Consider the following 55,026-nt stretch of genomic DNA (forward strand, 5'->3'; position numbering starts at 1 on the left):
CTCTCGAGCCTCGACCGAAGCAAAAACCCATCAGCTACACCCCACCGCTCTGGGCATCCAGGGCACCAACCCCAGACACCTACAAACTTAGGGAAAACCCATGCCACCCAATGCTTCCGGATGCGCAGCAAACAATCGGTGCGTGGGCGGGCTTCGATCAGGTTCGGCGACAACGAGATTCCCTGGTCGATTGCGTTGCAACCGTCCCGAATGACACGGAAACCGACACCCACACCACATCCGTGGCGATGGGTCGGGACACCCGAGAAGGGTGGCATCGCCCAGAAATTCGACTGGGCGCCACGCTGTAGGCTGTACGCGTCGTCGGGCATGGCCGCTCGAGAGTCGCCAGGAGGATCTCTATGAACGCCACGCTGTTACGCACCGGACTCGGGGTCGCGGCCGTCGCGGCGCTGCTGGTCGGCTGCAGCGATATCGAGCGTGCGCTCAACCAGGGTGGCGACACCACCTGCCGCGACTACGTCAAACAGGATCAGGACACCAAGCGCACGACGATCACCAAGTTCATCAAGCAGCAGGCCAACAACGATCACGAGCCCGCGGGCACGGCGGTCGATGCCACGATGATCCAGGTGGACCTGTTGTGCGGCGCCCAGGTCAATCAGGACACCCCGATCAAAAAGGCCGATATCGCAGGCATTTTCCTGAACAAATAGTCCGAAGACACCGATGCGCCCGCCGAGAAGTGGCGGGCGCATTGCGGTTTTCGGCTCAATCCGCGACGTAGGCGAACTCGCCGTCGTTCACGCCTGCGGTGAAAGCCCTGCGCCGCCACTATTCAGGGCTCAATCGCCCGTCCATACACATATTACATGGATGTGATTTACATCACGTTACACCGGGCATTTTGTTGGTAGTGCATGGCATGGTGGGCGGCATGCCTTTTGCCGATTCCGTCGTCGCTACGGATGTCATCCGCGTTCTCGGTGCCAGCGAGCACAATCTGCGCAATGTGTCGTTGGAGATCCCCAAGAACAAGATCACCGTCTTTACCGGCGTCTCCGGGTCGGGCAAATCGTCGATCGTCTTCGACACGATTGCCGTGGAATCCCAGCGTCAGCTGTATGCGACATTTCCCGCGTTCATTCTCAACTTCCTGCCGCGCTACGAGCGGCCGCATGCCGAGGCGATCGAGAATCTGACGGCCCCGGTCATCATCGACCAGCAGCTCGTCGGCGGCGGTCCGCGCTCCACCGTCGGGACGATGACCGATATCTACTCGATGGTGCGGGCGATGTTCGCCCGATTCGGTTCGCCCTCAGCCGGATTCGTCTACAACTACTCGTTCAATGTGCCGCAGGGCATGTGCCCGGACTGCGATGGACTCGGGGTTACCGTGCGCGCCGATCCGGATCGGTTGGTCGACCGGAGCAAATCGCTGAATGAGGGTGCGATTCTGCTGCCCGGGTATGCCGTGGACAGCGGCGACTGGCAGATGTACGGCAAATCCGGGCGCTTCGATCCGGATAAGAAGCTGGCCGACTACACCGAGGACGAGTTCACCGACCTGCTCTACGGCACCGGCGGCAAGGTGGAGCTGACCTTCGCCAAAGGCACCTGGAAGGCGAATTACGAAGGGCTGGCGGCCAAATTCACCCGCACTCGATTGCAACGCGACACCTCCACGCTGAGTGAGAAGACGCGCGAACAGATGCAGAAGTTCCTCACCGAGGGTGTCTGCGCGACCTGTCGTGGTGCCCGGCTCAACCACGCGGCACTGGCGACGAAGATCGGTGGCCGCAATATCGCCGACTGGTCCGGACTGCAGATCACTGATCTGATGACGGTGCTCGATGAGATCACCGATCCGGCCGCGCTCGGACTCGCCGCAGCGATCCGGACCGCACTGCAGCGGGTGACCGATATCGGACTCGGCTATCTGAGCCTGGATCGGCCGACCTCGACCCTGTCCGGCGGTGAGGGGCAGCGGCTGAAGATGATCAAACATCTGTCGAGCACGCTGATCGGGATGACCTATGTCTTCGACGAGCCCAGCGTCGGATTGCATCCGCGCGATGTCGGCCGGTTGAACAACCTGCTGAAGGCATTACGGGACAAGGGAAATACAGTGCTGGTGGTCGAGCACGATCCGGATGTCATCCAGATCGCCGACCATATCGTCGATGTCGGTCCGCGCGCCGGTCTGCACGGCGGGCAGGTGGTATTCGAGGGCACTTTCACCGAACTGCGGGTCGCGGATACGCCGACGGGGGCGGGATTGCGCAGGCCGTTCACGGTGAAGGAGACCTTCCGTCAATCGAATGGCGCGTTGCTGATCGAGCATGCGAATGTGCACAACCTGAAGGATGTGACCGTCGCGGTGCCGACCGGCATCCTCACCTCGATCACCGGCGTCGCGGGCTCGGGTAAAAGCAGCCTCATCCGCGATGTGTTCGTCCGGGAGCATCCGGATGCGATCTTCGTCGACCAGTCGGCGATCGCGGCATCGTCGCGGTCGACGCCCGCAACGTATCTGGGCCTGATGGACCCGATCAGGAAGCTGTTCGCGAAGGCGACGGGGGAGTCGCCGGGCCTGTTCAGTTTCAACTCGACCGGTGCCTGTAAGCAGTGCGAGGGTCGCGGGGTGATCATTACCGAGGTCGCCTATATGGACCCGGTCACCACCCACTGCGACGCCTGCGACGGACGACGGTTCTCCGATGAGGTGCTGGCACTGACCTTGCGGGACAAGTCGATTGCCGATGTACTGGCAATGTCGGACGAAGAAGCCCTTGGTTTCTTCACCGAAAAGGCTCTTGCCACAAAGCTGCGCACGATGAACGAGGTGGGCCTGGACTACCTCAGCCTCGGCCAGGCCATGAGTACCCTGTCCGGTGGCGAACGCCAACGGATCAAACTGGCAACCCAACTCCAGAACACCGGCACCGTCTACGTCCTCGACGAACCGACCACCGGCCTGCACATGTCGGATGTGGATACCCTGCTCGCCCTGATGGACGGCTTGGTCGACCGCGGCAATACGGTGGTGGTAATCGAACACAACCTCGATGTGGTGGCCCACTCCGACTGGGTGATCGATCTCGGCCCCGACGGCGGTAAGGATGGCGGCGAAATCGTCTTCACCGGAACCCCCGCCGAATTGCTGACCCACCCCACCTCCCTCACCGGCGAGTACCTGCGGAAGTACAAGGCCGCCGGGTAGGTGAAGGCTTCTACATCATCTCCGGCGCGGTGCGGTTCACTGACTACGACGTGACAGCGGGCACGCTGGTGATGGTCCCGCCCGGGGCCCCGCACCACCTTCGCCAACATCACCGGCCAACCGGCCGTCATGCTCAGCACCTTCACGCCCGACCTGTATGTGCAGTACTTCCGCGACCTACAGGACATGATCGCAGCAGCCGTGACCGTGTGGCTGGCGCCCGCTCAGGTGTGATCTTCAGCCACGACGCGACCCCAGCAGCGCAGACGCGTCCCGGACACCATTTCGCAGATGTGCACGTACCCGATGGGCAGTCATAGCCGCACAGTATGGCAGCAACCCTACACATTTGTGTTCGATCCTGTTGCGCTAAAGGTCATTCCCCCACGCGGCAGCTCGCCGTAGCGAATTCCGATACCGCTCAACCGCTTCGGAGGACGGTCAGCTCTTGATTACATCGAGCGGCTTGTGCCAATCTCCTTTCCAAAAGGTGATCCTGAATGTCACGGGAGGTTGCCCGCCTTGCCCGCTCCAGATCCTTGGTACGTGCGTTTCCGTCGATGGTGTAGTGCTCATCCGGACAAGGCATTTACGGCCGTGATCGCGGTCGTGGGTGTGGTGATCACCTTCGTGGCATGGTGGTCGCCGAGACAGTCGGCGGGACCGGTCGCCACACAGCCTCCAGTGACGACCGTTTCCCCGTCGTCATCGACCGCCGCGACCTCCACGACCACCGCTGCGAATCCGGCTGTCACCAGCACGATCGCACCCACCGCGGCGGCCGCTCCGGAGAGTTGGAGTTCGATCTACGACGGAAGATTGTGGATACCAGGCAGTACACAGCCGTGTTCGATCACTACGGTGGATTTCGATACCCGGCATACGGATTCGGTCACTTCGACCGCCGAACTAGGGGATTTGAGTCTCCACACTCCCTGTAGCGGTAAGCCCGCCTACTACCTTCTCACCGGGAAGGGGCAGAAGTGGAGCGCATCGGAAGCTCCGGCACCGAAAACCGAAAAATGCTGGGCGTCGGCGATCGAGGACAGCATGCCGCATCGCCTCGAGGTGGATGAGATGCCGATCGGTATGGCGTATTGCCTGCTCACCGACAAAGGCAATCTGGTGTGGTTGCAGGTGGTACCCAACGACCCTGTGCCGACGAGGTTCGAAGGCCACGGTGAGACCTACATCAAGACGTTCATACTGGAGGTATTGGCACCTGTCGGTTGATCAGCGCCGGATTTCGGCCGTTGTTTTCGCGCGATTACTACAACTTCCGCCAATTGCAGCCGACTGGTCACGCGATCACAAGGATGGCATCGCCGTTGCTCACCAACGCTGGGATGCCGAACACGTCGACTGAACACCTGTCGCGCGCGGGCGAACAGCGCTTGAATGGAAGCATTCCCACAGGGAGGTTCCGATGACCCTTTCCGCTCGTGACCTGATCGACGGGATCCAAGCCGAGCTGGCCCCGCACGACAACGACAACCGCATGGTTCCGTTGATCACGGTAGGCAAGGCGCCGCGCGGGGTTTTCGCGGCGATCGCCGCCGAGGAACAGCGCATCACCAGCAGCGACTGGCGCAGCTTCCACGCCATGGCGGCGCGCGCGGACGAACCAAACGTCAGAGCATTCCTCGACGGCCTCCCACCCGGCGAGCAACAGGCGCTCGCCATGTTGGACGCGCTCGTGACGGCCGCCGGCCCGGACCAGGGTATGGAACTGCCCCGAGCGGGCTGCCAAGCCTACCCGGCCTATGTCGCCTGGTTGGCGCTCAACGCCGAGCCCTCCTGCGCCGCAGCAGGTATCTACGCGAATGTCGCCGCCTTCGGCCGCTACTGCGGGGCCGTCGCCGACGGCATGCGTACCCACTACGAGTTCGACGACCCGGCCTGCGCATTCTTCGACTTCTTCGCCGCCGACACCCCCGACATCGAACAGCGAGCCTTCGCCGCAATCCAGGCCGGACTCGACACCGAACGACTCAACCCGAACGACGCCCACCTATACGCCAGACTCTTCCAGAACTACGAACTCATGTTCTGGAACACCCTCGCCGATGAGTTCCCCGGATAACACCCCGACCGAACCAGCGCGGTGGAATTCGGAGCGCTCCCGCACAGCTTCGAGTCCGTCGCACGTCCAATGACTACCTGGCAGAACTCGGCAACAGCCTCCATACCTTCTGCAAGTCGCTCAAAAGCTATGCGAGCGAAGGCTTCTCGATCGAACGCACTTCGACAGACCTAGTCGAATCTGCTGTCGGGGCGGCAGCGCGATGCCGATGACGCCGCCTTCGAAACCGGATTGCGTGCCTTGTTGGACGGGCGGTCGTTGCGGTTCGAGACGCAACAGGGTACCGCGGGTTGGCGCTAGCGCGTGGCCAGCCAGTCCGGGAATTCGGTCAGCTCACCCAGGACGAAATCCGCTCCGGCAGTGTGCAATTGGTCGGCATCGCAGGGCCCGGTCGTGACTCCGAGCGCGTACACACCGGCGGCCCGCGCCCCACGCATATCGCCCTCGTGATCGCCGACGAACAGGTCCGCAGCGTGCTCACGCAAGGCGGCCGCCTTGCCGTCGGACCACAGACCGCCGACGATCTCGTCGATGCGCCACCCCAGTTCCGCGACGTGCAGCCGCGCCAGCGGTTCGTACTTGCCGGTCACGATGAGCACCCGCCCTCCGCTCGCACGGACGGCAGCCAATGCGGCATCGGCGCCGGGCATGGCCGGAATGTAGGGCACGATCGACGGATAGATCTGGCGGTAGCGGGTCACGAGTGCCGGAATAAGCTCCTCGGGCGCACCGGCGTCGGACAGCAGCATCGCCAGCGGCGGGCCGAGCCGGTCGGCCAATTCGGCACAACGCAGCGGCAGCCCGAACTCTGTGGCCAATTGCTCGACCACCTTGCGTACACCCGGCCGGGAGTCGATCAGGGTCATATCGAAGTCGAAGCCGACGGTCCAGGTCATCCCATGACTCTATCGTCGGTTCTCGATCGGCCGCGCGACAGCACCCGCGCGGTCAACCGACTGAGCGCGGCGAAGATCGCCGACCGGGCCGGCCCTGATGATCTGCCCACGGTCAACTGCCGCCGAGCAACCCGATCCGCCGCGCGGTGAAGCCCGGGGCTGCCGACGACACCGCGATTACATTGTAGACTTCATCTACGTTGTAGACCTGATGTGCTGGAGGTGCTGTATGGCGAGAAAACAGGCGGTGCGGGTGGTCGAATCGGCCGGTGCCCGGTTGCATACCGAGTCGGCCGGATCGGGGCCGGTGCTGGTGTTGATCTCGGGTGGCGGCGGCGATGCCGGAGTGTACGAGGAGGTCGTGACGCTGCTGGCCGACCGCTACACGGTGATCACGTTCGATCGGCGGGGTAATTCCCGTAGCGTGCTCACCGAGCCGAGTGCCGAGATCGGGGTCGAGGCGCAAGCCTCGGATGTGGTCGCGATCCTGGATTCCTACGGTGTCGACCGGGCGCTGGTGTTCGGCAGCAGCAGCGGAGCCATCATCACCCTGGAATTGATTGCGCACCACAGCGAGCGGGTGCGGTTGGCGGTGGCGCATGAGCCTCCGGTGGTGCAGTTGCTGGGGGCCGATGATCCGGCGCGGCAGGAGATCGCACGCTTCGTGCAGCTGGCGGTCGACAAGAGCCCGATGCGTGCGTTCGCGGCGTTCGGGGTGATGACCGCGCCCCAGCTGCCCGCAGTGCTGCGGTCGCAGGCCGGGCAGGCGGTCATGGCCGCGGGCAGCACGGCGGCGCTGGCCCTCGGGCCGGCGGTGCGCAGGATCACCGGCCGGCCGCCGTCGCCGATGACGCGGATACTCGGCAACACCGATCTGCTGCTGCGGCGGGAACTGCCCAGCTTCTGCGACTACCAGCCGGATCTGACCGCACTGCGAACGACGCCGACACCGTGGCGGCCGGCCGTCGGCCAGGACAGCACCGGCCGACCGTATTTCGTTGCGGCCCAAGCGCTCGCGACCCAACTCGATACCACCTGCATCGACTTTCCCGGCGGACACACCGTGTATCAAACCGATCCGAGCGAGTTCGCGGACCGATTGGTGAAAGCGTACGAGGAGCTGGGCGGATGAGCGCGAACCGGTACCGGCGCACGGTCCGCTCCACGTTGAACCGCGATTACATTGCGGCGGTTGCCCTGTCGGTGCTCGACGAGTCCGGCATCGACGGGTTCTCGATGCGCAAGCTGGCCACCGCGCTCGGCGCCGACCCGATGGCCGCCTACCGCCACTTCGCCGACCAGCAGGACCTGTTCGACGCGGTGGCAACCCAGTTGTTCACCGAGATGGCCCTGGAAACGCTGCCGTGGCAAGCCGATTGGCGCGAACTGATGCGCGCCTACGCCTCCCAGTTGCGTTCGACCCTGCACCATCACCCACACACGGTGCCGATCTTCGCCACGCGCCCGATCCGCGACCCGGCGGCGATCCAGGTCGGCGACCGGATGGTCACCCGGCTGCAGGAGACTGGATTCACCCCGGCCGTCGCCATGCAGCTCACCCGCTGCCTGCGCGAGTACACGATCGGACATGTCATGGGCTGGGCGGCGGCCGTCACTGGACGCGGCCGCAAACCCGCGCCGGACTCCCCTGACTACAACCTGCTGGCCGCCGCTGCGGATGCTTCCGTCGACACCGACCACTTCGAAGTCGGACTCACCGCGATGCTCGACGGCTTCAGCCGTCATCGCGGTCCGGAAAGCCCCCACACCGGATAGCCGATTGCCTGCTGCCCCAAGGAGATTCCCTCGATGCATATCGGTCTCGGACTGCCGATTGCCGATCCCCGCGCCTTGCCCGACTGGGCTCGCCGCGCCGATTCCGGCCCGTTCTCCACCCTCGGGCTGCTCGATCGGCTCGTCTACCACAACCCCGAACCGCTGGTGACCCTCGCATTGCTCGCCGGCATCACCAGCCGGATCAAACTGCAGACCGAGGTCCTGCTCGCACCCCTACGCGAACCGGTGTTGCTGGCTAAACAAGCCGCCACCCTCGACCGGCTCTGCGGGGGACGACTCGTACTCGGTCTCGGTGTCGGTGGCCGCGCCGACGACCACGAAGCCTCCGGCACCGACATCCGCACCCGCGGCCGACGGCTCGACCACCACATCGACCTCATGCGCCGACTCTGGGCCGGGGAACCCTACAGTGCCACCTGCGGTCCGATCGGACCCACACCCACCAGCCCCGTCGGCCCCGAACTACTCTTCGGCGGATACTGGCTCGCCGCCCTGCGCCGGGTCGCCCGCTACGGCGGCGGTTTCCTCGCCGCCGTGGCCCCCGACTCGGCGGAACCCCAGTTCGACACCGTCCGCGGCCTTTGGCGCGACCACGGGCGGCCTGGCCAGCCCCGCATCGTCGCCCAGGTCAACGTTGCCCTCGGCCCCGAACCCGTCATCGACGACGCCCGCGCCAACATCAGCGCCTACTACCGATTCCTCGGCAACGCTGACCTGATCACCTCCGGACTGCTCACCACACCGCAGCACATCCGAAGCACCATCACCCAATTCCACGCCCTCGGCGTCGATGAAGTCATGCTCTACTGCTTCGGCCGCGACCCCGACCAAGCCGATCGCATCGCCGATATCATCGGCTGAGCAGCCGTTATGGCACCACATCAGGCGGCCGGCGGTGTCTGTGACCGATGAGCAAACCGAATACCCTGAACGCACCCGACGCGTCGCCGAATCGATTCGCGACGAATTGCTGCGCCGCAATAGCGAATACGCGCACTACATTCCGTCGCAACGTCACCTGCCGCATGTCGAGCTGCGCCCGACCGGCGATCCGGACTACTTCCCGATTGGGGTGAAGCCCGCTACACCTGCTTAACGCGTTATGCCTCGGTGCGGAACTGGGCGCGCTTGTAATCGCCGTATGGTTCGTCGCGTTCGCGCACGGCCTCCCGGAAACCTACGGTGGCCGAACGCAGTTGGAAGGCGTAGCCCTCGCGCGTATGCCGCGCGATCCCGTCGAATACCGTGCTGATCATCGCGGAATTCGTCACGCCTTGCGAATGCAGTGCCGAATTGAGCGCCAGTTTGGCCATCATCAACTGATTGATCGGCATGCGCGCGATGCGCTCCACCAATACCTCGGTGCGCTCGTCGAGTTCGTCGACCGGACATGATTCAACCGCGAGTCCCCATTCCTCGGCCTGCTTTCCGCTGATGCAGTCACCGGTGAACAGTAGGCGCTTGGCGCGCTGATCGCCGAGGCGGTGCGCCCACATGCCCGCCGCCGGAATGCCCCATACCCGGGTGGGCGGGTAGCCGATTTTGGTGTCGTCGGCGCAGATGATCTGGTCGGAGTAGAGCGCGATATCGGTGCCGCCGGCAATGGCGAAGCCGTGCAATTTCGCGATGGTCGGTTTGTTGGCATTCATAAGGCTGGCGAAACCGCGGTTGAACCGGCTCATCATGGCGTAGTCGATCATCGGATCCCAAGTGCCCCAGGGATTGTGATTGACCGCTTGCACCACCGGATCGGCCACGGTGCCGGTGGTGTCGGTCGAGCCGCCGATACCGTGGCTGCCCTGTTCGGCGAACATATCCAGGTCGTAGCCACCACAGAAACCCTTGCCGCGTCCGGAGACCAGAATGACGTGCACCCGCGGATCCAGATCGGCCCGCTCGACCGCATGCGCGAGATCGACCGGGGTGTCCGGGGTGATCGTATTGCCCTTCTCCGGACGGTTGAAAGTAATGCGCGCGATTCGCCCATCGCGCGCATACGTGAGTGTGCGGTACTCCCGATCGCCGCCGGGTTCGGGCCGATCCCGCCACGGCGAATCGGGCACCTCCGTCCAGTTCTCGTACCAGGCAGCGGGGCGGGTGCCCGCATGGTTCGAAAAATGGTCGCTATCAGGCTGATTCACGTGGAACTCCTGGTGCACTCGATGCCGTATTCGCGGCAACGGTGCCATCACGCCACTGTGGTCGATGCATCGTTGCGCTCGATGCCACCGTAGCGAACCGGAGCTGGTTCAGGCCTCGGGTGCCTGGCTTGCGTCGGGGAAGGAGTGGTGTTCGTGCACCACGGACCAGTGACCGTCCTGTTTGCGCAGGCCGAAGGTGATCCGCAGGCGCTTGGCCGGATCGAGGGCGAAATCCTCCGCAGTGCCGCACAGCAGCAGCGCGTGCGCGAATGCGACGTCTGTACCAGCCTCTACCTCCAGCGAGACGATATCGAATGTTGCGCCCGATGCCTGCCATTCGAAGAAGCCGGGCCAGGTATCCCGATAGGCGTCTATCCCGCGCACGCCCTCATTCGGCGGGGGCACATCGAACATCACGATATCGTCGGCGTGATCGGTGAGTACACCGGCCAGATCGCCGGTATGCACCGCCGCCGCCCACCGTTCGATCAGGATTCGGATCTGCTTCTCGTCATCGGACATATCGGGTTGTCGTCCTTTCCGCCCCCGGCCGCAAGGGGTGTGCGCCGTGGCTCTTACCCAGAGAGCGTGCCGAATTCGCCACGAAGACGCAATAACTCGGAATGCATTCGTGCAAGATCCAATGGCGAATTTCGCGTCGGTTACCGATCGGCAGAAACCGTTGAGTCAGTTATGGTCGGCATGGCGAGGGGGGAGCGTTTACGGCCATAGCCCAGGTAGACCACAATGCCGACGGCCACCCAGACCGCGAAACGCACCCAGGTCAGCCCGTCCAAGGTGGTTGCCAGCAGTACGCAGCCGATCAGCGCGAGAATCGGCACCAACGGCACCAATGGGGTACGGAACGGCCGTTCCCGATTCGGTTCCAGCTTGCGCAGCACCAGTAGTCCGACACAAACGACGGCGAATGCCGACAGCGCGCCGATATTCACCAATTCCACGACGATATCGATCGGCAGCAGACCGGCAATGGTCGCGCAGACGACGCCGAGCAGCAGGGTCAGCCGGACCGGAGTGGCGCGCTTACCGGTTTCGGCCAGGCCGCGCGGCAACAGACGGTCGCGGCACATCGCGAACATCAGCCGGACCTGTGCGTAGACGATCAGCAGCAGTCCCTTGGTGAGCGCGATGATCGAGGCGATCACGATGACATTGCCGATCCAGCCGATGTGCAGATTTCCGAAGGCGGTTGCGATGGGCGAGGCATTATTCAGGCTGGCGAACGGTGCGATGCCGGTGAGTACGGCGCTGACCAGTGCATAGAGCAGGGTGGCGAGCAGGACCGTGCCGATGATCGCGAACGGGATATCGCGTCGGGCGTTGCGCGCTTCCTCGGCGGATGCGGCGACCACGTCGAATCCGAGGAAGGCGAAGAAGGCGATCGCGGCGCCGCCGATTATGCCGCCGAATCCGAACGGCGCGAACGGGGTCCAGTTGCCGATATCGATATGCGGTGCACCGATCGCGACGACCAGGACCAGCACACCGATCGTCACCGCGACCAGCGCCTTGGTGATCCGGGCCGTCAGTGTAACCTCGCCGACGAGCACCGCCACGATAACGCCGATGATGAGCACAGCGGGCAGGTTGACGATGCCGCCCTCGGACGGGCCCGCCGTGATCACGGTGGGCAGAGCTATGCCGAACATGGAGTCCAGCGCCGAGACGACGCTACTGGACCAGCCGATCGCTACGGCTGCGCCCGCGATGACGAATTCGAGGAGCAGATTCCAGCCGACCAGGAACGCCGGCCCCTCGCCGAGAGTGGCATAGGTGTAGGTATACGCACTGCCGGAGACCGGCGCCATGGCCGCGAGTTCGCTGTAGCAGAGCGCGACAAGTACGCAGACCGTTCCGGCCAGGAGGAACGACAGCACGATCGACGGCCCGGCCTTCTCGGCGGCCACGACACCGGTGATGACGAAGATGCCGGCCCCGACGATCGTGCCGACACCCATGGCGGTCAGATCGATGCGACCCAGGCTGCGCTGTAGGGTCGGCGCCCCGGCCTCGGGGCTCGTCGCGGAGTCGGGCAGGCGGCGGCGCCACCGGGTTGGGCTGGTCATCAGGTCCCTTACTGCTTGCTCTGGCTCCGACCGACCGGCGGAGTCGGCTATCCATTGTGGTCTGAGGAGCCGATGCGTTTGACGCCGGGGCGGTCGTGGGCGATCTGCAAGCAATCCATGGGCACGAATGCGTGGAGTGCGGTTGTGCGCCGGGTGCGTGGTTGCCACGGGCGCAATCAAGGCCCTACCGCAATCACCAGGCAAGCGCGATACTTGGAGGGTCGATCACCAGGCGACGGTGGCGGCAAACGTCGAGAGTGATCCGCCAACGATGCACCCATACGACGGCGACTAGCCGTTACTGGGAATAACAGGTAATCTTGAGGGATGCTCGGGCGGGGCTGCCCGGGTGGGATTAGACGGAACGGATTCCTCAATGACGCGGCATGTCGACGTACTGATCATCGGCGCGGGCCTGTCCGGCATCGGGATGGCGTGCCATCTCGCTCGCGAGCAGACCGGACGCAGCTATGCGATCCTGGAGCGTCGCACCGCCATCGGCGGGACCTGGGATCTGTTCCGGTATCCGGGCATCCGCTCCGACTCCGACATGTTGACCTTCGGCTTCGGCTTCCGTCCATGGATCGGCACCAAGGTGCTGGCCGACGGGCCGCACATCCGCCAGTACATCGAGGAGACCGCCGCGGAATACGGCGTCACCGAGCACATTCGGTTCGGGCGCACGATGACCAAGGCGAGCTGGTCGAGCGAAACCGAGCTGTGGACCGTCGAGGCGCTCGACGAGCAGACCGGCGAGACCGAGATCTACACCAGCAACTTCCTCGCCAGCTGCACCGGCTACTACGACTACGACAACGGATATCGCCCGGAGTTTCCGGGAGAGGCGGACTTCCGAGGGCAGATCGTGCACCCGCAGCATTGGCCCGAGGGATTGGACTACCACGACAAGCAGGTCGTGGTGATCGGCAGCGGCGCGACCGCGATCACGCTGGTTCCGGCGATGGCCGACGACACCGCGCACATCACCATGCTGCAACGTTCGCCCACCTACATCGCCGCGCTGCCCGCCGATGATCCGGTCGCGGTCGGGATGAAATACGCGCGGATGCCGGAGAAGATCGCCTATCGGGCAGGACGGGCGCGCAATATCGCGTTGCAACGGGCCAGCTTTCGGCTCTCACGCACCAATCCCGAATTGTCGAAGAAGCTGCTACTCGCCGCGGTGCGAATGCAGGTCGGCAAGCAGATCGATATGCGACACTTCACACCCTCGTACAATCCGTGGGACCAGCGGCTGTGCATCGTCCCGGACGGCGACCTGTTCAAGGTGCTGCGCAGCGGTAAGGCATCGATCGTCACCGATCACATCGATCGCTTCACCGAAACCGGCATTCGGCTCGCGTCTGGGGAGGAACTCCCCGCCGATATCGTCATCAGCGCAACCGGTCTCACCATCCAGATACTCGGCGGCGCGACACTCGAGGTGGATGGGGAACCGGTGTCGACCCGTGAGCATGTGGTCTACAAGGGCACGCTGCTCGACGGCATCCCCAACGCGATGCTGGTCCTCGGCTACACGAACGCCTCGTGGACACTGAAGGCGGATCTGGCCGCCGAATACTTCTGTCGGATCCTCAACCATATGAAGGCCCACGGCTACACCAAGGTGGTCGCGATCGCCGAAGATGCCGACCGCTCCGATCAGTCGGTGATGGGCAGCGCTCTGACCTCCGGCTATATCCAGCGCGGCGATGGCGTTATGCCCCGCCAGGGCACCCGTGGCCCCTGGCAGGTCATCAACAACTACTTCCGCGACCGCGTATTACTACGGAAGGCATCGTTGGAGGATGGGGTACTCACCTTTGACGGTGCAGCAGGCGCCGCCCGACCCGACCACGGGCCGAGAGGTCGGGAACACAAGCGGATCGCGTTAGCTGCCACAAATCCTTAGCGCCGGATCCGGCTGTGCGGCGGCCCGTCGGTGGGGGCGGGTCGGCGGTTCGAGTCAGTCACCCCGGAGCAGGGTATGTAGTTCGGTGGTGTCGATGATGTGAGCCCGCGAGGGGAGGACTTGGTGGAGCAGGACGTTGTGGACTTCGGTGTCGGGGTCGGCGACGCCGTCGGACAGGACGTAGAGCTGGTAGTCGCGGTCGGCGGCGTCGATGACGGTAGATAGGACGACACCGCTGGTAGTGATGCCGGAGACGATCAGTGTGGTAATGCCGCGCTCGCGCAGTTGCTGGTCGAGGTCGGTAGTGGATATGCCGCCGTAGCGAATCTTGCGCACGCTGATGTCGCCGATGTGGGGAGTCAGGCGCTCGTGGATTGCGGCGGCTGGGTCCTCGTAGTGCATGACGCGGTGACGAGCCACCGGCGCGAAGGTTTTGTTGGTGGCGGGGATCGCGTCCCAGTCGGCCTCGGTAAAGCCGACGTGGACGTAGGCGATGGTGCCGCCGTTGGCACGAACGTCAGCGATGGCCCCTTCCATGCGGCCCAGCAGGGCCTCGCAGTCCCTGTCTTTGGGCAAGACGGCCAGGACCGCGGGCTGGTAGTCCATGACGAGCAGGGCGGTGTGCCTGGGGTCGAGTGCAGGGGCAGTGCTCACGCGAGTGTTCTCCTTGCTGATGGCGCTTGGTCAGGGTTCCGGCAGGCGAGCAATGGGCGGATATGTCGTACGCACTTGGCAGTCAATGGTTTTCAAACCCGCTTCCGTCTCGCACGGCATATGACAACGACGTGGCCTCGGATGACGCCGCTCGTACCGAGGAAGTCCTGCTGTGCTGGCGCGCTGGCCCCATCGCGGACAGCGGACACCTGGGCGGCGGCGTGCGATCAACGGGAATGCCCCAAGCGCCAAGCCCAGAGCCATAGGCGCTGACCGCGTCGGCCGCCCGCAGCCAGCCGAACTGCCGCCTCGGGGATCGTCTTGCCACCAAGCTCCACGCCCTTCTTTTTCGTATGACACAACTCATCGTTGAATCGCTACGAATCAAATCAACGCTGGGGGAGGCGAATCAAACAACCGACCTGGCGGCGAGCCACAACCCTTGGTTGTCCTAGTCGGGTCTTGTGCGGTTGACAGAAATCGAGCCCTGAGAGAGCATTGCTCTCGTTAAAGAACAACGCTCACACAGAGGAAGTCATGAAGCTCTTCTACACCGGCCCGGCCACCGCGGACCTGCACGAGAACTACGCCAAGCGAGGGCTCATCGATCAGAACGCACCGGTGCGATCGGCCTCCACCATCGAGATCGACGCGCCGGTGGCCACCGTGTGGCAGCTGATCGCCGATATGCGGGATTGGCCGGCTTGGCGTACCGACGCCCATGTGACCGAGATCGGGAACATCGAGGTGGACGCGGAATTCCGGTGGGTCTTGAACGGGATGCGAATCAAGGCAGTGTTCGCGACGGTCGATCCCGAACGCGAGATCGCCTGGACCGGTGTGGCATTCGGCTGCATGCGCGCCATCGACCGGATGCGCTTCGAAGCGCTCGGCGAAAACCGCACCCGGGTAACCATGGAGGAGTCGCTCGCAGGGCCGCTGCTGAGCTCATTCTTCACCTCAGAAAAGCTGCGCGCGGGCCACGAACAGATGCTGAACCAACTGAAGACCGCCGCAGAATCGGTGCCGACGCTGTCGCGGGCATAGCGAAACAGCGCGCGCCGGACCGATACCCGACGCCGCGATGATGTTGGCCGACTTCCTCGGAAACGAAGTTCGCGGATGGTATCGAGGTGCCGTAAGGCGAGAAGGAAGAACACAGACCAGTCGAATACGGGCCCTACCAACCTCAACCCCCTAGGGTCACCGGTTCGGCGGCGGATGGATCGATGGCGGGGACACCCGGACTCGGGTGAATCAGGTTGGGGACAACAGGGTTTCGGCAACCGTCTGCATGTGGGCCAGGTAGGTGGCGCGGGCACTTGGGGTGGCGTCGGTGCGGGTGAGGGTGCCGCGGGTGAGGGCATAGCAAACTCAGCAGATCCCGCGAAATCGGCGGTATGGGCCTGGAGGGTGCGGTCCGTCTCGGCTTCGCCAAGGAACTCGCCGCCATCGAAGATCCCGATAAACGCCAGGAAGCCTTCGACAACCTCGTCCAGCTCGCCTACGCCAACGGTAAGGCCCTGACCGCCGCCACGGTCCTGGAACTCGACGACGTCATCGACCCGGCCGACACCCGACGTTGGATCCGCACCCTGCGCTGAACCGCACGGCCCGTGCGTTCCTAGGCAATGGCGCTGGTCACCGCGTCGACGAGATTGCGGGCCCGCAGGTCCAGGGCGCCTTCGATGATGTAGTTGGTGACGTAGGCGAAGGCGATGCCCGTGTCCGGATCGGCGAAGGCCAGCGAGCCGCCGCGGCCCGTATGGCCAAAGGAATTGGGGCCGCCGAGTACGAAACCTTCGGTGGGGAGCATGTATCCGGTGCCGAAGCGGTCAGGCAGCATCAGGACGCGGTCGATGCCCGCGGCCTGCTCGCGGGTCGCGGCGGCGAGGGTTTCGGGAGTCAGCAGGCGGACGCCGTCGACCTCGCCGATGGTCGCCGCGTAGAGCCGGGCGAGACCGCGTGCGGTGCCGATGCCATTGCTGGACGGGATCTCGGTGGCGTGCACCGCTGGATCATTGAAATCGATATCGGCCGGATCGGTGACCTCGAAGGCGCGGTTGACCAGCGCCTGCGGATCACGCATCGCGATGACCATCGGCCGGAATTCCGCCGGGATCAACTCGTCCGGGATCGACGCCAGATCGACCTTCGGCGCGAACACGAGTCGGCTGACGCGGTGCCGTTCGGATTCCGGCAAACCGATGAAGAAGTCGACACCGAACGGTCCCGCGATATCCTCGGCCAGAATCCGCCCGACGGTGCGCCCCGTCGCCCGCCGGATCACCTCACCGACAAGCCAGGCGAAGGTGCGACCGTGGTATCCGTGCGCGGTGCCAGGCGGCCAATTCGGCGTCTGCGCGGCGAGCGCATCCACCATCGGACTCCAGGCCAGCGCATCCACCAGCGGTACCGGCTTGTCCAGCGCCGCCAAGCCCGCCTGATGGGTCAACAACCAGCGCACCGGGATATCGCCCTTACCCGCGGCCGCGAACTCCGGCCAGTACTGCGTGACCGGCGCATCCAGGTCGAGCTCACCACGCTGGGCGAGCAGATGCGTGATGGTCGCCGTGACGCCCTTGGTCACCGAATAGACCAGCTGCACTGTGTCACGCTCCCACGGCCGCGCACCCTCCGGATCGGCTAGCCCACCCCACAGATCCACCACCGCCTGCCCATTCCTATACACCGCCACCGCCGCACCGACATCCCCCTGCTCGGCGAAGCTCGCTGCGAACACCTCTCGCACCGCCTCGAACCCGGACGCGACAATTCCATCGATGACCATGTGCGCCAGCATGTCACACACCGCATCCCGCCCGCGGTTCGAGCTACGACGGACGTTCGGAGCGCGGCTGGCCATGGGCCCATACCGTTGACTGCCGTGCTCGTGTTGGACACCATGAGCACCGAGACCCAGACCCGCCCAAGCTCTCGGACGCTCATTGAATGAGGGAGAGCGATGCTGATCGTCGTAGATGCCGCCAATGTCGTGGGCTCGCGCCCCGATGGCTGGTGGCGCGATCGTGCGGGTGCCGCTCGGCGATTGCTCATGCGGCTGAGCACATTGGAACAGCACCTCACCCAACCCGCCGAAGTGGTCGTCGTGCTCGAGGGCGCCGCCAAGGCCGCGGCATCGGATGAGTTCCAGGGCGTGCGCGTGGTGCTGGCGGATGGTTCGGGAGACGATGCGATCGTCGACGTCGTGGCCGCGGCCACCGAAGCGGACCGGGTCACCGTCGTCACGGCCGATCGTGGACTTCGCGATCGAATCGAAGCCCTCGGCGCCGAATCGGTGGGCCCTCGCTGGCTGCTGGATCGCATCGACCCCTGACCTGTCGGATCCGACTGGTAGACAAGAAGAAGCGTCGCCGAACCCGGAGGTCAACCGTGCCCAACGAACTCGAGGAACTGTCCTATGCGCGTTATCTCACGCCGCTGGAGAGCGATCTCGAACCCGAGGGCGACTACGACTGTGTGCACATCACCGGCACCGACATCGATGACATCGAGGCGGGTAATTCCAGGTTCTCCGAAACCGTCTTCACCTCGCTCGCAATCAACCGCGGCAGCCTGCGATTCTCCCGCTTCACCGATGTCTGGCAGCGCAACGTGCGCTGGGTCGGCACCGATCTGTCCGATACCTCCTGGCAGGACGTCGAATTGATCGCCGGTGCACTGTCCGGCGTCGATGCAGGTGGTGCCAACTTGCGTCGAGTGCGCTTCGAGGGCTGCAAATTCGACTCGGTGAACTTCCGCAAGACCAAACTGCGCGAGGTGCAATTCGTCGATTGCGTGCTGCGCCATGCCGACTTCGGTGACGCCGAGCTGACCAAGGTCTCCTTCCCCGGCACCACCGTGGAGGGCTTGCTGCTCAACCGCGCCCGATTGCAGCAGGTCGATCTGCGCGGTGCGGCGCACCTGGACATCGCCGAGGGGCTCGATGCCTTGCGCGGGGCAACCATCACCCGGCTCCAACTGCTCGATCTGGCACCCGAGTTCGCCAAGGCGATCGGTATTACCGTCCGCGACTAGTACTGCTTGCGGTGCGGCACGAATTCCAAGGTGAGCAGCGCCGCAGCGGCGAGCAGCACCTCGCGCCATCGGATCAGCACGAACCGCTGATCCGACATCGCTCGGAACTTGCGCAGGAATCGGTACAGCGATTCCAGGCGGATCAGCGGGTCACCCAGGTGCGCGAGGACATAGATCAGCTTCCCGGTCCGCGATCGCTCCTTCTCGGCGAACAGTTCCGGGAAGGGGGCGAACGCCAATGAGATCCGCTCGATGCCCTGCGCGCGGGCATGGTCGACGAGATCGATGATCATTCGCTCGTCCAGTCCATTCGGGGCATCCTTGCGCCGCCACGGCACATCCAAGCTGAGCTCGCGGCCCAGCCCGGAGACGCCATAGCGCTGGAAGCCGGCCACCCGTCCGTCCGCATCCCTGGCCAGCACCAGCAGCATGCCCGGATTCCGCCCGTCGAGCAGATGGTCGAGGATCATCGAGAAGCCACGATTCTGTCGACCGGTACGCCATGCGTCGACGATCTCCAGTAGTTCGGCCCGCAGCGGTTCGGTCAGTTCGGTCTCATTGATGACTTCGGTGGTCACGCCGAAATTCCGGGTGCGGCTCACGGCCTGACGCAGATTGCGGAAGGAGCGCCCGACCATCGCGAATGTCGCGACATCGATGACCACGTCGTGGCCGACCGGAATCGCGCGCAATCCGCGATGTTCGATCGCTCGATGGCGCCACATCTCGGCCAGGTCCGGACTGGCGCCGAGCACTGCGACCCGCCAGCCGTGATTCGCCGCGAATTCGGAGAAGTCCGTGAGCAGTACCGGGAATTCGGCGCGATCGCCAATCGGATCACCGGCAACAACCGCGACCCCGAAGCGGGCTCGGTAGCCGATCGCCGCGGTCGAATTCGCGTTGAAGTAGTAGGACTTGGACGAATGCAGCGCGAAGGCGGCGAGTGGATCGCGTTGAGTTCGGCCGACGAGTTCGGCGACCCGATACAACTGCTCGGGCTGGGGCCGACTCGTCTGGGGCAGCATCAAGATGAATCCCGTTGCAGCCAGGAAGACGAATCCGAAGCCTGGATGCGAGGCGCGATAGGCGGCATTGGCCGCCGCCAGCACGAAGACCGCGACGGTGAAATGCGGCAGGGTGATCGGCCGACGCAGATGCAGTCCGCGCACCACGAAGAGCCCGGCGATCGATACGGCGACGAACCAGCCGTGGTCCTCCCCGGGCGCGGCGCGACCGGCCTCATAGACCAGCGCTACGCTCATCAGCAACAGGGCAATGGAGATCACCGGACGGACGGCCGGTGTGGTGGTGATCGAGACATCGCGGTACCCCGCGAGTGTGGAATTCCGCGCCGCCGTTTCCCGTCCCTCAGCCACGTCTGCACCCCATTAGGCCGATGGGTCCCAACAGGTTCCCCATGTGGTCCTCCCGATGATCCTGTACACGCAACAATATTCGAAACATGGGATGAGTGCTCGAACATTCCTGGCGCACCAAGATCGTAGGAGTCCACTGGTGATCGCCCGGCTACCGCGCCGGGCTGTAGATGGTGCCGTCGGCAGCTCGGACCAGGGGATGAGCGCCGCCGTTGGTCGCTGTTATCGAGTATGCCACCAGCGTGAATACGGACAACGGCTTTCCGTGGTTCGGACCGTCGCAGTCGAAGCGGCGGAAGACCGAGTGAATGCCTATGCGAGACCGGCTCCGGTAGTTCGACGTGAGCACCGGCCATAGTCGACAGCTACTGTGCAGCGATCCGCATATCAATCGCGTCTCGCGATCTGTCGACCGGTGGTCATATGCGCGTCTGAGACGGAGACCGGGATCTATAGACAACAGTGTTCATAATTGTCTATCGTCTTGGTTCATGACGAAGTTCGACGGCAAGAGCTGCCTGGTCACCGGAGCGGCAAGTGGATTGGGCCGCAGTACGGCGCTGGCGGTTGTCGCCAAGGGCGCATCGGTCATCCTGACCGATATCGATGATGTCGGACTGCAGCACACCGCCGATGAGGTACGTGCGCGCGGCGGTGTTGTGCACCTGGCCGCACCCGCCGATGTCAGCGATTACGACGCAGTGGTCGCGCTGGCCGCGAAGGCGCACGCCGAGGTGAACAGCGTCGATATCGTGATGAATGTGGCAGGCATTGCCACCTGGGGGACCGTCGATCGGCTCACGCACAAGCAGTGGCGGCGCACCATCGATATCGATCTGATGGGCCCGATCCATGTGATCGAGGAGTTCGTACCGCGAATGATCGAGGTCGGGCGTGGCGGACACTTGGTGAATGTTGCCTCGGCCGCGGGTCTCTTGGGACTGCCCTGGCATGCGCCCTACAGCGCGGGCAAGTTCGGATTGCGCGGCGTCTCGGAGGTGCTGCGTTTCGATCTGCGGCAGCACCGGATCGGTGTCAGTCTGGTCTGCCCCGGTGCGATGGCGACACCGATGGTGGACAGCGTGGATATCGCCGGCGTCGATCGGCAGGGCGCGGCGGTGCAGCAGGCGGTCGCGCTGTTCATGCGGCATGCGGTCACGCCGGAGCAAGCGGCCCGATCGATCGTGCGCGGGGTCGAGCGCAATAAGTACATGGTCTATACCTCGCCCGATATCCGGGTCGGCTATCTCGCGCAGCGCTACTTCCCGCCGTCCTACAACCTCGCGATGTGCGGGCTGAACTGGGCGATGAGCCGCTATATCGACAAGGCGCCCACATCGACCAAGGTGTAATCGAAACGGTGCTGCGCGATGGCGACCAGCACCGCCGCGGCCGTCTCGACATGGTGCAGATCGGGAGTCCAGATCAAGTCGGTGAACGGCTTCTGCTGCCCCGGTGGCGGTTCGGGGCCCTCGATGAGTCCGATACCGGCACCGAGCCGGGCCCGACGCCAAGTGCGACGGCGCGGCAATCGACCTCCGATTTCGCCGCCCGGCCCGATGGGCGGAAAACCCGAATTCCCTTCCGTACTCCCGCGATCGGGAGCACCTGCGGAGTAGATGAAGGGGGGCGGTGGCGGAGATTCACCTATCGACGACCATGTGCAACGGGGGGACGTGGCTACGGCGGTTCGCTGGGACGACTTCGGGTGCCATCGGCGCGGTCGCCGTCGTAGTCGTGGTGTTGTGTGCTCGTGGGGTTGACGTCGCGTGATCAATTGAGCGGCAAGATCGCTCGGCGCGAAGCTGGCCGCCCGCAACTCCGGAATCCGGGCCGGCGCGAATCTGGGTGGTAAGCAGGTGTGCGTCACCCGAACCACCGGACCTGCGCTACAAAGAGTGAGACCATGCAGTTACTCATGCTCGCCGAAATCGGTGGTGAATTTGCCGCATGTTGGATGCCGCATTGATCTGGCTGCGCGTGGGTAAAACACTGACAACACATGGGGCGTGGCTCGGCGCCAACCTCGATCAGGACGGAGTACGAACCGGTTTGGAGCGCTGCTATCGCGACCTCGCCCGCGAAACCGGAGATATGTGGGCTCGATTCGAGCTGGTGGATCGTGCCATTGCGATCCGGCCGAGGACGAACCTATGACCCAGCCCGAGACCGAGGTACAGCCGTGGTGCCCGGAATGCGCGGCACCGGTCGCAATCGCCGACCGGTTCTGCGAGGCCTGCGGCCGCGATCTCGGCGCCCGGCGAATCGCGCTGCCGCGGCCGGATCCGGATGCGACACCGCCGTGTGAGGGCTGCGGCGGCACCCGCTACGAATCCGGCGGTTACTGCGGCGGCTGCGGTCAATTGCGTCCGCAACCGGATCGATTCGAGGCCGATCTCGGTGCGCTGTATGTGATGACCGATCGCGGTATCGTGCACGCGCGCAACGAGGATGCGGTCGCCGCCGCGGTGCTGGAAGACGGGGCCGAATGCCCGATCGTCACGGTGATCGCGGTCAGCGACGGCGTCTCCACCTCCGAGGATGCGCAGGCGGCCTCGGGCACGGCCGTGCGGGCGGGTGTCGATGCCTGCCTCACCGCACTGGCCGAAGCACGCTCGGGCGCGGCGGTGGTCATGGCCGGGCTCGCGGCCGCGTCGCAGGCCGTCCGCGATATCGCGACACACGACGGCCACGCTCCATCGTGCACCTATGTTTCGGCCATCGTGCGCGGATACGGCGGCGACGGTGTGGAGATCACCGTCGCGAATATCGGTGACAGCCGGGCATACTGGTTGCGGGGCACCGGCATCGAGCCGATCGCGGGCGGGAATCTGCCATCAGCCCGGCTGACCGTCGACGACTCGTGGGCCCAGGCACTCGTCGATGCTGGTGCGATGGACGAGCAGTCCGCGATGCAGGATCCGCGGGCACATACCTTGCTGCGCTGGCTCGGTGCGGACAGCGCGGACATACCGTGGTCGGACCGATGTGTGAATACCTTTCACACCACGGGTCCCGGGGTGCTGTTGCTGTGCAGTGACGGACTCTGGAACTACGTATCCGATCCGACGGCGCTCGCGCGGATGGTCAGCGGGTTATCGTGCGAGGACGCGGCGCGTGCGCTGGTCGAATTTGCACTACGGTCCGGGGGGAGCGACAACATCACTGTCGCGCTGGTGCCGATCGGGCCATCGGTCGATGTAGGAGAAGCGCAGTGAGTTCCCTTGCGAATAAGCGTATTTCGGTAGCGATAGACCAGAACGAATATCTGGCCGAGGGCCCTCGGCCCGAATCAGCGGGCGCGTCGCGCATTACACCGGACAAGCCGAACTCGCCCAAGTCGTGCAGGAAGGGTTGAGTGCGTGCAAGAACGGTGATGTGGAGACATCGACAGCGAAGCTGCGGCGTGCGGTCGAGGTAGGTGGACGAGCGCAATGGCACAGTGCGATTGCGCGCCAGGGTCGGAGACCGCGGACGAAATGGCCTTGGACGCACGCTCGACCAAGACGGCGCTGGTACGCAATGGTTGCGGACGACATAGACGAGCGAGGCCGGTGTGCATTCGGGCCAGCGCTTGCCGAGCAGGAGGCCGAGTTCCTTGTTGGTGCGCGGCTTTTCGTCCAGCAGGTCGGTTCCGACCGCGATCAGCGCGGTCATGTCGATGTTCGCGATGGGCTTGCCGTGCGTGTGGTCATCGACGGATTGCTGCGCAACGACTCCGACGTGCAACCGGAATGCGCACGTCCATCCGACCGTGCGGACCGCGGTCGATACTGGACCAGATGAGCGCGCTCCGGGCAGGCGCATATTCCCCGGTGCATGCTGGGAGCATTGTCCTGATGGGAACAGACATTGACGGCGCAATCGAGAGTCGCTCGGCCGACGGGTATTGGAAGGTGGAGGTCGACCTTCTGGATTTCCGGCTGGGGCGGGACTACAACGCGTGGGACTGTCTCTTCGGCGTCTGCGGGGTGGAGGAGCTCCGTCCGCTCTTCTCGCATAGAGGGTTGCCCAGCGACGTCTCGGATCCGGTGTGGGAGAACTCTGCCGAGGACTACCAGCACGGCCATACGTACGCCACGTGGGCTGAAGTCGCTGCGGTCGACTGGGACGCGCCACTTGCCGACGGCCCTGCCTTCTACTTTGTAGGCGAGTGGCGGCCGGGCGAGGACGGCGAACTTGTCCTGTACGACACCGTATGGAATAGGGGTGATCTGGTCGACGCGGCGGGAGACACCTTCGGTGGGGATATGGTCCTCGCACCGCCCGCGTGGCCGCCGGGTGGTGAGGTGTGTCTCGAGGGCGTGGTGTACCGTCCCGTGGTCCTGACTGCGAGGATGTTCGCTCCTCCGGACGAGGGGCGCTGGGCTCGGGTCTGGACGGCGATGCGGGATCTCGCTGCCGAGCATGGGGATGACAGCGTTCGCCTGGTCGTCTGGTTCGGCTGAGTGCTCATGAGGATCGGCTACAGCCGCGTGTCCACTGAGCCCGAGCGGATTGGGTGGTTCGGGGCAGGGGTGGAGCGAGTGTCGATGCCTTGTGCGTTCATGATCGGTCCGGCAGGAGAGTTCGGCATCGATGGCGATCGGTGGGTGCCCCTGCACGCGAGCATCGAAGGATGGATCGAATCGGTTGCGCTGGCTCACCATGCGTCCCGCTGGGCCCCGCAGATCAGCACGATTCGCGGTGATGCGATCGACGAGCTGCCATTGAGCACCTTCGAACCTGTGATCGAGATTCGCGGCCTGGCCGATACCTGGTGGCGAGGCCCGGATTCGCTCATTGCGATCCATACCTGAGAGGCCGAATGCTTCGACGCATCAAGGCTCCGAGTTGCCCGCGTCTACACCGGCCTCGATGAATGGGGACTGAGCGGAGGCCGGTGAACGCGCCGCGCGACCGTTACCGCGAATGCGGCGATTCCGCGCCCGAGGTTCGGCGATGATTCCAACGGCCCGGGTGGGTACACTCCCGATTTCCTGTCGGTGACCTGCGACGGTGTCTGGTTGATCGACGTGCGCCCCGGGGACCGGATCGAGGAAGCCGATCGAATGCGGTTCGTCGCTGCGGCCGAACTCGTTTTGTCTTGCGGTTGGCGCTGGCGCAGTAGCAGCTCAGATATCCTCTTGCAACACCTCATCGATGCGCCGCATGACATGGGAGCGCCAGCCGGCATCCATGATCGTGCGGGCCTTCTGCTGGAGCGGGTGGTCCGGATCGAATCCAGCGTGTTCCAAGAACAATCGGGTGCCTTTGCCCTCGGGCTCCAGCGTCCAGGTGATCGTCCAATCGGCGCCGTGCTCGGCATTCGGGTCGGCATCGCGCCAGCCGACGCGCAGCATCCGCTCTAATTCAAAGGCCAGCACCTCGGCCCCGATCACACCGGAAAAGCCCGTCGCCGGAACGGCTCTCGCATCGATGATGTAGCGATGCCCGACCTCGAGCCGGAAGTCGGACGGCATGAACCACCGCGCGAGCAACTCCGGTTCGGTCAGCGCGCGCCACACCTTCGCCGATGGGTGCGCAAGGAATTCGTCCACATGAATGGTGGTCGGATCGTCGGTCATTCCTACTCCTCGTCCATGGTGTCCAACAGTTCACGCAGCCCGGCCAACTTCTCGCGCCAGAACCGCTCGAACGGGTGCAGCCATTCCTGAATCTCGTACAGCGGGGCCGCTTCGAGCTGATACAACCGTTGCCGCCCGACCTTGTTCTCACTGACCAACTCCGCCTCCCGCAGCACCCGCAGATGTTCGGAGAAGCTCGGCCGCGCCATGTCGAAGTGCGCGGCCAGATCGGTCACCGGCTGTGGCCCGCCCTCGCGCAGCAGCCGCAATACCTCACGCCGAACCGGACTGGCCAGCGCCGCGAAGACGCGACCCTCGGGCGGCAACGCCGCCACCCTGCTACTCATGAGCTCGAATATAGGTAGGAAAACTCCTACGCGTCAAATAGCCGGAGAACCGGGACCGATCGGTCGGTTACTATGCGCGTAGTATGTGGTCATGGGGTTCGAGTGGCCGGACTGGGCGTTCGCGCACCTGATCGGCATCAGACCCCGGGAGGTACGCCAAGTCCTCGAAGGCGCACGACGCTGGCCGCGGATCGCCGATGACGGGCACGTGACGGTGTTGTCGGTCTGGGGTCGCACGGGTACCGGGCGTCCGCTGATCGTGGCGACGCGCCAACAGGATCAGTGGACCTGGCTGATCATCGGCGCTCGGGAAATGCGCGCCGACGAACTGAAAATGTTCGAGAAGTGGGAACAGGAGAACGGGTGATGAGCGAGAAGGATTTCCCGTCCACCCCGGACGAAGTGGCGGCGTTCATGGATCGGCTGACCTTCAGCGACGAACCGGTCCCGCCGGAAAAGGCGCCACCGCCGCTCGCCCCCGGTGACGACATCGTCGTGACCAGCTCGATTCGCATGCCGCTGGAGCTGCACACCCGGGTCAAACAGCTCGCCGACAGTCGAGGCATCGGCATGTCGACGCTGATCAGGGAGTGGATGGAGGCGGCAATCGCCGAACTCGATGGCGATCAGCTCATTTCGCGTGCCGACGCGGTGCGTGCGCTATCGCGACTGCATCCGATCCACCGCGCGAGCTGAGCGACGTCGCAGGTCGGGCAGCTGATCCTGTCCGGGTTCGTTCAGAGCTGGCCGATGATCAGGCCAGCGGCGGTGTTCGCAGCGGCCCGTCGTTGGGGTGAGGTCATCGTCTCGCAGAGGGCGAACCTGCTACGGCAATCAAACGTTTAGAGGGGACCGCGTGTTTTGCTGGGTTCGGCCCGGTCGAACACGTCCACAGTCATCCCGCCCCGAACGTCCGTGGTAACCATCGCAGCAACCGAGGCTGTGGATTCAATGGGCGGGGTCAGGGTAAGGGGCGTCCGGCGGCGTTGGGGACGCGTACTGCGCCGATAGTCTGAAGGTGCTCGCGCAGCAGGTCGCCGTGTTGGCCGAATATCTGCTCGTCTGTATCGACCGCGATGCGAACCGCCTTGCGCACCAATGCCCGCCCGTCGTCGGCGAGGTCCAGTCGCAGTACGCGCGCGTCCTCGACGTCCGGCGTGCGCCGCAGCAGCCCGCGATCCTGCAGGGCGCGCAGGACTTTCGACGCCATCATCCGGTCGGTGCCGGACATATCGGCGACTTCCTAAGGTTGTAGCTGTCACCGAGTGCGCTTGGGCCCGAAGACCGGTCGCGACAGGTTGTCAGTTCGGTGAACCTGGTTCTTGCGCGGCAGTGATGAGGATGGTTGCGGCGGTGCAGGCATGGTGGGCTGCGGCTCCGGTGTGGTCGACGAGCCCGCGAGTCTTGACGCCGTTGTAGAGCAGCAGTAGTTGACGCGCCAGGTCGAGCGGCCGGATAGCACCGGCCTCCGTGGCCAGTTTCTCGAACACCTCGAGCATGCGGTTGTCGTGTGTGGTGAGGGCCTGGTGGGCGGGGTGGTCGGCGGAGAGGAACGACGCGGCACTGTTGACCAGGATGCAGCCGTGATAAGCCGGATCGGGCAGATCGGCGACGAGGAGATCGAATGGCGTCAGCAGGCGCCTGATCGGGTCGCCGTTGCGCCGTTCGAGTTCGGCGTCCAGTTCGATGAACCACTCGTCGCTCGCCGTGGTCAGCACGGTGTCGATGAGGGCGTCCTTGGATTTGAAGTGCGCGTACACAGTCGGTTTGGCGACGTTGGCGCGTTGGGTGACAGCATCAATCGACACGTGGTAGCCCTCGGCGTAGAACAGCTCGCGGGCGGCTGTCAGTAATCGATCGCGGGCGGGGAGACGCTGCATCATGCATCAAATTCTAACTGGTTAGTTCAGTCTGCTAGCCTCCTCACTGATCTAACCGGTTAGTTCAGTGAGAGGTGCAGGATGCGTGCTTTGGTCTACGACCCCGCTGCCGGGTTCGGCGTCCGTTTCGACGAGGTCGACGAGCCGCGACCACAGCGTTCGCAGGTGGTGATCGATGTCGAGGTCGCTGCGGTGAATTTCGGGGAGCTCGCATTCACTGCCAGGCAGCTGCGGCCGGGGCAGGTCTTCGGCAAGGACGCCGCAGGTGTGGTGGTGCGTGCCGCGGACGATGGTTCGGGGCCGCCGGTCGGGACGCGTGTGACCTCGTTCGCGGGGACTGGCGGCTGGGCCGAGCGCCGGGCCGTGGACACCGCCGATCTCGCAGTGGTCCCCGGCACGGTCGATCTGGCGGCGGCTGCCGCCGTCCCGGCGGCCGGTGTCACGGCTCTGCAAGCGGTGCGGCGGCTCGGGCCGCTGCTGGGCCGCCGGGTGCTGGTCACCGGGGCATCTGGGGGTGTCGGCCGGTTCGCCGTCCAACTGGCGGCTCGGGCCGGTGCCCATGTCGTTGCCTTGGTAGGACGGCCCGAACGCGGTGAGGGGCTGCGGGAGCTCGGGGCTGCCGAGGTTCTGTCCGGGTCAGCGGTTCCGGACGAGCCGGTCTTCGGCGTGCTCGACAATGTCGGGGGTGCGGTGCTGGCCGAGGCGTTCGCGAGGCTGGAGGACGGTGGTCTCGCGCTGGCGATCGGGATGGCCGCGCGCGAGGACACGGTCCTCGATCTCGAGCAGATGCGGATGCGCGGCGGAATCCGGCGTCTGGAACCGTTCGCGGTGTCGGGGCCTTTCGGACCTGATACCGCCTACCTGATCGACCTGCTGAACGGTGGTGCCCTCGATCCGCAGATTGGGTGGCACGGTTCCTGGGACCGCGTTCATGAAGCGGTCGACATGCTGTTCAGCCGCCGGGTTCCAGGCAAAGCCGTACTGACGATCGACTGAGCGATCCTGACGGGCCGCTCCTTGCGGCCTGAGCCGATTGTGCTGTGGTGACGCGCCGTGCTCGTTGTTGTCGGGCATGGTGTTTCGGTGAATTGCCGCGTGTCGCGGATCGGCGTGGTCTTGGATGTCGCGGGTGAACGTGACGTCAACGCCGGTGTGGTCGCATTCGTGCAGCTGGGGCGAACTGGCCACGCCGGCAGTGATTTCCGAGGCGGCGGTCGGTGGTCTTGTGCTGGATGGAGACTGGCCGGGCCTGTGGACGGCGACCTGCTGCAACGAGGCGGGTGAGGTGACGGCACCGGTGCGGTCAGCGAGATGGTTCTATCGGTGATCTGTGATGTCGTTCATCGGTGGAAGTTGGCGTCGGTCGGGATCGGGAGATGTTCGTATCGGCGAATTTTGACGCTGTGATCTTGGTTGCGGTGCAAGGATCGGTGTGCATGGTCTCGGGTCTGGTCCTGGTGGAAGTGAGCCGCCGTTGACTCGTCAGTCGAAGGTCGAGCTGTATGCCGCGATACGTCGGGGTGCTCGGGCGGGATGTCGGGCGAGCATTGCAGGTCGAGTACAGGTGGGGCGCACGGGTTCTGGCCGACGAAATATAGTGTGGCCGGCGCAGCGGAAGTCGTATCCGCATCGGGGTTCGAAGTCGGACCTGTTCGTCGCGATCCGGACTACGGTGGAGGGACGGCCCCCTACCGGTTCGTCGCGAGCGCGGTGGCGATGATTTCCGCGCTGTCGGCGTGCAGAGCTTGGGCCGCGGACTTACCCGTCGCCGCGAGGTAGGCGTCGACCAACCTGTTGCCGGCGGAATACCCCGCTCCCGTCGGCAATCCGACCGGGGTCACGCCCAGGTGCTCGGCGATGGTGTCGCCGAGCACCCAGGCCATGAAGTTCTGCATCCCGGTGGTATTCAGTCCGGAAACAACTTTCGTGAACGACTCGTCGTCGTGCAAGCTCGGCACGCCGAGGCGAGCGTAGCCGAGGTCGTCACCATAGAGTTCGCGAGCGAATGCGTCGGCCAAACCCTCGCCCACCACATGCTCACCGACGGTGACCGTCATCGGGTCCCACACCACACCGCCGGGGCTGTAGCGCAGGTTGTGGTGGAGTTCGTGCACCGCGGTGCACTCCAGGCGCTCCAGGTTCTGCGGGTAGGGCCACAAGGTGATCGTGATGTAGCCGGAGATACCACCGAAGCCGGTGACGCCCAGACTCGGGCCCATGAAGTTGGTGTCACCCGGGTCACCGAGCACAAGGAGCACAGTGATGTCCGGCGCTTGGAATCCTGGTGTCGCGGCGAGCAATACGGCTGCCGCGTCGTCGACCGCCCGCTGCATGCGCTTCCAGGCATCGGCCGTCGCGAGCGTTTCGAGGGCGTCGAGGCAACACTGTCCGTCGCGGTCGAGCGGGAACCCGGCCGACTGCCGGTGGAACGCCACCAGGTCGACCTCTCCCGGGAAGTACCGGTACATCCCGGTCGTCGGTTCGAGCATTGCCCGCAGCATGCCTTCCCGATCGACCACCGGTGCTTGCAGGATTTGCTTCATAGTCGAGTAGGAGTCGAGAACAGTGATCGTCACCGGCCCGACGGTAAACCCTGACGTAGCGTGAGGTGCAACCCGAGCCAAATCCCGGTGGGTCACAGGCTGTACTGCGGGCCACCCGAGTTCGAGCGTTCCAGAACCACCGAGCTGCTGTTCGCCACCACTTCCTTGGACTATTCGGTCGTCCAATGACGTCAAATTTCGCCGTCATACTGCCGTCGCTGACCCGGCCGCCGACGCCCAAATTCGCCGACGAACGACACCTGAATTCACTGGCATAACCAGCGGGGGAATGGGGTGACCACGACGCCAGTAATCGGATACCCGGGCTCGACGCTGGCGGCGGCGGCAGAGCAGGTCGGTGGCGCGGTGTTCGTGGCGGCGCTTCGCGACTACAGGGTGTACCCGGTCGTCGCTGCCGATCGGGCCGTCGCAGGTGTGTTGCTGGCCCGTGACGAACGAGATGCTGCCCGCGCTGAACGCAACTTCAGACTGCGCTGACCCAGTGCGCTGCGATTGCGGTGCGCCCGTCGATGTTGCTGATGATGGAAGCGTTATTGGCCTGATCGCCGATGGCCTTCGCGTAGAGGCTCACGACGTCGCCTGCGTTGAAGGCGGCCAGGACCGTCTGTCCAGCGGTGGCCTGGCTCGTCAGATTCGCGGCGCCAGCGTCACCGGCCAGTGCTTGAGTGCCGTCGATGGGGCTCTGCCCCTTGTACAGGACTGTGCTGGCCCACTGAGCTGTGTTCGCGGCGCCCAAATTGATCACCGAACGAGCGTGGTAGGAGATCTCCCACACACCGGCAAAGGGGATCGTGATCGTTAGGCCCGACGGGTGGATCTGCGTATAGGTAGCGGTGAGGGCTTGGTTGATGTCGAGCGGGATGGTCTGGACCCACATCTTGGAGAGTCCCTGCTGGGGAGTCGTCATGCATGATCAGAATGACGGAATCGATCAGTTGAATTCCCTCCACCCCAAGCCCTTTCGCTATGCGGTGCGCTAAACCACTGCGGCATGCGGGGTCTCGGCAACATCGCCATCCACGCCGCCGCATCGGGGTCATTCGCTCCGGAACCCGGTTTGGGACACGCAACCTCACCAGTCCGGAATCCCAACAAGTTTTCGAAACTCGGCAACCATGGGATTCCATGGGCGGCAAGCACTTCCCCAACCTCTGTCTTGAAACCATGGTTTTGAGACACAGACGTTCCACTTCCAAGGAAGTGGAACGAATAGCTGGGCGGACGTCCGCCGAAATCGGTTGTCGAGCACAGCCAGGATGGCTCGATGACAGTTTCCGCGGACGACCGCGCCGGAATCGACGCGGACCTGGTCGAACGCCTGATCGCGAGACAATTTCCGCAATGGAGTCCACTACCGGTCACTCCGGTGGACAACGACGGGTGGGACAACCGCACCTACCGCCTGGGCGAGGACATGACCGTCAGGCTGCCGACCGCGGCCGGCTACACGCCCGCCGTCGCCAAGGAAAGCCGCTGGTTGCCGCGATTGGCTCCCTCGCTGCCGATACCGGTGCCGACCATCTTCGCTCATGGCGCACCCGACCTCGGCGAGATTGCCACGCGCCTCGCAACCCAGGTCATTCCAGCGATACCTGCCACCCTCTAGACTTCAACGACCTCCGGTCGATCCCGACCGGAAACCCTGGGGAGGAACACGAACTGTGAGCGGTGAATCGACGACACCGTCATCTGCGGGGCCGCTGGCCAGCGCGATAAAGGACGCTCAGGATGGCAAGCTGACCGTCAGTTTCAGCAACGAAGTGCGCGTAAACGCCGACGAGTTCGTATACATCGAACGCGACTGCCAGGCTTTCAAAGACGAGATACAGGCTCTTCAGACGATCGCACACAGGATCTCGGACCGAAAGAACCGGGGTCTCAGCGAGACGACGGATGGCATGACCTCGGCCAGCACGCTGGTGGCTCGCTTTCGTGGCGACGACATCCAAAACCTCCACCGCACAATCGCCCAGAAATACGTCGAGCAGGATCAGGAATTCGCCGCTCGCTACAACGAGTTGAAGGCGAATGTAGAAAACAGCCAGATCGGTACTCCAACCCAACTCGGCGTGACAACGCCCCCGGCCATCGGTGCCTCGAAATGACCGATTCGAACGAGCCCTCGAAGATTGCCGGCGGCGGTGAAAATGTCGACAGCTGGAATCACTGGAAGATCTATAACGCGTTCACTCCGCTGAATACAACCGAAGCGAACAACGGCTCCGGTGAGTATGCCCAGATCGCCACGCGATGGGCTTCGGCAGCGGAACTTTTCGCCAACCGGATCAATCATTCGAGTTCGGCGGCCTGGGACGGCGCTGCTGCGAAGAGTTCGCGAGACGCGATCAGCAAATACGCCAAGAGCGCCTTGGACCTGACGACACCGCTACAGAACCTCGCCGACCGGGTGTCAGCGGCGGCCAAGGGCGTCAACGATACCCAAAACGCCGTGGACAAACCGCCGGACGGGGGATCGTGGTACAACCCGAAGAGTTGGAATCTGGGTATCTATCACGGCCCCAATTCTGCTGCGGTTCGCAACGATTGCGAGAGTACCGCCCGGGAAGCCATGCGCAGTCATTACGTCGATACATTTGTATCCGCGGATAAGCAGATTCCGGTGCTACCAGTGCCGAACAGCCCGACCGATCCGTTGTACCAGCCACCCGAAACCAAGAACGACGGCGACACCCCGGGAACAACTGGAAGCGGTGGCGGTAACCCGACGTCCGGGATCGGCAACCAGGGCGACGGCGACCAGGGCAACGGCGAACAGAAGGAAGATTCGCAGCCCGCCACCGATCCGACGACGAACGATTCGCAGGATCCGTCGTCGACTACTCCCACGAGTACCGATTCGTCGTCGCAGACCCCGTCGAGCACCTCTGCTACCCAGCCGAGTTCGGTGACCCCCACGACGAGCACTTCGACGACGCCGAGCAGCTACCCGGGCGGACCAGGCGGCAACAGCAGCTACCCGGGCGGACCCGGCAGCAACAACAGCGGCCTGGGCGGTACGTCGGGCAAGCCTGGCAGCACCGTGCCCGGCACACCGACCGGCACCGGCACGACAGCCAACATGGCACGCGCGGCGACCGCCGGCACCGGCACCTCGGGCATGGCGGGAATGGGTGGAATGGGCGCTGGCCGTGGCCAATCCAAGGGCGAGGACGAGTCCCATCAGCTCCCCGAGTGGCTTCGGAGCATGGAGAACACCGAAGAGTTGCTCGGGCCCGCCCCGAAAACTGTTCCCCGTGGTGTGATCGGCGGCGACCACGCCGAACCCGGATAGACAGCGATTTGATCCCGGCCGCCGGTCGAAATATCGGCGGCCGAAGTGCTTATTACCTGGATTTCGTTGGCCCGCTGCCTGTCCCGAGGTGTCCACACCGTACCCGGGGCGGCACCGGGCCGCCACATGATGTTGATTGGATGACCACGATGGCCGAATGGAGTTGGGAACCAGACGATTTCGCGGCGCTGTGGTACAGCGACGCGAACGACCGGTTCCCGCACCCGCTGCGCTATGTCAGCCGTTTGGCCACCAACGACGAGGTCGCCGCGCATCGGACCACCGTGCGCGCCCGCTACCATATCGAAGAAACCGAGCAGATCAACCTCGCCCTGCGCACCCTCACCACCTCCGAGCTGCGCATCGAAATCGCTGGTGAATCAACGGTTCTCGGCAATGGTGAACCCCGCGAATACCGCGTCCTCGGCGCCCGGACCCCCTATCACGCGGTGATGCTCACCCAGACCGCGGCGGGCGGTGTCGACAGCCCTATCCGCTGTCGGCTGTTCCGCACCGAACAACTAGCGGCACGCTTGGCCGCCATCCTGCCCTCGGTTCCTTCGGGCACCGCCAAACCGGACACCTTCCATGTCGAGGACCTGCGTTCCGGCAATAACGGCCACGGCCATGGCCGCAACAGTCCGCTGGAACGCTTCGATCGTCTCACTCAGCACCGATCCGGTGCGGGCGTCGCCGGCCTGCTCGCCGGATACCTGCACAGCCGCCCGGCCCCCTGGTACGCGATCGGATGGTTCGATACCGAAGGCGACGGTCGATACGTTCAGCAGCAAACCCGCGAACACATCACCGTCCGGCCCGCCACCACCCGCGATCTCACCAATTACTTCGAAACCTGGATCGATCTGGCCCTGAAGCGACTTCGCGGCGATGATCCTGACACCTGGTGACGCGATCGTCGCCGGATTCTCACCATCCGCGGCGACCAGCTGATCTCGCGCGCCGATCCGGGCGCGTGCTGTCGGGACTGCACCCGATCCACCGGACGAGCTGAGTCGGGGAACTTCGGCGGAATATGAGTTGCGCTCGGCTGCGATCATGGTGGATATGGAATCCGCCGTCTATCTGATCACCGGTATCCAGGCCGCCGGGAAGTCCACGGTCGCCGAGGCATTGGCGCAGCGGTTGCCGCGTTCGGCGCATGTGCGCGGGGATACGTTCCGGCGCTTCATCATCGGCGGCCGGGCGGAGATGAGTCCGGAACCGTCCGCGGAGGCACTCGACCAACTGCGGCTACGGCACTCGCTGGCCGCACAGACCGCCGATGCGTATGCCGCAGCCGGATTCACCGCGATCATCCAGGATGTCGTGCTCGGGGAGTTCCTGCCTTACACTGTCGACCGCATCCGGACCCGGCCGCGATATGTGGTGGTGCTCGCGCCGAAACCCGCCGCGGTCGCGGCGCGCGAGGCAGGCCGGGACAAGGTCGCCTACGACGGCTTCACCGTCGACAGCCTGGACGAGGTGTTGCGGACGCAGACCCCGCGCATCGGATTGTGGTTGGACACTTCCGATCTCACCGTGGAGCAGACCGTCGATGAGATTCTCGCACGGGCCCGGCCACTCGACAGCGAAGTCACTGCTCGGTGACTGCGCCCCCACATCCGTGAGCGGAGAGTGTCGTGGCGCAGTCGCGGTCCACCCGCGCTCGATAGATCCGTCAGTTCCTGCAGGTAGAGCCCGTAGCTCATTTCGCGCGCTGATGCGGTGCGTGTGCTGTCGCGACTGCATCCGATCCACCGCGCAAGCTGATCCCTGGGTCCAATACCTGAGTCGAAGACGAGCGGCGCACACGGTCGGCCGGTGCCGCAGCCGCCTCCGGCGCACGGTCGGACGGTGCGGCAGGTGCGAGCCGGGCTGCGGCCAGCCGTGCGAGCGCGGCCTCGGTGAAGACCGACAACCCGAGGTCGGGGTTGTATCCGTGGATTTCCTTGACGTCGAGCTCAGCCAGGAAATACAGGATCTCCCGCGAGAGCACCTGGCCTGGGACCAGCACCGGGAAGCCGGGCGGGTAGGGGACGACGAAGGTGGTGGACACCAGGGTCTTGCCCTTGGCGAGCCGTCGCCCGGCGTCGCCGAGCAGGACGTGTTCGCGGTCGGACTCCTCATACCCGGCGTAGAAGGCCGATCGCATGTCGCCGAACGAGCTGGCGCCGTCGGGACGGAATACACTGTCGAACTCGCTGAAGTCGGGCAGCGCCGGCAGCTCCTTGGTGATCTCGTCGACCCGGCGCTGGTGCAGGTCGTGATCGGCCTTACCGGCCGCGCTGTGGCTGCGCTCGAAGTCGCTGGCTATCCGACGCAGCACGTCGAGCAGGTAGTGCACGCTCGACCAGGTGACGCCGATCGTGAAGATCAATAGCACGCTGTTGATCGAGGTCTTGTTGATCTGGATACCGAACCGGTCCATCAGGATCTTCTCGCGGAACTCGAACCCGTTCATGCCGGTCTTGCCGATGAACAGCGTGACCCGAGTCGGGTCAAGCACGAACTGATCGGAGCGCCACGCCTCGTTCCACTCCGCCAAACCACCCTGTCTGACCTGCCGGTACGAGCTGACTTCCGAGGGCCGGAACTCATCGGGCACTAGGTCGGCCTCGTCGAGGATACGGAACCATTTGCCGATCAGCCGGTCTTTGCGGACGCGGTGCCGGAAGACCAGCGCCATGTCGTAGACGTTGCGGACCAGCTGGAAGCCCTCGATGTCGACCTGCCGACGCGCCAGGTCCAACGACGCCAGCAGCTGCTGGTTCGGCGATGTGGAGGTGTGGGTCAAAAACGCCTCACCGAACGCCTCGCGGACGAGAGCTTTGAAATCCTGATCGTGAATATGGATCATCGACGCCTGCCGAAGCGCCGACAGCGACTTGTGAGTGGAATGCGTCGCATACACGCGTACCCGCGCGCGCTGGGGGTCGGGAAGCAGCCGGCGGTTGCTCCACTCGGCGCGGTCGACGTCCTGCATCGACGCACGCCACGTGCGGTACTCCTCGGCATACGAGGGCGATGACAATGTCGATTCGAGTTGCGCGGCGGCAACCATCGCGGTCCGCTGCCGTGCCCACGGCACCGCGGTCGCGAACGCGTACCACGCCTCGTCCCACAGAAAGCAAATGTCCGGCTTGATCGCCAGAACCTCCTCCATCACGCGCCGGGGGTTGTAGACGATGCCGTCGAAAGTGCAGTTGGTGAGCAGCAGCATGCGCACTCGGTCCAGTTGTCCGGCCGCCTCGAGGTCCAGCAGCGCCTTCTTGATGGTGTGCAGGGACACCGCTCCATAGATCGCGAACGGCTCGAGCGGGTAGGCGTCGAGGTACATCGGGTACGCCCCGGCGAGCACCAGGCCGTAGTGGTGCGATTTATGGCAATTGCGGTCGATCAGGACGATATCGCCCGGCCGGGTCAGGGCCTGCACGACAATCTTGTTCGCGGTGGATGTTCCGTTGGTGACGAAATACGTCTGATCGGCACACCATGTCCTGGCGGCTTTGTCCATCGCGGTCCTGATCGTGCCGTGCGGGTCCAACAGCGAGTCCAGCCCACCGGAGGTGGACGACGTCTCGGCCATGAAGATGTTGCGGCCGTAGAATTCGCCCATATCCTGCAGCGACTTGGAGTTGAAGATGCTGGCGCCACGCGCGACGGGAAGGGCATGGAATTGGCCGACCGGCGCGGCCGCATAGGCACGCAGCGCATCGAAAAACGGTGTGGCGAACCGGCTTCGGAAGCCGGCGAGCACCGTGCTGTACAGGTCGGTGACATCGTTGAGCCGATAGAACGTGCGGTCGTAGACGTCCGGCTCTTCTTCGGTCTCCGCGGCGATCGACTCGTCGGTGAGCAGATACAGGTCGATATGCGGCCGCAGCTGCCTGATCCACTCGCCGCATTCGACCCAAGTCTGGGTGCGGTCGGTAACGACCACGTCGTCGTTGGCGCCGAGCAACGTGGTCATCAACGGCACTCGGTCGCGGGAACGAAGCGGCAGGTCATGCCGGATGATCGCCGCCTGGATCTCGCCGTTCAACGCGACTGCGGTGATGGCGTCCTCGATGCTCGACACGACAAGCAGCTCGAACTGCACATCGTCGGACGGGTCGCGAAGCGCTCGCAGGCTCTGCGCCAGGCTCTCGGGCGCTTCGGGCGGGGTATCGTCGCCGAGCAGGACGGTGATGAACTGCTGCTGTTTGGCCCGCGCCACGAGTTCCTGATCGGCCAACGGCATGGAGGTGTCGAACACAGCCGCACCGTCGCCGTACTCGGAGAGCAGGCGCACGGCCAGTGACACTTCCTCGGTGAGTCGCACTGTGGCCAGATCGGCGATATATCCGCGAAACGCCGCCAGTCTCGCCGCGCCTGGGTACAGCCAGTACCGCTCGTAGGCACCGAGACGATCGAGGAGGCGCCGCACCCGGGCGACTTCGCGGGTGGTGTCGAGCCCGGCACGGTTGACATCGGCGAGTCGACGGCACGCGTCATCGAGCAGATTCCATGTGTCGATACGCGAGTACGACGGGTTAGCTACCGCCGCCAGCGCGGAAACATTGAGCCCTTTCGGGCGCTCTCCGTCACGGTGCATGTCGTCCGTTTCGCCCCTGGATCGGTGGGCGAAGTGATCCGTCGAGTACGAATAGTCACCTGGATAATCATCCCTGCGAATATTCTGCCCCGCCGTCGAGCAAATTCCTAGCTTGCCGGAAGTCGTAAACGACAGCCCAGGGCCGCCGCACCGATGAGACCGTAGCCCACTCCACCGGGCGCCGAGCGCATCGATGTCACGATCCGCATCCGCGCGCGTCGAACGTCGAATCAGCGGCGCTGCGATCAGTGGTGGCTGGTGTATGCCCGCGCGGCGCGGGTACGCCGCCAACACGGATAGCGATATCGAGGGGCAGCCGTGGTGACGGATATCGAGAGGCGATGAGGCGACCCGTGACCTTCGATGATCAGGAATGGGATCGCACCGCCAGGCAGGAGACCGAAATCGAACGGCTGGACCGCAATTGGGCCAGTCTGGTGCAGGAACTGCGGGTCGTGCAGACCGGTGTGCAGTTCTTGATCAGCGCGCTGCTCATCCTCCCGTTCCAGGCCGGATTCACCACCTTGTCGCAGCCGATGCGACTGCTGTATCTGGGCACCGTCTCAGCGGCGATGGGTGCGACGGTGTTCCTGGTCGCGCCGGTGTCATGGCACCGAATCCTGTTCCGGCGACATCGATTGGGCAATGTCGTGGCCGCGGCGCATCGCTGCGCGATTGCCGGAATCGCGCTGCTCGGACTCGCGCTGACGGGTGCGATGATTCTGGTGATGGATACCGTCGCGGGGACCATCGCCGGTGCGGTGGCGGGTGTGGTGGTCGCGACGCTGTTCGTGGTGGCCTGGGTGGTGGCACCGTGGCGCTGGCGCCATGGCCGTCATGAATCCGGCGGTTGAATCGGAGCGAGCCAGCGTGCCAGACTAAGAGCAGGTTGAGACTACAGCCGACCCTGAGTCCGACGGGAACACACACCACGCGGACTCGGCCAGCGGGAGTGTGTAGCGACACCTGACACAGCACGGCGTCTACCGACGCGTTCTACCGCATCACCGATATCGCACCCTCCCGCCGATTCGATCCTGCCGCGCAGGACCGGTATTCCCTCTGGGAGGTGTGATATGTCAGCCGCTCTTCAGCACCGATCAAACGGTCGGCACCCGGCCGGCGAACGACCCCGCAACCGGTTCTGGTCACAACGGGTGGACCGCCGTAAACAGTGTGTGGTGGTGCGTGCCGAGGGTGAACTCGACGCGGCCGCACTTCCGGAATTCCGCGCTCTGCTCGAACGGGCCGTCACGACCCGGTGCCATGCGGTTGTCCTCGATCTGCGTGCCACCAAATTCCTGAGCATCCGGGTCGCGGCCACGATCGGCGCGATCAAGCAGCACACCGCGCACGGCGGTCCGGATCTGCGGATCGTCTCGGGTCGGCGGGAGATAGACCGGGTGCTCGCGATTACCGGAGTACGCGCTGTATGCTGCGAGTTCCCGTCGATGCGCGCCGCGCTGGACACGTGATGAGGTCTTAAGTCCCTGCTCGAGCCGATATCCGGGTAACGGGCATGATCACAATCCATACTTGCGCTGTGACGCGGAGCGGATCGATTCTTCCCGAGGAAGCAGGCGCGTTGGATCGGGTCATCGGGACGGGTGATCGGCACTGCCGGGTACTACATTGATGTCACCGCCGCGCTCGAGGAGCGCCAGCAGACGCTCGATGACGCGCTGCCCGAACTGTATGCGGCGCGGGCGGTGATCGAGCAAGCGAAGGGCGCGTTGATGCTCGTCTACGGCATCAACGCCCAAACAGGCGTTCCGGGTGCTGAACTGGCGCTCGCAGAGACCAATATCAAACTCCGGGATCTGGCCACTCGGTTGATCGCCGATCTCAGCGCGCCGACCGATTCGATGGCGGAACTGCGCACGCGGTTCGACCATCTGCTGTTGACTGCGCATGAACGGATCGAGGCCGACTGAGTCGAATCCGCACTGGTCACGATGTTTCGATGGTGACCAGCCGGGTAAGTCGCGAATGGTCCCCGACTCGAAGGCAGGTTCGGCGTCGGCTCCGAGGAAAGAGGGTGGTGATGGGCATGGGGGAGTGGAGTTCCCGGTCCGCGGCAGAGAAAACGACGACGATCGGGGTTCGCATCCCCGCCGAGTTGGAGCAGCTGACCATGCTCCGCGCGCTCGCCGAAACCGTCGCGCTCATCGCAGATTTCGCGATCGATGAAGTCGTCGATATCCGGCTCGCACTGGACGAGGTGGCCACATCGTTGATCCTGGAGGCGACACCAGGCTCCACCTTGGACTGCGATTTCACCTACAACGACCACGAGATGTTCGTGCGCGTCGCCTCGGTTGCGGTATCGGAGAAGGTAGTCGGGCAGGCCGGATTCGGCTGGCATATCGTTCGCACTCTGACCCAGTCCATCGCGGCAGCGCAGGAGCCGTTCGACAGCGTGGCCTCCGGCTACCCGACCGTCGTGGACTTCAGCTGGGTGCGAGGTAGTGATGGCGGCTGACTCGAGAGCACACCGCGACAGCTACGACAATATAGAGCCGCTCTTCGAGGAGATCGCCGCCATCGACCCGGCCGACCACCGTCGGAAACTGGTGCGCGAGGAGTTGATCGGCCGATGCCTGCCGCTGGCGGAGCATATCGCGCGCAAATTCTCCGGGCGCGGGGAGAACTTCGACGATCTGCTACAGGTGGCCCGCTTGGGGCTGGTGCAGGCCGTCGACCGCTTCGATGTAACGCGCGGTTCCTCGTTCCTGTCGTTCGCGGTGCCGACAATCATGGGCGAAGTACGCCGGCATTTCCGGGACAACACCTGGGCGGTGCGGGTGCCACGGCGCACCAAAGAGATCCAGCTCACTATCGGCCCAACCATCGAGGCGTTATCACAGCGGATCGGTCGGCTGCCCAGGGCCCGCGAAATAGCCGCGGAACTGAACGTGGACCTGGTCGAGGTCACCCAGGCGCTGATCGCGGGCAATGCCTATCAGTCGAGTTCGATCGACGCGGTGGTCGGCGATGACATCGAGAACGCACCGCAACCACTGCTGGACAGCCTCGGTGCGGATGAGCCCAGCTATCAGTACGTGGAGGACTACCTGGCGGTCCGACCGTTGATCGAGGAACTGCCCGACCGGGAACGCGAGGTGCTGGTCATGCGCTTCTTCGAGTCCAAGACCCAGTCGCAGATCGCCGAACAACTCGGGGTTTCGCAGATGCACGTCTCCCGCATACTGTCCAGAACGCTGGGCAGGTTGCGCGACGCCGCACTGCGCGACTGAAAGGTAAGGAATACGTTGGTGCGCAACGTATTTCGGAGTGATCGGATCTACTGTTTGCCCGGCGTTACGTGCGGGTACGCGAAAAGAAACCGGACTATTGATGCCGACGCAAGGAGGTCGTCATGAACGATCAGCGACGACCGGGCACCCGAGATCCGTACGCCGGACCGGGGGCTTCGAGGTCGCTGAAGAAACCGCCGGAATCAGTCGTTCCTGGCGAGGGCCCGCAGCAGCCCGGTCGCATCGTCGCCACCCGCAATCATGACGTGATCCGGCGCTGGGCGGAGCAGCGCGGTGCGCGCCCGGCCACCATGCCCGGCAGTGAGTACAACGGTCACCTCGGCGTCCTGCGCTTCGACTTCCCCGGATACGGCGGTGCGGTGCTGCGCGCGGTGGGCTGGGACGAATGGTTTGCCGCCTTCGACGCGCGCCGGCTGACATTCCGCTATCAGGAGCGCGGGGCTGACGGGGCACCGAGCAACTTCAACCGGCTGGAGCAGCCCCATCGGGACGAGTTGTGACACGGCCGAAATGTGTCGCATATAACGTTCAACTTGCACAAAACGAAACATCCACTGCCGCAGAGAGGTTGCTGCCCGTCGCCGAGAGCTGGGGCGGGCGTCGTTGTCCGGGAAACCGCGATCATTCAGGTGCGCGGTGACCCGCTCCCACGCCCGAGCGGCGAGCCCACCTCCGCCGAGGAGCACGATGGTCGGTCGCTCGGTGATGGGGTCGCTTCCAAGTGGGTGATGAAGTCGGAAAGGTCTGCGATGAAATCCGTATGGGCATCCAACGGGGCAACGTGGCCGCCGTTGGGGTGTTCATACCAGGAGAGCAGGTTGTTCTCGCGTGCCGCGACCTCGCGCGAAGCGAAATCACCGGCGCCGAAAACGCTTACCGCCGTGGGCACCTGCGAAGGGCAACCGTTCCCTGCGGCTCTGTTGTCGGCATAGATGCGCATGCTGCTGCCGATCGATTGCGTGGCCCAGTAGAAGGTCGCGTTGGCAAAGATGAAATCCTCGCCGAGCCCGAAACCGGCACCCAGCGATGCCTGCCACAGGTCGTATTTGTCGAGTTGCCACGCCAGCAGGCCGGCCGGTGAGTCGTGCAGCCCGATCGCGAGGGAGTCCGGTCTGCGAGCCTGGATGTTGAGGTAGCCGGCTCCTTCGTCCGCGAACTCGCGAAGTCGCTGCCATGGGAGACCGCACTCGGGAGCGTCGGCGATGAACCCACCGAGTCCCGCGCTCACATGAAAGCCCGCCACATGCTCGGGGAAAGCCCCCGCCATTCTCCTGGCGATCACCGATCCCCAGTCTTCCCCGTGCACGATGAAGCGTTCATGCTCGACGCCGAGCATCGCTTCGGTGAGCATGGCTGCGATAGTCGAAACCCCCATGCCGCCATCTCGTGGCATCGGGGCGCCGAAACCGGGGAGGAGCGCGAGAACCACTTCGGACGCGACCTGCTGCAGCGGCTCGATGACACGATGGAACGCAAGGAACGACGTCGGCCAGCCATGGAGAAGCAGAAGAGGCGTCGTGCCGTGTCCCGGAAAACATACGAGTCGCACCTCCCCGAGCCCGGTCTCCACCCGCCGATGACGGCCCCATGTATTGCTCGGCTCCTGGCGCAACCAGTTGAGCCAAGCCTCAGCGTATAAACGCGTGCGAACTGCGGCGACACCCTCGGCCACCGGAGTGGGTGGCCAACGCGTGCTACCCAGCCGCCGCGCAAGATCCGACGCGTGTCCCGGCAAGTTGGGCAGCACAGAAGCCAGAAGTTGGTAACATGTTGTCATTCTTCGACCGTAAGGAAATTGACAGCATGTTGTCAAGTCGCGATGATGCGGATGCCGCCCTTCATGCCCTCTTCGAAGCCAACAGACTTTTGCGTGATGCCGGAGAACGCATAGCGAGTGCGGCGGGACAAACCCATGCGCGTCGAATGGTGTTGCAGAGCGCAACGCAAGCGGCCACGGTGGCCGATATCGCGCGATCCCTGAGCCTCCAACGGCAGGGCGTGCAGCGAATAGCGGACGACCTGGTCAACGAAGGGCTGGCCAGATACGAGGACAACCCACGTCATAGACGATCGAAGCTGCTCGTTGTTACCGACGCCGGTTGCTCCATCCTTTCCGAGATTCGGAAAACGCACAGCGGCTGGCTCGACGAACTCAGGGAGAGTGCCCCCGGCCTCGACTGGTCATCCCTTCGCCGCGACCTCGAATACCTGATTTCCTCACTTCGAAACCAGAGATAGACGAAGCAAGAAGTTCTAGCCGAATACTGGAAGGACCGCGATGACCCTGTCCGACACCGTCGCCCGCTTCGGGAGCCGCGCCTTGCAGACGAGATGGTTCGTCCGCATGCCGATCGCCCTGTACCGGGTCGGCCTCGGCTTCCTGTTCGGCACCCGGCTGCATAACGTTCAATTTGCACAAATTGGGTCTGCATGCACAGGGTGGAGTAGCCGGACGCTAACCGACTGCCCGTGATCGGCCGTTTACCGATTGGTCGATCCGGGTATTCGAGCAGTTGGCAAAGGTGCTCGAAGGCGGACTTTCGCGTCGGTTCAGGGTACGCGAGTCCCCGCGTCGCGTCGCGTCCGCGTGGCTGCAAGGGATGAGGGCTTGACCGCAAACCTGATGATCGTTGACGACGACGAAGTGGTACGTGGCGCACTGCGCACGGCCATGGAAGACGAGGGTTACGACGTCGCCGAGGCGCACGAGGCCGAGGACGCGCTGACCTATCTGCGCAGTAATGACGCTCCCGATGTGATGATCGTCGAGCTGATGCTCGGCGACATGGACGGCTTCGATTGCATCAGGGAGATCCGTCGCGAGCACGACGTGCCGATCATCGTGGTCAGCTCGCGCGATGACACCCACGATGTGGTGGCCGCGCTGGAGGCGGGGGCCGACGACTATGTCACCAAGCCGTTCGAGATCAAGGAGATTTCCGCGCGCATGCGGGCGCTGCGCCGCCGCGCGCGCCTGACCATGGAGCGCGAAGCGCCGCGCGAGGCCGTACTCGACGCGCACCCCGACGCACCACTGGTGCTGGATCGTGACGGTGGCGCGGTGCGTCGCGGCGAAGACGAAATCCGGCTCACCATCACCGAATTCAAATTGCTGTGCGAACTCGCGGAATCGCCCGGGCGGGTGCTCAGCCGCACCGTTCTGCTCGAAAGAGTATGGGAAGACGGCTTTTTCGGCGATGAGCGGATCGTCGATGTCCACATGCGCCGCCTGCGCACCAAAATCGAGCTGGACGCCTCCGATCCGCGCATCGTGGTAACTGTGCGTGGCCTCGGCTACCGACTCGATCTGCAGCGCTGAGCTGTGACCGGGCGGGCAGTGACACCGAATATAACGCTGCCTGTGGTTGTGATCTTTTCGTAATACAACCGCAAAGAGTTCGACAGGTTCACCTCAAAGTTGCTTCGTAAGCCTGGATAAGTACTGCAGACCCGACCAGGGAGACGTATGTCGCTGCACACCTTGTCCACCACGACGATCGAAGCTTCGGTCACCGAATACCCTTCGGCCGTACCGATTTCCAGGCCGCACCCGCAGCCGGTACTGCGCCCGCCGAGAGTCGGTGACGCGGCCCAGATCTGGCGTATCGCCAAGGATTCGCAGGTCCTCGACGCCAATTCCAGCTACGCCTACCTGCTGTGGTGTCGTGATTTCGCGAGCACCTCGGTGGTTGCCGAGGTCGGCGGCCGGGTCGTCGGGTTCGTGATCGGCTACCTGCGTCCACAGGCGCCGGCGACGGTGTTCGCGTGGCAGGTCGCGGTCGATCACGATCAGCGGGGACGAGGCCTCGGCGCCGCGCTGCTGGACGCACTGCTGAACAGCGCTGCCGACGCCGGTGTTTCCGCATTGGAGACCACGATCGCACCGGACAATCCGGCCTCGATCGCGATGTTCGCCTCGGTGGCGCGTCGCCGGTCGGCCCGGATGACCAAGCACCCGCTATTCGATTCCGAACTCTTCCCGGATAGCCACGCTGCCGAGGACCTCTATCTGATCGCCCCTACGGCCCGAAAGCAGGAGGATCGCCGTTGATCACCGCCGAAACAACCATTTTCGAGGAGCTCGAATCCAATGTCCGCGGCTATTGCCGCGCCTGGCCGACGGTGTTCACCACCGCGTCGGGCAGCTGGTTGCGTGCCGAGGATGGGAAGGAGTACCTCGACTTCTTCGCTGGGGCGGGGGCGTTGAACTACGGCCACAACAATCCGGTGCTCAAGCGGCCGCTGCTGGACTACATCGCCGGTGACGGGATCACCCACGGCCTCGATATGTCGACCGCGGCCAAGCGCCGACTGCTGGAAACCCTGCGCGACACCGTGTTCGCGCCGCGTGGCCTGGAATACAAGGTCCAGTTCCCCGGGCCGACCGGCGCGAATGCCGTCGAAGCCGCGCTGAAGTTGGCCCGCAAGGTCACCGGACGCGAGACGATCATCAGCTTCACCAACGCGTTCCACGGCATGTCGCTGGGTGCGCTGTCGGTGACCGGCAATGCCGCCAAGCGGGCCGGTGCTGGTGTGCCGCTGGTACATGCCGCGCATATGCCCTATGACGGTTACTTCGACAACACCACCGCCGATTTTCAGTGGATGGAGCGGGTGCTCGACGACAGCTCGTCCGGTTTCGACCGGCCCGCGGCGGTGATCGTGGAGACGGTGCAGGGTGAGGGAGGTGTGAATATCGCACGCCCGGAGTGGCTGCGGCATCTGTCCGAATTGTGCACCGCGCGTGGCATTTTGCTGATCGTCGATGATGTGCAGATGGGCTGCGGCCGGACCGGACCGTTCTTCTCGTTCGAGATCGCCGGTATCACCCCCGATATCGTGACGCTTTCGAAATCCATCGGCGGCTACGGTTTGCCGCTGGCGCTGGTGCTGTTCAAACCGGAATTCGATGTCTGGGCCCCGGGCGAGCACAATGGCACCTTCCGCGGTAACAACCCGGCCTTTATCACGGCACAGGCCGCGCTAGAGCACTTCTGGTCCGACGGCACCCTGCAGACCTCCACCGAGGCGAAGGACCAGCGGATCGGCGCGGCCCTGGCTCAGGCGGCCGAGTACTTCCCCGGCATTTCGACGCGGGGTCGCGGACTGGTGCACGGCGTGGCCTTCGACGATCCCTCCCAGGCCGGCAAGGTCTGCCAGGTGGCCTTCGAGGATGGACTGCTGGTGGAGACCTCCGGTTCGCTCGATGAAGTGGTGAAGTTGCTGCCGCCGTTGACGGTCACCGACGACGAGGTCGAGCACGGATTGCGGGTGCTGACCGGCGCGATCGGCACCGTCTGCGGAAAGGAGCGTTGAGATGATCGTGCGCAGCACCGCGGAGATCACCGGCACCGAACGCGATGTCGCGGGCCAGGGTTGGCGCAGTAAGCGCATCGTGCTGGGCGGCGACGGCGTCGGATTCTCCTTCCACGAGACCACTATCGAGGCCGGGACCGTGCACGAGTTCCACTACCGGCATCACGTGGAGGCGGTGTGGCTCATCGAAGGTGAGGGGACACTGACCGATCTGGAACACGATGTCAGCTATGAATTGACACCGGGCTCGATGTATCTGCTCGACGGGCACGAGCGCCACCGCTTGGAGGTGCGCACCGATATGCGGATGATGTGCGTGTTCAACCCGCCGGTCACCGGGCAGGAGGTTCACGACAGCGACGGCGTCTACCCACTTGTCGCGGTCCAGATAAGCGGTTAGGAGGCGCAATGACGTTGGTGCGGACCGATGATCGCTACCCGACTCGGCTCGTCACGGCCGGCGAGCACCGGGATCGGACCGATCCTACGGTGTGGGGCGCGGTCGATTCCGAGGAGCTGGCCTCCTTCGGTGCCAATGGTTTCGGGATCGTCGAAGAGCTGCTGACACCCGCCGAGGTCGCGGAGTTCAGTGCCGAAATCGACCGTCTCGCTGGTGATCCGGTGCTGCGAGGTGATGACCGGGTAATCGTGGAGAAGGCATCGAACCGGGTGCGGTCGGTCTTCGAGGTACATCGGCTCAGTGGCGCGATCGCCGACCTGGTGCGTGAATCCCGGGTGGCCGGATTGGCCAGACAGGTGCTCGGTTCGGATGTCTACATCCATCAGAGCCGAGTGAACTATATGCCCGGCTTCCGCGGCACCGGCTTCTACTGGCATTCGGATTTCGAGACCTGGCACGCCGAGGACGGTATGCCCGCACCGCGTGCGGTCAGCCTGTCCATCGCCCTGACCGACAACTACCCGATCAATGGCAGCCTCATGGTGATGCCGGGCTCGCACCGGACCTTCGTGCCGTGTACCGGCAGCACTCCGGCCGAGCACTATCGAGAGTCGTTGCAGGAGTAAGAGATCGGCGTACCGACGCACGCCGATATCGAGGCGCTGGCGAAACGGTACGGCATCACCCAGTTCACCGGCAGCGCCGGATCGGCCCTGCTGTTCGATTCGAACATCATGCACGGTTCGTCGAACAACATCACGCCGTTCCCGCGCTCGAACATCTTCCTGGTGTTCAACAGCATGGAGAACACGCTGCTGGAGCCGTTCGCCGCCCCGGGCCCGCGACCGGCATATATCGCGAGCCGGGACTTCACGCCGGTGTAGTCCGGTACAACGCAACCGGTCTCCGGCCACCTCACCCGAGACTGGTTGCGCGCGTGGGTAACCCGTTGTCGATGAAGATCCGCTCGCTCGGTACGTCGACCGTGAGGAGCTGGTCGGTTCGGATCTCGATGTCCTGTTCATCTGTGGAACAGCGGCAGTGGCCGCGGAACGGTTCACCCGTACCCACAACTGTTCCACATAATGGGTCTGAGCGGGACAGTGCGCGGAACACCTCTACGGGGCAGTCGTGAGCGGCGGCGGGAGCTTCGATTCGGGGTGTTCCGCTGGTGGATTGGCATACGGAACACTGGCATCACGTTGTTGTGCGGGCTGTTTCCTTGTGCTGCACCGTGTTTACCCGTTGCCTGCTCGACAGCAACGGGGTAGCGCGGTCATCCATATGCGCGGATGACGCCGCCAGTGTCTTCGCCTTCGATGCAGCGCAGGTAGTGGTCGACGAGTTCGTTCATCGGCACCGGACGCATACCAGGAAAGTCTCCGGCGAAGGCGTCGACGGAATCACCGATCATGGTGGGGCTGACCACGTTGATCCGCATACGCCGCGGTAGCTCGATCGCAGCCGAAAGGACGAAGCTGTGTAAGGCTCCACTGATGACGCCGCCGCCGGTGACATGTGGCCACGGTTGGTCGGCGAAGATACCGGATGTAAGGGTGAAGGACGCGGCGTCGGCACAGTGATGCTGCCCGGTGAGGACCAGATCAACTTGCCCGAAGAACTTGGCTTGCATGTTGTCGTACAGCGCGTCCGATGACAGTGTGCTGAACTCGTCGAGCGCACCGTGCGCTGCGATGCTCACGACGCCGTCGACCGCCCCGACCTTGCGGTACATGGACTCGATGGTTTCGTGTGAGGTCAGATCGACGCGGATGTCACCCGAGGTGCGTCCGGCCACGACAACGTCATGGCCGTGCGATCGCAACGCGGGCACCAACCGTCGTCCGATGGTGCCCGCGCCGCCGACAACGATGATTCTCACCGTGGGTTCTCCTTCCGAGACGAGGTTATTGCTGGTGCGAGGCTTGGTTCTAGGCTCTTTGTCAGCAGGGTGAGCGCGTCGGCATCGGATGTGCCGGGATGCGTGTAGAACAGCCCGATCTGCTGGTCATCGTCAGTCAAGGTGACCGTCTCGTTCGCCAGGGTCACTCGCCCGACGACTGGATGGTCGAACTCGCGCACGTAGTACGAGCAGGTTTGGACGGGGCGCCGCGCCCACATTCTCGCGAACTCCGGGCTGTCGACGGCAAGTTGGCCGACAATCTGTTCGAGCATGTGGTCGGCCGGATGCCGCGCCACCGCCTGATGCAGGGCCGCGACTGTGACCTGCGCTTTGGCGTGCCAGTCGCAATACAGCGCGCGGTGGTGGGGGTCGAGGAACAGCATTCGGGCGATGTTCGGCCGGATCCTCGTGTCCGGGGCGTCGAAGTCGACATGGCCGGCCAGCAGAGCGTGACCGAGGCGATTCCACGCGAGGATGTCTGCGCGGTGGTCGATCACGATCGCTGGTATTCCAGCGATAACGGCGAGCAACTCCCGTACCGAGGGCCGCAGCTTACTTCTGCGGGAACGAGAGCGAGTCGGCCGTCTCGGAGCAGCGAGAATCCGCAGATGCTCATGCTCGGCAGAATCGAGCCGCAACGCCACGGCCAGCGCGTCGATGACAGCAGCGGAAGCGCTATCGCTGACTCCCTGTTCGAGTCGCGTGTAGTAGCCAACACTGACCCCGGCCAGCTCGGCCAGCTCCTCCCTGCGCAGCCCAGGGACTCGCCGATAAGTGACGCCAGGTTCGATGCCAGCTTCTGCTGGACTCAGTCGTTCGCGGCGGCTACGCAGGAACCCGCCGAGATCGTTCGCTCGTGTGTTGGCCACCAATCCATCATCGTGTCGGCTACCAGAGTCTGCCTGCCCCAAACATGGGTACCCTCGCCGATCTTCCGTGCATTATGTGCCGCATCCTGCTGAGCTTGGAACCCCAGATCCGATGTGGCAGATCCCATGTGGCGACTCCAAGCCAAGCGCGGTCGATTGACCAGAAGTGGGTGTCGCGGCCATCAGGCCGCGTTTACCGGGTCGCCGATGGTGGCCAGGCGGGCGAACTGGTCGTCGGACAGTGCGATTTCCAGCGCGCCCATGTTCTCTGCGAGGTGTGTGAGCGAGGCGGTTCCCGGGATCGGGATCGTTGTCGGTGAGCGGTGTAGCAGCCAGGCGAGCGCGACTTGGGCGGGTGTCGCGCCGATCTGTGCGGCGATCGCGGAGACCGGGCTGTCCGGGCCGGCGTGTTCGCCCATGGCGATGGGGAAGTAGGGCACGAAGGCGATGCCGTGTTCAGCCGTGTAGTCCAGGACGGCCTCATGCTGGCGGGCGAGCAGATTGTAGTGGTTCTGCACCGCCGCGATCGGGGTGATGTTCGCGGCGGTCTGGAGTTCGTGTACCGAGACTTCCGACAGACCGATGTGGCGCACCTTGCCTTCCTGCTGGAGCTGATACAGGGTTCCGATCTGATCGGCGAGCGGTACAGCGGGATCGATGCGATGCAGATAGAGCAGATCGATGCGGTCCACTCGCAACCGCCGCAGGCTCAGCTCGGTCTGCTGGCGCAGGTAGGCGGGGTGGCCGAGCGGCACCCATTCTTCGGGTCCGGGTCGGGTGTTGCCGATTTTGGTGGCGACCACGAGATCGCCACGATAGGGATGCAGCGCCTCGGCGATGAGTTTTTCGTTTCCGCCCAGCGCATAAGCGTCGGCGGTGTCGATGAGATTCACCCCCAGCGCGACAGCGCCGCGCAACACAGCGAGCGCCTCGGCGCGATCGGTCGGAGGCCGCCAGATATGCGCGGTGCCACCACCGCGGGATGTGGGCGTGTCGGTAAGCCGCATGGCGCCGTAGCCGATCCGACGTACCGGGAGATCGCCACCGAGGCTGAAGAATTCGCTTGCTATTGCAGTCATGCCACTCACTGTAAAATCTGACATGGATGTGAGAATCAAGCGAGCGTGAGGCGGACCACATGAGAATCGGTGAGCTGTCCCGAACCACCGGCGTCAACCCACGGTTGCTGCGGTACTACGAGCAACAGGGCCTGCTTACCTCGCAGCGCGCCGCCGGTGGCCATCGCCGCTTCGGCGAGGATGCCCCGGCTACGGTCGGTCACATCCGGGCCATGCTCGCGGCAGGACTGTCGACCCGAGTCATCCAGCAGGTGCTGCCCTGCGTGGAAGGGCCGGGCCCGCAAATAAATGCCTGCGTCGCTGATGTTCTGCGAGAACGGTTGCGCGATATCGGGGAGCAGATCACGACCCTGGAAAACGCACGTTCTGCCCTCACCGGCATGCTCGCCACTGTGACACAGTCGTAGCGCCCTGACGCCTGGCCGGATCCGATACGAGGAATCCTCGGCGATCAGGCGAGCCGTCATCACGCAATCGGACGGCCCTCTGATCACAACAACTTCGGGAGTCCTGGACCATGCAGCGCGTGTCAGCGGTAGACGTCAAGCGTGACGGTGAGCGTTGCCAGCGCGTAGCGTGTCCGAGATCGCGGGCGCGTCCCTGGACGTCCGTGCGGTCGGCGGCGGGCCGCTCGGCCCATAGCTTGCCGAGACGTGCTCGAGTATCGGCCAGTACCCACAGCAGCGCCGACCACAACCGGCCCTTGGTCGTTGCGGTCAGGTTGATTCGGGCAATCCAGTAGGTGGGTACCGATGCGGCCGCTCGCCATATGTCCGCGAACAGCTCGACGACCTCGGTGTCGCTGCGAACCGCCCGGCGACGGTCCGCCGCGACCGTCGCCCCCGGAACCCGAGCGAGGTGCGCCATCTGCGCATCGCAGCTGCGCCGATACCCGGATGGCGGCCGAGTTGGGCAACTGATTTGCTAGCTCAATGCCTGGTAGAGGGTGAGCCAGCGGTCGGGGGAGATGAGGCCGACCGGCTCATCGAGGGCGATTCCGGCCATGGTGCAGGCCGCTCGGACCTTCGGAGCCGGAGCGGCCTGGCGCAGCGTGGCCGCGAGGGAGCCGCCGAGGCCGGAGAAGCCGAATTCCACAAATTGGTGGTAGCCGTGGAGTTCCTGACGGGTGAGAAGTGGTTGTTCACGTCGGCGCAGTCGCAGGACAGCGGCGTCGACCTGCGGTATCAGATGGAAGTGGTAGCGATGGACTCTGACGTCCAATTCCATTGTGACGGTGGGCCATTGGGTGACGGTGAGTTTGGTCCAGCGCCCGTAGTCCCCGGCGTATTTGCGGGCGAACTCGCATTGGGTCAATAATGTCGCCGAAGTGAGCTTCGGTGCCGCCAGACACCACCGCACGATATCGGTACTCGCGGCAAACGGGATATTGGCGACGACCGTGAATGGTTCTCGGGGTGGGGTGATTTCGCGAATATCGGCGTGGCGCACGTGAATTCGGCGGTCGCTTGCATATCGTGCACGGAGTTTCGCGGCGTAGTGGCGATCCTTTTCATAGGCGAGGACGCGGTGCGCGTTGTTCAGGAGATGACCGGTGAGCATGCCATCGCCGGGGCCGATCTCCACGACGAGGTCATCGGCGCTGATACCGGCCGCGCGTACCAGCCTCCGCGCCACGGGGATATCGGTGAGGAAGTTCTGCGATAGCTGTTTGCGGATGCTGCCGGAGCCGATTCCGCCAGTTCGGTCGTCACGCGATCGCACTGCGAAAATCGAGGCGAACTTGTCGGGGTATCCGGCACACTGTCGCTCATGATGGTGCGCTCGGTTCCCGACCTGATCACTGTCGCCGAAAGCGGCGGCCGGGTGAAATACCTGCGATTCTGGGGTCACCAGCCGCAGCGCGACAGCAGTATCGGCTGCGGATGCCTGAGCCAATGGTGGCCCGCACCGTTCGTCGTCGATGGTCTGACCTATGCCACGGCCGAGCATTACATGATGTGGGGCAAGGCGATGGCTTTCGGTGATACCGAAGTCGCCGAGCGGATTCTCGCGGCCGGACATCCCAAGCAGGCGAAGGGCCTCGGCCGCAGAGTCCGCGGGTTCAGCGAGATCATCTGGGATGCAAGCCGTTTCGACATCGTGGTGACCGGAAGTGTGGCGAAATTCGGTCAGCACGAAGAACTGAAGCAGTACCTGCTCGGCACCGGAAAACGCGTGCTCGTCGAGGCCAGTCCGGTCGACCAGGTGTGGGGGATCGGACTTACCGACGACGATCCGCGAGCCGAGAATCCCGCCGCCTGGCGTGGACTCAATCTGCTCGGCTTCGCGCTGATGGTTGCCAGGGCTCAGCTGGCGGCGGCGAATTCCGCTGCCGCTCAGCCGAAATGACCGATTGATCGTGTTCGTCGGTCTGCTCCTCGGCTGCGCAGGCACGCCAAGCCCTGGCTTCATCGTGATTGCCCCGATGTTCGAGAAGGTCGGCGAGTCCGGCCATGGCGCGTGATTCGCGGCGCGCGGCCGCGGTGCGCCACCAGCGCTCGGCATCGCCGAGTTCACCGCGATTGAACAGGACGACGCCCAGGTCGTAGGCGGCGCCGGCGTGTCCGGCCTCGGCCGCCTGTGCCCACAGGCCGCACGCCTGTTCCTCCTCACCGCATCCGAACATGGCGATGCCGAGATCGTAGAGAGCGGCGCGATAACCGCGGTCGGCATCGTTGGTACGCGGTTGTGGTTGCGCGGGCTTCATTGGTTCCGAGAGCCGGGCATAGTCGGAATCCGTTGCCGGTTGTGGCGTTACCGGCATATGCTCTTCGATTGTCGGCGACGGCTCCTCGAACCGGGTATGCGCGGGTAGCGGTGTGGTCTGCTCTGCCTCCGGAAGCTCAGGGCGGGCGAAGGTCGTTCGCAGCGGTTCCGGGAAACGCACCGATTCGAGGTCAGGGGGTGTCGGCTGCGGCGGCTCGGGGAGTCGAGGCTGCTCAGGCGTAGTGGATACGGCTTGCTGCGGCTGAGTCGGTGGCGTCGGCTGCGCGGATCTGTCCTGTCGCGGTTCTGCGGGCCATGGCGGTTGGGGCGCGGCAGCCGGGTCCGGGACTGCGACGGCCGACAAACTCGCGGTCTCCACCTCGACCACCAGGTTGGCGAAATTCGGTGGGCCCTCGCCGACACTGCACCAGAGGGTGATTCGGCCGTCAGGTGGTTGCTCGATGAGAATGCCGTAGTTGCCGGACCAGGATTTCTGTGCGCCGAACCCGTCGACCCAGACCGGCGTCAGCGAGAATAGTGCATTCGGATCGGTCGGGACCACGTCGAAGGTGACGCCGGCGGCGAGGGCATCGCTCCACACATCGACACCAGCCAGGCTTCTGCCATCGATGCCGATATGCCCGTCGACCACCGACAGTCCGATACCGTGTCCGCGCAGACCCGCGGGTGGTGCCGCGGACAGCAGCGTCATGGTGACCCTGATCGGCGCGGGCCCGACTTGTTCGGTGTACATCGGGTAAATCAGGCTGCCATTCCAGGTGATCGGGTCGGCGGATTGATAGCGGGCGGCCAGCGGTAGGTTGTCCGGCGAATTTTGGGCATACCAGTGCGAATACGACTGATTCATATTGTGCCCCGACCTTTCACCGATGTTTCCTCGCCCCTGTCTTCACGGTCCGGCCGGTAACACCGTACCCGCCTCGGATGTGGTAGGCGTGTCAGTATCGGGTGCACCGCATGCGATTCACCCGACCGTGACGTCGAAAAGTTCCTCGCCCGTTGTGGTACGGCGGCCAGTCCGTCGAGTTCGCGCCGCACGGAA

General features: G+C 64.3%; 61 protein-coding genes and 2 pseudogenes. 41 read left to right on the forward strand and 22 right to left on the reverse strand.

Annotated elements, in window-relative coordinates; all coding sequences use genetic code 11:
* The first annotated feature begins 362 nt into the window (after positions 1 to 362).
* Together AB0L63_RS29290 and AB0L63_RS29295 are read left to right on the forward strand one after the other, a co-directional pair.
* Entirely contained in the window at positions 363 to 677 is a 315-nt protein-coding gene (locus AB0L63_RS29290; protein WP_364507241.1) for a hypothetical protein, read from the forward strand.
* 221 nt (positions 678 to 898) lie between these two features.
* Entirely contained in the window at positions 899 to 3,184 is a 2,286-nt protein-coding gene (locus AB0L63_RS29295) for an excinuclease ABC subunit UvrA (protein WP_364507243.1), read from the forward strand.
* Positions 3,185 to 3,756: 572 nt separating this feature from the next.
* On the opposite strand, the gene AB0L63_RS29300 is transcribed toward AB0L63_RS29295, so the two are convergent.
* Positions 3,757 to 3,957: a hypothetical protein gene (locus tag AB0L63_RS29300; protein WP_364507246.1), complete on the reverse strand. Its 201-nt coding sequence runs from the start codon at positions 3,955 to 3,957 to the stop codon at positions 3,757 to 3,759.
* 88 nt (positions 3,958 to 4,045) lie between these two features.
* On the opposite strand from AB0L63_RS29300, the gene AB0L63_RS29305 reads away from it, so the two are divergent.
* Together AB0L63_RS29305 and AB0L63_RS29310 are read left to right on the forward strand one after the other, a co-directional pair.
* Entirely contained in the window at positions 4,046 to 4,417 is a 372-nt protein-coding gene (locus tag AB0L63_RS29305; protein WP_364507249.1) for a hypothetical protein, read from the forward strand.
* Positions 4,418 to 4,610: 193 nt separating this feature from the next.
* Positions 4,611 to 5,267, forward strand: a complete 657-nt coding sequence (locus AB0L63_RS29310; RefSeq protein ID WP_364507252.1) for a hypothetical protein — start codon at positions 4,611 to 4,613, stop codon at positions 5,265 to 5,267.
* A 296-nt stretch (positions 5,268 to 5,563) separates the two neighbouring features.
* Here AB0L63_RS29310 and AB0L63_RS29315 read toward each other — a convergent pair whose 3' ends face one another.
* Complete coding sequence (locus tag AB0L63_RS29315) at positions 5,564 to 6,163, reverse strand: HAD family hydrolase (RefSeq protein WP_364507255.1); 600 nt, start codon at positions 6,161 to 6,163, stop codon at positions 5,564 to 5,566.
* 229 nt (positions 6,164 to 6,392) lie between these two features.
* On the opposite strand from AB0L63_RS29315, the gene AB0L63_RS29320 reads away from it, so the two are divergent.
* Genes AB0L63_RS29320 through AB0L63_RS29335 form a run of 4 tightly spaced genes read left to right on the forward strand, consistent with a single transcriptional unit; the run spans position 6,393 to position 9,056 of the window.
* Positions 6,393 to 7,295 carry an alpha/beta hydrolase gene (locus AB0L63_RS29320; RefSeq protein ID WP_364507258.1) on the forward strand — a complete coding sequence of 301 codons (903 nt, stop codon included), beginning with the start codon at positions 6,393 to 6,395 and terminating at the stop codon, positions 7,293 to 7,295.
* Positions 7,292 to 7,939: a TetR/AcrR family transcriptional regulator C-terminal domain-containing protein gene (locus AB0L63_RS29325; protein WP_364507261.1), complete on the forward strand. Its 648-nt coding sequence runs from the start codon at positions 7,292 to 7,294 to the stop codon at positions 7,937 to 7,939. Before AB0L63_RS29320 ends, AB0L63_RS29325 begins: the two co-directional genes overlap by 4 nt.
* A gap of 33 nt (positions 7,940 to 7,972) precedes the next feature.
* On the forward strand, positions 7,973 to 8,821 hold the full coding sequence (locus AB0L63_RS29330; RefSeq protein WP_364507264.1) for an LLM class flavin-dependent oxidoreductase: 849 nt from the start codon (positions 7,973 to 7,975) through the stop codon (positions 8,819 to 8,821).
* Positions 8,822 to 8,855: 34 nt separating this feature from the next.
* On the forward strand, positions 8,856 to 9,056 hold the full coding sequence (locus AB0L63_RS29335) for a hypothetical protein (RefSeq protein WP_364507267.1): 201 nt from the start codon (positions 8,856 to 8,858) through the stop codon (positions 9,054 to 9,056).
* 4 nt (positions 9,057 to 9,060) lie between these two features.
* On the opposite strand, the gene AB0L63_RS29340 is transcribed toward AB0L63_RS29335, so the two are convergent.
* The 3 genes from AB0L63_RS29340 to AB0L63_RS29350 all read right to left on the reverse strand — a co-directional run bounded on the left by AB0L63_RS29340 (position 9,061) and on the right by AB0L63_RS29350 (position 12,188).
* Positions 9,061 to 10,101: a crotonase/enoyl-CoA hydratase family protein gene (locus tag AB0L63_RS29340; protein ID WP_364507269.1), complete on the reverse strand. Its 1,041-nt coding sequence runs from the start codon at positions 10,099 to 10,101 to the stop codon at positions 9,061 to 9,063.
* A gap of 108 nt (positions 10,102 to 10,209) precedes the next feature.
* Positions 10,210 to 10,623 (reverse strand): SgcJ/EcaC family oxidoreductase, encoded by a 414-nt coding sequence (locus AB0L63_RS29345; RefSeq protein ID WP_364507272.1) that lies wholly within the window; start codon positions 10,621 to 10,623, stop codon positions 10,210 to 10,212.
* Positions 10,624 to 10,763: 140 nt separating this feature from the next.
* A complete protein-coding gene (locus AB0L63_RS29350; protein WP_364507274.1) occupies positions 10,764 to 12,188 on the reverse strand; it encodes an amino acid permease in 1,425 nt (474 codons plus the stop codon).
* Positions 12,189 to 12,564: 376 nt separating this feature from the next.
* Between AB0L63_RS29350 and AB0L63_RS29355 the strand changes: the two genes are divergently transcribed.
* Positions 12,565 to 14,100, forward strand: a complete 1,536-nt coding sequence (locus AB0L63_RS29355) for an NAD(P)/FAD-dependent oxidoreductase (RefSeq protein ID WP_364507277.1) — start codon at positions 12,565 to 12,567, stop codon at positions 14,098 to 14,100.
* 54 nt (positions 14,101 to 14,154) lie between these two features.
* On the opposite strand, the gene AB0L63_RS29360 is transcribed toward AB0L63_RS29355, so the two are convergent.
* Complete coding sequence (locus AB0L63_RS29360; protein WP_364507280.1) at positions 14,155 to 14,754, reverse strand: cysteine hydrolase; 600 nt, start codon at positions 14,752 to 14,754, stop codon at positions 14,155 to 14,157.
* Between the two features lie 537 nt (positions 14,755 to 15,291).
* Here AB0L63_RS29360 and AB0L63_RS29365 point away from each other — a divergent pair.
* Both AB0L63_RS29365 and AB0L63_RS29370 read left to right on the forward strand, forming a co-directional pair.
* Positions 15,292 to 15,801, forward strand: a complete 510-nt coding sequence (locus tag AB0L63_RS29365; RefSeq protein ID WP_364507282.1) for an SRPBCC domain-containing protein — start codon at positions 15,292 to 15,294, stop codon at positions 15,799 to 15,801.
* A gap of 335 nt (positions 15,802 to 16,136) precedes the next feature.
* A pseudogene (locus AB0L63_RS29370) lies at positions 16,137 to 16,358 on the forward strand (hypothetical protein); the annotation flags it as partial.
* 20 nt (positions 16,359 to 16,378) lie between these two features.
* On the opposite strand, the gene AB0L63_RS29375 reads toward AB0L63_RS29370, so the two are convergent.
* Positions 16,379 to 17,545, reverse strand: a complete 1,167-nt coding sequence (locus tag AB0L63_RS29375) for a serine hydrolase domain-containing protein (RefSeq protein ID WP_364507285.1) — start codon at positions 17,543 to 17,545, stop codon at positions 16,379 to 16,381.
* A gap of 174 nt (positions 17,546 to 17,719) precedes the next feature.
* On the opposite strand from AB0L63_RS29375, the gene AB0L63_RS29380 reads away from it, so the two are divergent.
* Entirely contained in the window at positions 17,720 to 18,091 is a 372-nt protein-coding gene (locus tag AB0L63_RS29380; protein ID WP_364507289.1) for an NYN domain-containing protein, read from the forward strand.
* A gap of 56 nt (positions 18,092 to 18,147) precedes the next feature.
* A complete protein-coding gene (locus AB0L63_RS29385) occupies positions 18,148 to 18,792 on the forward strand; it encodes a pentapeptide repeat-containing protein (protein ID WP_364507292.1) in 645 nt (214 codons plus the stop codon).
* Here the strand turns inward: AB0L63_RS29385 and AB0L63_RS29390 are convergent.
* Positions 18,789 to 20,168, reverse strand: a complete 1,380-nt coding sequence (locus AB0L63_RS29390) for a phosphatidylglycerol lysyltransferase domain-containing protein (protein ID WP_364507295.1) — start codon at positions 20,166 to 20,168, stop codon at positions 18,789 to 18,791. The two genes, AB0L63_RS29385 and AB0L63_RS29390, sit on opposite strands and share 4 nt — an antisense overlap.
* Positions 20,169 to 20,659: 491 nt before the next feature.
* Here AB0L63_RS29390 and AB0L63_RS29395 point away from each other — a divergent pair, with 491 nt between their 5' ends.
* On the forward strand, positions 20,660 to 21,520 hold the full coding sequence (locus tag AB0L63_RS29395) for an SDR family oxidoreductase (RefSeq protein ID WP_364507298.1): 861 nt from the start codon (positions 20,660 to 20,662) through the stop codon (positions 21,518 to 21,520).
* On the opposite strand, the gene AB0L63_RS29400 is transcribed toward AB0L63_RS29395, so the two are convergent.
* On the reverse strand, positions 21,484 to 21,699 hold the full coding sequence (locus AB0L63_RS29400; protein WP_364507301.1) for a hypothetical protein: 216 nt from the start codon (positions 21,697 to 21,699) through the stop codon (positions 21,484 to 21,486). The genes AB0L63_RS29395 and AB0L63_RS29400 overlap by 37 nt on opposite strands.
* Before the next feature lie 419 nt (positions 21,700 to 22,118).
* On the opposite strand from AB0L63_RS29400, the gene AB0L63_RS29405 reads away from it, so the two are divergent.
* From AB0L63_RS29405 to AB0L63_RS29420, 4 genes are all read left to right on the forward strand, one after another.
* Positions 22,119 to 22,325 (forward strand): tetratricopeptide repeat protein, encoded by a 207-nt coding sequence (locus AB0L63_RS29405; RefSeq protein WP_364507303.1) that lies wholly within the window; start codon positions 22,119 to 22,121, stop codon positions 22,323 to 22,325.
* On the forward strand, positions 22,322 to 23,386 hold the full coding sequence (locus AB0L63_RS29410) for a PP2C family serine/threonine-protein phosphatase (protein ID WP_364507305.1): 1,065 nt from the start codon (positions 22,322 to 22,324) through the stop codon (positions 23,384 to 23,386). The genes AB0L63_RS29405 and AB0L63_RS29410 overlap by 4 nt, the downstream gene beginning before the upstream one ends.
* A 621-nt stretch (positions 23,387 to 24,007) precedes the next feature.
* Positions 24,008 to 24,616, forward strand: a complete 609-nt coding sequence (locus AB0L63_RS29415; RefSeq protein ID WP_364507307.1) for a hypothetical protein — start codon at positions 24,008 to 24,010, stop codon at positions 24,614 to 24,616.
* 78 nt (positions 24,617 to 24,694) lie between these two features.
* Complete coding sequence (locus AB0L63_RS29420; protein ID WP_364507310.1) at positions 24,695 to 24,967, forward strand: hypothetical protein; 273 nt, start codon at positions 24,695 to 24,697, stop codon at positions 24,965 to 24,967.
* A gap of 315 nt (positions 24,968 to 25,282) precedes the next feature.
* Here AB0L63_RS29420 and AB0L63_RS29425 read toward each other — a convergent pair whose 3' ends face one another.
* Positions 25,283 to 25,735: an SRPBCC domain-containing protein gene (locus tag AB0L63_RS29425; RefSeq protein ID WP_364507312.1), complete on the reverse strand. Its 453-nt coding sequence runs from the start codon at positions 25,733 to 25,735 to the stop codon at positions 25,283 to 25,285.
* Positions 25,736 to 25,737: 2 nt separating this feature from the next.
* A complete protein-coding gene (locus tag AB0L63_RS29430) occupies positions 25,738 to 26,082 on the reverse strand; it encodes a metalloregulator ArsR/SmtB family transcription factor (RefSeq protein WP_364507315.1) in 345 nt (114 codons plus the stop codon).
* A 91-nt stretch (positions 26,083 to 26,173) separates the two neighbouring features.
* On the opposite strand from AB0L63_RS29430, the gene AB0L63_RS29435 reads away from it, so the two are divergent.
* The gene (locus AB0L63_RS29435; protein ID WP_364507317.1) at positions 26,174 to 26,449 is read left to right on the forward strand and encodes a hypothetical protein; all 276 of its coding nucleotides are present in this window, start codon (positions 26,174 to 26,176) and stop codon (positions 26,447 to 26,449) included.
* The gene (locus AB0L63_RS29440; RefSeq protein ID WP_364507320.1) at positions 26,449 to 26,778 is read left to right on the forward strand and encodes a hypothetical protein; all 330 of its coding nucleotides are present in this window, start codon (positions 26,449 to 26,451) and stop codon (positions 26,776 to 26,778) included. The genes AB0L63_RS29435 and AB0L63_RS29440 overlap by 1 nt, the downstream gene beginning before the upstream one ends.
* 265 nt (positions 26,779 to 27,043) lie before the next feature.
* Here the strand turns inward: AB0L63_RS29440 and AB0L63_RS29445 are convergent, their stop codons facing one another.
* Complete coding sequence (locus AB0L63_RS29445; protein ID WP_364507323.1) at positions 27,044 to 27,313, reverse strand: MarR family transcriptional regulator; 270 nt, start codon at positions 27,311 to 27,313, stop codon at positions 27,044 to 27,046.
* Positions 27,314 to 27,383: 70 nt separating this feature from the next.
* Positions 27,384 to 27,965, reverse strand: coding sequence for a TetR/AcrR family transcriptional regulator (locus AB0L63_RS29450; protein ID WP_364507326.1), 582 nt, complete (start codon positions 27,963 to 27,965; stop codon positions 27,384 to 27,386).
* Positions 27,966 to 28,043: 78 nt separating this feature from the next.
* Here AB0L63_RS29450 and AB0L63_RS29455 point away from each other — a divergent pair, with 78 nt between their 5' ends.
* Positions 28,044 to 28,958, forward strand: coding sequence for a zinc-binding dehydrogenase (locus AB0L63_RS29455; RefSeq protein WP_364507329.1), 915 nt, complete (start codon positions 28,044 to 28,046; stop codon positions 28,956 to 28,958).
* 692 nt (positions 28,959 to 29,650) lie between these two features.
* Here the strand turns inward: AB0L63_RS29455 and AB0L63_RS29460 are convergent.
* Positions 29,651 to 30,538, reverse strand: coding sequence for a DUF2268 domain-containing putative Zn-dependent protease (locus AB0L63_RS29460; protein WP_364507331.1), 888 nt, complete (start codon positions 30,536 to 30,538; stop codon positions 29,651 to 29,653).
* 261 nt (positions 30,539 to 30,799) lie between these two features.
* On the opposite strand from AB0L63_RS29460, the gene AB0L63_RS29465 reads away from it, so the two are divergent.
* The gene (locus AB0L63_RS29465) at positions 30,800 to 31,003 is read left to right on the forward strand and encodes a hypothetical protein (protein WP_364507333.1); all 204 of its coding nucleotides are present in this window, start codon (positions 30,800 to 30,802) and stop codon (positions 31,001 to 31,003) included.
* Here AB0L63_RS29465 and AB0L63_RS29470 read toward each other — a convergent pair.
* Positions 30,990 to 31,433 (reverse strand): hypothetical protein, encoded by a 444-nt coding sequence (locus AB0L63_RS29470; protein ID WP_364507335.1) that lies wholly within the window; start codon positions 31,431 to 31,433, stop codon positions 30,990 to 30,992. The genes AB0L63_RS29465 and AB0L63_RS29470 overlap by 14 nt on opposite strands.
* Before the next feature lie 357 nt (positions 31,434 to 31,790).
* Between AB0L63_RS29470 and AB0L63_RS29475 the strand changes: the two genes are divergently transcribed.
* The 5 genes from AB0L63_RS29475 (at position 31,791) to AB0L63_RS29495 (ending at position 35,426) form a co-directional block, all read left to right on the forward strand.
* Entirely contained in the window at positions 31,791 to 32,132 is a 342-nt protein-coding gene (locus AB0L63_RS29475) for a phosphotransferase (protein ID WP_364507337.1), read from the forward strand.
* A gap of 55 nt (positions 32,133 to 32,187) precedes the next feature.
* On the forward strand, positions 32,188 to 32,631 hold the full coding sequence (locus AB0L63_RS29480) for a hypothetical protein (RefSeq protein WP_364507340.1): 444 nt from the start codon (positions 32,188 to 32,190) through the stop codon (positions 32,629 to 32,631).
* On the forward strand, positions 32,628 to 33,818 hold the full coding sequence (locus AB0L63_RS29485; RefSeq protein WP_364507343.1) for a hypothetical protein: 1,191 nt from the start codon (positions 32,628 to 32,630) through the stop codon (positions 33,816 to 33,818). Before AB0L63_RS29480 ends, AB0L63_RS29485 begins: the two co-directional genes overlap by 4 nt.
* A gap of 140 nt (positions 33,819 to 33,958) precedes the next feature.
* The gene (locus AB0L63_RS29490) at positions 33,959 to 34,726 is read left to right on the forward strand and encodes an ESX secretion-associated protein EspG (RefSeq protein WP_364507346.1); all 768 of its coding nucleotides are present in this window, start codon (positions 33,959 to 33,961) and stop codon (positions 34,724 to 34,726) included.
* Between the two features lie 148 nt (positions 34,727 to 34,874).
* Complete coding sequence (locus AB0L63_RS29495) at positions 34,875 to 35,426, forward strand: AAA family ATPase (RefSeq protein ID WP_364507349.1); 552 nt, start codon at positions 34,875 to 34,877, stop codon at positions 35,424 to 35,426.
* Between the two features lie 97 nt (positions 35,427 to 35,523).
* On the opposite strand, the gene AB0L63_RS29500 is transcribed toward AB0L63_RS29495, so the two are convergent.
* Positions 35,524 to 38,412, reverse strand: coding sequence for an aminotransferase class I/II-fold pyridoxal phosphate-dependent enzyme (locus AB0L63_RS29500; protein WP_364507352.1), 2,889 nt, complete (start codon positions 38,410 to 38,412; stop codon positions 35,524 to 35,526).
* A gap of 353 nt (positions 38,413 to 38,765) precedes the next feature.
* Here AB0L63_RS29500 and AB0L63_RS29505 point away from each other — a divergent pair, with 353 nt between their 5' ends.
* The 6 genes from AB0L63_RS29505 (at position 38,766) to AB0L63_RS29530 (ending at position 42,190) form a co-directional block, all read left to right on the forward strand.
* Positions 38,766 to 39,266, forward strand: a complete 501-nt coding sequence (locus AB0L63_RS29505) for a DUF6328 family protein (RefSeq protein WP_364507355.1) — start codon at positions 38,766 to 38,768, stop codon at positions 39,264 to 39,266.
* Between the two features lie 222 nt (positions 39,267 to 39,488).
* The gene (locus AB0L63_RS29510) at positions 39,489 to 39,887 is read left to right on the forward strand and encodes an STAS domain-containing protein (RefSeq protein ID WP_364507357.1); all 399 of its coding nucleotides are present in this window, start codon (positions 39,489 to 39,491) and stop codon (positions 39,885 to 39,887) included.
* Between the two features lie 132 nt (positions 39,888 to 40,019).
* Positions 40,020 to 40,346, forward strand: coding sequence for an ANTAR domain-containing protein (locus tag AB0L63_RS29515; RefSeq protein ID WP_364507359.1), 327 nt, complete (start codon positions 40,020 to 40,022; stop codon positions 40,344 to 40,346).
* A gap of 110 nt (positions 40,347 to 40,456) precedes the next feature.
* A complete protein-coding gene (locus AB0L63_RS29520) occupies positions 40,457 to 40,894 on the forward strand; it encodes an anti-sigma factor (protein WP_364507362.1) in 438 nt (145 codons plus the stop codon).
* On the forward strand, positions 40,884 to 41,669 hold the full coding sequence (locus AB0L63_RS29525) for an RNA polymerase sigma factor SigF (RefSeq protein ID WP_364507365.1): 786 nt from the start codon (positions 40,884 to 40,886) through the stop codon (positions 41,667 to 41,669). Before AB0L63_RS29520 ends, AB0L63_RS29525 begins: the two co-directional genes overlap by 11 nt.
* A gap of 122 nt (positions 41,670 to 41,791) precedes the next feature.
* Positions 41,792 to 42,190: a hypothetical protein gene (locus AB0L63_RS29530; protein ID WP_364507368.1), complete on the forward strand. Its 399-nt coding sequence runs from the start codon at positions 41,792 to 41,794 to the stop codon at positions 42,188 to 42,190.
* A gap of 125 nt (positions 42,191 to 42,315) precedes the next feature.
* Here AB0L63_RS29530 and AB0L63_RS29535 read toward each other — a convergent pair whose 3' ends face one another.
* The gene (locus AB0L63_RS29535) at positions 42,316 to 43,467 is read right to left on the reverse strand and encodes an alpha/beta fold hydrolase (protein WP_364507371.1); all 1,152 of its coding nucleotides are present in this window, start codon (positions 43,465 to 43,467) and stop codon (positions 42,316 to 42,318) included.
* Between AB0L63_RS29535 and AB0L63_RS29540 the strand changes: the two genes are divergently transcribed.
* The 6 genes and pseudogenes from AB0L63_RS29540 to thpD all read left to right on the forward strand — a co-directional run bounded on the left by AB0L63_RS29540 (position 43,458) and on the right by thpD (position 48,290).
* Positions 43,458 to 43,928, forward strand: a complete 471-nt coding sequence (locus AB0L63_RS29540; protein ID WP_364507374.1) for a MarR family transcriptional regulator — start codon at positions 43,458 to 43,460, stop codon at positions 43,926 to 43,928. The genes AB0L63_RS29535 and AB0L63_RS29540 overlap by 10 nt on opposite strands.
* Positions 43,929 to 44,298: 370 nt before the next feature.
* Entirely contained in the window at positions 44,299 to 45,009 is a 711-nt protein-coding gene (locus tag AB0L63_RS29545) for a response regulator transcription factor (RefSeq protein ID WP_364507377.1), read from the forward strand.
* A 147-nt stretch (positions 45,010 to 45,156) separates the two neighbouring features.
* On the forward strand, positions 45,157 to 45,741 hold the full coding sequence (gene ectA / locus AB0L63_RS29550) for a diaminobutyrate acetyltransferase (RefSeq protein ID WP_364507380.1): 585 nt from the start codon (positions 45,157 to 45,159) through the stop codon (positions 45,739 to 45,741).
* Entirely contained in the window at positions 45,738 to 47,006 is a 1,269-nt protein-coding gene (ectB, locus tag AB0L63_RS29555; protein ID WP_364507383.1) for a diaminobutyrate--2-oxoglutarate transaminase, read from the forward strand. The genes ectA and ectB overlap by 4 nt, the downstream gene beginning before the upstream one ends.
* A gap of 1 nt (position 47,007) precedes the next feature.
* Positions 47,008 to 47,406 (forward strand): ectoine synthase, encoded by a 399-nt coding sequence (locus tag AB0L63_RS29560; RefSeq protein ID WP_364507386.1) that lies wholly within the window; start codon positions 47,008 to 47,010, stop codon positions 47,404 to 47,406.
* A gap of 8 nt (positions 47,407 to 47,414) precedes the next feature.
* Positions 47,415 to 48,290: pseudogene (gene thpD / locus AB0L63_RS29565) on the forward strand (ectoine hydroxylase).
* Between the two features lie 392 nt (positions 48,291 to 48,682).
* Here the strand turns inward: thpD and AB0L63_RS29570 are convergent.
* From AB0L63_RS29570 to AB0L63_RS29580, 3 genes are all read right to left on the reverse strand, one after another.
* Positions 48,683 to 49,288 carry a short chain dehydrogenase gene (locus AB0L63_RS29570; RefSeq protein WP_364507388.1) on the reverse strand — a complete coding sequence of 202 codons (606 nt, stop codon included), beginning with the start codon at positions 49,286 to 49,288 and terminating at the stop codon, positions 48,683 to 48,685.
* Entirely contained in the window at positions 49,285 to 50,178 is an 894-nt protein-coding gene (locus AB0L63_RS29575; protein WP_364507391.1) for a helix-turn-helix transcriptional regulator, read from the reverse strand. Before AB0L63_RS29575 ends, AB0L63_RS29570 begins: the two co-directional genes overlap by 4 nt.
* Positions 50,179 to 50,360: 182 nt before the next feature.
* Positions 50,361 to 51,257 carry an aldo/keto reductase gene (locus tag AB0L63_RS29580; RefSeq protein WP_364507394.1) on the reverse strand — a complete coding sequence of 299 codons (897 nt, stop codon included), beginning with the start codon at positions 51,255 to 51,257 and terminating at the stop codon, positions 50,361 to 50,363.
* A 59-nt stretch (positions 51,258 to 51,316) separates the two neighbouring features.
* Between AB0L63_RS29580 and AB0L63_RS29585 the strand changes: the two genes are divergently transcribed.
* Complete coding sequence (locus AB0L63_RS29585; RefSeq protein WP_364507396.1) at positions 51,317 to 51,664, forward strand: MerR family transcriptional regulator; 348 nt, start codon at positions 51,317 to 51,319, stop codon at positions 51,662 to 51,664.
* Between the two features lie 517 nt (positions 51,665 to 52,181).
* Here AB0L63_RS29585 and erm read toward each other — a convergent pair.
* The gene (erm, locus tag AB0L63_RS29590; protein ID WP_364507398.1) at positions 52,182 to 52,979 is read right to left on the reverse strand and encodes a 23S ribosomal RNA methyltransferase Erm; all 798 of its coding nucleotides are present in this window, start codon (positions 52,977 to 52,979) and stop codon (positions 52,182 to 52,184) included.
* Between the two features lie 48 nt (positions 52,980 to 53,027).
* Between erm and AB0L63_RS29595 the strand changes: the two genes are divergently transcribed.
* Positions 53,028 to 53,606, forward strand: coding sequence for an NADAR family protein (locus tag AB0L63_RS29595; protein WP_364507401.1), 579 nt, complete (start codon positions 53,028 to 53,030; stop codon positions 53,604 to 53,606).
* Here the strand turns inward: AB0L63_RS29595 and AB0L63_RS29600 are convergent.
* Entirely contained in the window at positions 53,527 to 54,831 is a 1,305-nt protein-coding gene (locus tag AB0L63_RS29600; protein WP_364507404.1) for a tetratricopeptide repeat protein, read from the reverse strand. The two genes, AB0L63_RS29595 and AB0L63_RS29600, sit on opposite strands and share 80 nt — an antisense overlap.
* Between the last annotated feature and the right edge of the window lie 195 nt (positions 54,832 to 55,026).

Origin of the sequence: Nocardia sp. NPDC051990 (assembly GCF_040680755.1) — a bacterium.
Classification (GTDB): domain Bacteria; phylum Actinomycetota; class Actinomycetes; order Mycobacteriales; family Mycobacteriaceae; genus Nocardia.

Coding starts and splice junctions, on each gene's coding strand:
- AB0L63_RS29290 (WP_364507241.1), top strand. CDS start 363: ATGAACGCCACGCTGTTACGCACCGGACTCGGGGTCGCGGCCGTCGCG.
- AB0L63_RS29295 (WP_364507243.1), top strand. CDS start 899: ATGCCTTTTGCCGATTCCGTCGTCGCTACGGATGTCATCCGCGTTCTC.
- AB0L63_RS29310 (WP_364507252.1), top strand. CDS start 4,611: ATGACCCTTTCCGCTCGTGACCTGATCGACGGGATCCAAGCCGAGCTG.
- AB0L63_RS29315 (WP_364507255.1), bottom strand. CDS start 6,163: ATGACCTGGACCGTCGGCTTCGACTTCGATATGACCCTGATCGACTCC.
- AB0L63_RS29320 (WP_364507258.1), top strand. CDS start 6,393: ATGGCGAGAAAACAGGCGGTGCGGGTGGTCGAATCGGCCGGTGCCCGG.
- AB0L63_RS29325 (WP_364507261.1), top strand. CDS start 7,292: ATGAGCGCGAACCGGTACCGGCGCACGGTCCGCTCCACGTTGAACCGC.
- AB0L63_RS29330 (WP_364507264.1), top strand. CDS start 7,973: ATGCATATCGGTCTCGGACTGCCGATTGCCGATCCCCGCGCCTTGCCC.
- AB0L63_RS29345 (WP_364507272.1), bottom strand. CDS start 10,623: ATGTCCGATGACGAGAAGCAGATCCGAATCCTGATCGAACGGTGGGCG.
- AB0L63_RS29350 (WP_364507274.1), bottom strand. CDS start 12,188: ATGACCAGCCCAACCCGGTGGCGCCGCCGCCTGCCCGACTCCGCGACG.
- AB0L63_RS29355 (WP_364507277.1), top strand. CDS start 12,565: ATGACGCGGCATGTCGACGTACTGATCATCGGCGCGGGCCTGTCCGGC.
- AB0L63_RS29365 (WP_364507282.1), top strand. CDS start 15,292: ATGAAGCTCTTCTACACCGGCCCGGCCACCGCGGACCTGCACGAGAAC.
- AB0L63_RS29375 (WP_364507285.1), bottom strand. CDS start 17,545: ATGGTCATCGATGGAATTGTCGCGTCCGGGTTCGAGGCGGTGCGAGAG.
- AB0L63_RS29380 (WP_364507289.1), top strand. CDS start 17,720: ATGCTGATCGTCGTAGATGCCGCCAATGTCGTGGGCTCGCGCCCCGAT.
- AB0L63_RS29395 (WP_364507298.1), top strand. CDS start 20,660: ATGACGAAGTTCGACGGCAAGAGCTGCCTGGTCACCGGAGCGGCAAGT.
- AB0L63_RS29405 (WP_364507303.1), top strand. CDS start 22,119: ATGTTGGATGCCGCATTGATCTGGCTGCGCGTGGGTAAAACACTGACA.
- AB0L63_RS29410 (WP_364507305.1), top strand. CDS start 22,322: ATGACCCAGCCCGAGACCGAGGTACAGCCGTGGTGCCCGGAATGCGCG.
- AB0L63_RS29415 (WP_364507307.1), top strand. CDS start 24,008: ATGGGAACAGACATTGACGGCGCAATCGAGAGTCGCTCGGCCGACGGG.
- AB0L63_RS29425 (WP_364507312.1), bottom strand. CDS start 25,735: ATGACCGACGATCCGACCACCATTCATGTGGACGAATTCCTTGCGCAC.
- AB0L63_RS29430 (WP_364507315.1), bottom strand. CDS start 26,082: ATGAGTAGCAGGGTGGCGGCGTTGCCGCCCGAGGGTCGCGTCTTCGCG.
- AB0L63_RS29435 (WP_364507317.1), top strand. CDS start 26,174: ATGGGGTTCGAGTGGCCGGACTGGGCGTTCGCGCACCTGATCGGCATC.
- AB0L63_RS29440 (WP_364507320.1), top strand. CDS start 26,449: ATGAGCGAGAAGGATTTCCCGTCCACCCCGGACGAAGTGGCGGCGTTC.
- AB0L63_RS29445 (WP_364507323.1), bottom strand. CDS start 27,313: ATGTCCGGCACCGACCGGATGATGGCGTCGAAAGTCCTGCGCGCCCTG.
- AB0L63_RS29450 (WP_364507326.1), bottom strand. CDS start 27,965: ATGATGCAGCGTCTCCCCGCCCGCGATCGATTACTGACAGCCGCCCGC.
- AB0L63_RS29455 (WP_364507329.1), top strand. CDS start 28,044: ATGCGTGCTTTGGTCTACGACCCCGCTGCCGGGTTCGGCGTCCGTTTC.
- AB0L63_RS29470 (WP_364507335.1), bottom strand. CDS start 31,433: ATGACGACTCCCCAGCAGGGACTCTCCAAGATGTGGGTCCAGACCATC.
- AB0L63_RS29475 (WP_364507337.1), top strand. CDS start 31,791: ATGACAGTTTCCGCGGACGACCGCGCCGGAATCGACGCGGACCTGGTC.
- AB0L63_RS29485 (WP_364507343.1), top strand. CDS start 32,628: ATGACCGATTCGAACGAGCCCTCGAAGATTGCCGGCGGCGGTGAAAAT.
- AB0L63_RS29490 (WP_364507346.1), top strand. CDS start 33,959: ATGACCACGATGGCCGAATGGAGTTGGGAACCAGACGATTTCGCGGCG.
- AB0L63_RS29495 (WP_364507349.1), top strand. CDS start 34,875: ATGGTGGATATGGAATCCGCCGTCTATCTGATCACCGGTATCCAGGCC.
- AB0L63_RS29500 (WP_364507352.1), bottom strand. CDS start 38,412: ATGCACCGTGACGGAGAGCGCCCGAAAGGGCTCAATGTTTCCGCGCTG.
- AB0L63_RS29510 (WP_364507357.1), top strand. CDS start 39,489: ATGTCAGCCGCTCTTCAGCACCGATCAAACGGTCGGCACCCGGCCGGC.
- AB0L63_RS29520 (WP_364507362.1), top strand. CDS start 40,457: ATGGGCATGGGGGAGTGGAGTTCCCGGTCCGCGGCAGAGAAAACGACG.
- AB0L63_RS29525 (WP_364507365.1), top strand. CDS start 40,884: ATGGCGGCTGACTCGAGAGCACACCGCGACAGCTACGACAATATAGAG.
- AB0L63_RS29530 (WP_364507368.1), top strand. CDS start 41,792: ATGAACGATCAGCGACGACCGGGCACCCGAGATCCGTACGCCGGACCG.
- AB0L63_RS29540 (WP_364507374.1), top strand. CDS start 43,458: ATGTTGTCATTCTTCGACCGTAAGGAAATTGACAGCATGTTGTCAAGT.
- AB0L63_RS29535 (WP_364507371.1), bottom strand. CDS start 43,467: ATGACAACATGTTACCAACTTCTGGCTTCTGTGCTGCCCAACTTGCCG.
- ectA (WP_364507380.1), top strand. CDS start 45,157: ATGTCGCTGCACACCTTGTCCACCACGACGATCGAAGCTTCGGTCACC.
- AB0L63_RS29560 (WP_364507386.1), top strand. CDS start 47,008: ATGATCGTGCGCAGCACCGCGGAGATCACCGGCACCGAACGCGATGTC.
- AB0L63_RS29580 (WP_364507394.1), bottom strand. CDS start 51,257: ATGACTGCAATAGCAAGCGAATTCTTCAGCCTCGGTGGCGATCTCCCG.
- AB0L63_RS29585 (WP_364507396.1), top strand. CDS start 51,317: ATGAGAATCGGTGAGCTGTCCCGAACCACCGGCGTCAACCCACGGTTG.
- AB0L63_RS29595 (WP_364507401.1), top strand. CDS start 53,028: ATGATGGTGCGCTCGGTTCCCGACCTGATCACTGTCGCCGAAAGCGGC.
- AB0L63_RS29600 (WP_364507404.1), bottom strand. CDS start 54,831: ATGAATCAGTCGTATTCGCACTGGTATGCCCAAAATTCGCCGGACAAC.